Raw genomic sequence first — 41954 nt, forward strand, 5'->3', positions numbered from 1 at the left:
GTCGACGCGATCCTCGGCACGGACGACCTGGTCAAGGGCGACAACTGCTTCTTCGCCGCCACCGGCATCACCAACGGCGACATGGTCCGCGGTGTGAGCGTGGGCACGGGGGACGACGACCTCGCCGTCGTCCCCACCGGTCACCTCCGCGAGTCCCGCGCCGGCCAGCTCGGTCGCGGCGGCACGCACCGGCTCCGACGCCCCGGCTCCGAGAGCCCCGACGGGGGTGCGCCCGCGGGCGATCGCCTCGAGCACCCCGACCGCCGGAGCCGACAGACCGCCCCAGGCGACGTCGAGGTCGGCGCCCGCGGGCTCGCCGGGGTGCGGCGCCACCACCGGGGCCGACCGGACGGCCACCGCCGTGACCGGCACCATCCGGACATGACCCTCCCCGCCCCAGAGCAGGGTGAGGTCGCGGAGACGGGCGACGGCGGCGTGGAAGACGGGCTCGTCGTCGTCGACACCCAACCGCCCCGACACCGCACCCAGCGGCACCGTCCCGGAATCGGCACCCACCGCGGCGGCGGTGGACAGGACCACGAGCTCCGGCCACGTCAGGGTCCCCAGCGCGCGGGCGGTGGACGCCGGCAACCGCAGCCTCGACGCGAGCACGTCGACCGAGGCCGGGGGAGGGGTGGCCACATCTGGACGCAACTCGCACACGCGGACGAGCGCGTCATCGGACAGTCCGGCCAGCCACGCGGGGAAGTCCGGCTCGTCGCCGGCGGCACCGGGGGAACCAGCACTGCGGGGGGCGACACGGCGGGAGGAGGCTCGGGAACTCGGCATGATCCGTCCCAGCCTAGTGAGATCGCGGCGGCGGTGAGGACCGTCCGGGTCCGATACGACCCGGATGCTGACGGGACGCCCGCGAGGTGAGACACTGGACACGTGGCTGCCAAGAAGAATCTGACCCATGACAACCCGGGATGGCCCGACGCCTCGTTCGGCGAGCACCCGGTGACCGAACTCGCCGCGCTGGTCGCGGGAGGCCTGTCCCCCTTCGGGCAGGAGACCTTCCCGCTGCCGCAGCATCGGCTGGGCTACCTCCACCCCGAGACGGTGGTCAACAGGACCGCCCGCACCCGCTGAGCGCGGCGCACTTACACACGAGAAAGGGCCGCCACTCCCCGCAGGGAGTGGCGGCCCTTTCTCGTGGTCCGTGGACCGGGGCTGCGCGGGTGACGCGTCAGTTGGCCAGGTAGGTGGCGAAGAAGCCGTCCACCAGGTCCTGGTTGCCGGCGTACGCGGCGTCGACGGCGTCGCGGTTGGCCTCGTAGGTGTCGGCGATCGGCAGGGCGATGCCGCGGCCCTCGGCGAAGGAGGACAGGGTCGCCACGTGCTCGGCTGCGGTGACCGCCTCCGGGGCGGCGGGCGCGGCCGGGGCGTGGGCCCGCGGGGCCGGCGCGGGCGCCGGGTTGGACAGGTCCCGCGGGGTCGGCGCGGAGTTCAGACCCAGCTTGGCCGAGCAGGCGGGCCAGGCGCCCCAGCCCTGACCGGCGAGGGTCTTCTCGGCGATCGCGATCTGCTGCTCGCGCGTGGCCTGGTTGGCCGTCGGGGCGTACTGCGTGCCGCCGTAGGCGGCCCAGGTGCTCGGCGAGAACTGCAGGCCGCCCTGGTACCCGTTCCCGGTGTTGATGCCCCAGTTGCCGCCCGCCTCACACTGGGCCAGGCGGTCCCAGTCGGAGTCGGGGGCGGCGTTGGCGGCCGGCGCGAGGGCCAGGCCGGCGGCGGAGAATGCGGTGCCCGCGAGCACGACCTTCACAGCGTTCCTGGGCGCTGAGGAGGGGGCGGCGGCACGGTGGCGTCCGGTGTAAGAGGTCATGTCGTCAGTCCTTTTCACTCTGTGCCTACGGGGTGAGCTGTCGGGTTCGGACGAGTGCGTCCGGCCGCCGGTGGCGGCTTCACCCCAAGGCGACCTGCGGCCGCCGGGCCCGTGGTGGGCCCTGTCGGGTCCCCCGTCCCCGCCCGGGTAATGGTCACTGTGGCATCGGCCGCTGGGCGGGGTTCGGTAGGTGCGTCCGATGCCGACTCGCTGACGAGTCTGCTACGAAACTGTAGCGGTCCGATGCCGGATCGTCACCATTCTGAAATAAACCGAGGCAGTGCAGGTCTGGCGAGGGTGCCGTTATCGGCTCGTTACCAGCGGTGTTCGCGGGAGGGTGTGGTTGATCACACCGACGGCGGTCGCGAGCCGAGGATGGCGTAGAGGAGCCCCAGCAGGAACCCGACCGGCGTGAACAGCATCGCGCCGAGATACAGGATGGTCGGCGCGTCGCGGCCGAGCACGAACGGGGTCAGCGCCGCCGCGACGGTGAACAACACTCCGATCGAGAAGATGACGAGCGCCGTCACGAACAGGCCCCGGCGTCGTGGCCGCACGGGGTCGGCTGCCCGCGCGGACGCGGCGGCGTCAGGTGTCCAGGGGTCGTCGGCAGGGCGTCGATCGTCGGCGGTCACACGGGGAGGTTACCGCTCGCCTCGCGGTGGGCACCAACGCGCACGAGGGTAGTCTCGGGGCATCAGTCATGGTTGTCGGTCGCGTATCCCGCGTCCGGTCGGAAGGTGGTTCGCGGTGCCCAGCGGCAAGGTCAAGTGGTACGACGCGGAGAAGGGCTTCGGTTTCCTGTCCCAGGAGGGCGGAGAGGACGTCTACGTGCGCTCCGAGGCGCTCCCCGCAGGGCTCGAGACGCTGCGTCCGCGCCAGCGCGTGGAGTTCGACATGGTCTCCGGGCGCCGCGGCCCCCAGGCGTTGCGCGTGGTGGTCCACGACGAGCCGACGGTCGCGGAGGAGCGGGCCCCGAGGAGCGGGCCCCGACGTTCGGCGGACGAGCTGCACGGGATGGTCGAGGACATGATCAAGGTGCTCGAGTCGACCGTCCAGCCCGAGTTGCGCCGTGGTCACCGGCCGGAGGCCAAGGTCTCGGGCCGGGTGGCGTCGGTGCTCCGCGCGGTCGCGCGCGAGCTGGATGCCTGACCCACGGATCAGTCGTCGTAGGTGAAGCGCACCGACCACTCGCCGTTGAGGATCGACTCCGACCCGTCGGCGGCATAGACGATCGCGACCGCACGGATGGCGAGGCCCTCGATCCGGCCCTCCTCCGGGGTGGTCACGGGCACCAGCAACTGGCCCGGCCCGCCGGCCTCGACGGTGTAGTCGCGAGAGCCGTCGGCGCGGATCTCGTAGACGTCCATCGTCGACGCACGCAGCTCTCCGGGCAGCCGGACGGTGAGGACGTCCTCATCCTGCACCCGGAACTCGCCGACCGGATTGGTGAAGGTGTTCCCGTCCAGGTCGGTCGCGGTGAACGGCAGCACGGTCACCTGGCCGCGATCGCTCGCGACGGTCACCTCGGGTAGTGCACCGTACCGGGCCTCCGAACCCTGCCAGGCGCCGACGATCGCGGCGACCATGATGATCATCCACGCCGCGATCGCCCAGGTGATGGGACGGATACGGGAGCCGGTCGACGGGGTCTCGTTTCGGGAGCTCACTCCCTCATTCTGCCGAGGGGCCGGGTGTCGGCCACACCCGGGTCCCGCGGCGGGCCCGGGAAGCGCGGCCTGTTGCCGCCGAGGCCGGGGACGAGGGTCGACCCGCGGCCGGTCAGGTGCGACTGCGCGAACATCAGGGCGCCGACCACGGCGATCACCGAGAACCCCACGGTGAAGTCGGTCGGCAGGAGGACGCCCAGTGCTCCGCCGAGGACCCACGCCACCTGCAGGGCGGTCTCGGAGCGACCGAAGGCCGAGGAGCGTGCGGCGTCCGGGATGTCCGTCTGGACCGACGCGTCGAGGGCGACCTTGCCCAGGGCGCTGCACACCGCCGCGACGAGCGCGAGGACGGCCGCGGCCCAGATGGTCCCGAGGAACGCGGCGACGACGGCCGTCGCCAGGGCCGCCCCCGCGGCCGTGCCGGCGATCCGTTCGGGCCGGCCCAGCGGGAGCCGCGCACCGACGGCGTTGCCGGTGAAGGTACCCAGCCCGCCGGCGGCGCCCGCCATCGCCAGGAGGCCGGCCTGCTCGATCGCGGTGGCGTCCTCCTGGGCCTTGGCCATGAACGCCAGGAACAGGGTGAGGAAGCCGGTCATGAAACGCAGGAGCGACACCGCCCACAGGTTCGCCAGGACGTTCCTGCCCAGCGGCCGCGTGAGGACCGCCCGGAGGTCACCGGTCAGACTCGGGCCCCGCTCCATCCGCAGGGTGGCGGACTCCTCGTCCCGGGACGCCTCGGCGTGCGCGGGGATGGTCACGGCGACGTAGGCCGCGACGAGGGCGACCGCTGCGAGCAACCACAGGGCGGCGTCGGAGTCCCACAGCCATGCCACGGCGCCGGCTGTCGCCCCTGCGATGAGGCTGCCGCAGACGTGCCCCAGCACGGTCAGGCGGGAGTTGGTGCGGACCAGGTCCAGGGTCGGGGGCAGCACGTGGGGGGTGATGGACGCCTTGACGACGCCGAACGTCTTGGACAACACGAGCATGCCCAGCGCGAGGGGGTACAGGAGCCAGGAGTCGAAGTTCAGCGCGAGGACCACCGCCAGCACCGCACGCAGGGTGAACGTCAGTGAGACGGTGAGACGTCGGCCCCGGTGCAGGCGGTCCAGCGCAGGGCCGATGACCGGCGCGATCAGTGCGAACGGCGCGACCGTGACCAGGAGATACAGCGCCACGCTGGCGCGGGACTCCGCGGTCGCGGCGGAGAAGAACAGGGTGTTGGCCAGGGCCACGGCGAGAATCGCGTCGCACGCGAAGTTGGCGACCGTGACGTAGCTGAGCGGAGCGAGCCCCGAGCGGTCCGCGCCGTCGGCGTGGAAGACCCGGCGCACGCCCCGTCCGGCGGAGGAGACGGCGCGGCGCGCGGGTCCGGTGTGACGCTCACCCAACGAGGCGCACCTCGTACATGGTCGGCCACAGCTTGCCGGTGAGCAGGACGTTCCCGGAGTCCGGCAGCGCCGCGATGCCGTTGAGCACCGCATCCGGGTCCGCGGGCCGCGGTTGCTGGAGCTGCCCGGCGTCGTAGATCGCGGTGACCTGCCCCGTCGCGGGATCGATCCGCACGATCTCGTCGGTCATCCACACGTTCGCGAGGACCGAGCCGTCCGCACACTCCAGCTCGTTGAGCCGGGTGACCGGCGTGCCCCCGGAGGTCACCGACACGCGTCCGGTCGGCTCGAAGGTCGTCGGGTCGCGGAAGGTCAGGGTGTCGGAGCCGTCGCTCATCACCAGCGCCGTGCCGTCGGAGCACAGGCCCCAGCCCTCGCCCTCGTACGGGACCTCGGAGCGCACCTCGAGGGTCTGCGGGTCGCGGTTGTGGGCGATGCCCTTCTGCCAGGTGAGGGTCCACAGGGTGTCGGGGGTGACGGCCAGGCCCTCGCCGAACTCGTCCCCCGCCATGGCGACGGTCACCGCGGGCTCGCCACCCCCCAGCGGTCGACGCTGGACCACGGAACTGCCGACCCGCCCCGTCGACTCGTAGATCTCGTCGCCCACCACCTGTAGCCCCTGGGTGAACAAGGACGGGTCGTGCTCGAGCGTGCGCACGACCTCCACCGAGCCGCGCGCGGGTTGCGGGTCCGACGGCCCGACCGGCACCCGGGGGGCCGCCGAACTCCCGGCGGCCGAGCCGGCGGGGACGCTCGACGAGGCCAGGGAAGCGCCGGCGGAGGTGGTGGCGGGCGGTGCTCCTCCGTCGTCCGAGGAACACGCCGTGAGTGCGGCGACGAGGCTCAGGGACACGACGAGGGGGCCGACCGGGCCGAGGGCGCTGCGCATGCCCCCCAGGATGCCGCACGACGGGCCGGGCCGTGACCTCCACGCGGAGATGCGCATAATGGGAGGGGTGAACACCGAGGTAGGCACGGATCAGGGGTCGGATTTCAACGGCGCGCTGCGTGAGCGGCTGGCCTCCGGCGTCGACGTGGCCCGGTCGGCGGTCGAGGAGTTCGCCGCGGAGGGTGTGGGGGAGCACCTCGGCAGCACCGTCGAGGCGGAGTTCACCACCACGCACCGGTTCGCCTCCGAGCTGCCCGGGTACCGAGGTTGGTACTGGGCCTGCGTCCTCGCGCTCGTGCCCGGTGGTGACCTGACCGTCGACGAGATCGCGCTCCTCCCGGGAGCGGACGCGCTGGTCGCCCCCGAGTGGGTGCCGTGGGATCGGCGCATCCGGCCCGGGGACCTCGGCGCCGGGGATCTGCTCCCGCCGCCCGAGGACGACGACCGGCTCGTCCCCGGCTACACGCTGAACGGCGACGACGAGCTGGACGACGCCGCGGGGCCGATCGGTCTCGGCCGACCGCATCACCTGAGCTGGGAGGGGCGGGCCGCCGCCGCCGACCGGTGGACGGTCGAGCGCGGACCGGACACCGAGATCGCCCGGGCCGCCAAGCACCACTGTGGGACCTGTGGGTTCCTGGTGCCCGTGGCCGGGTCCCTGGGCGCCCTGTTCGGCGTCTGCGCCAACGAGTTCTCCGCCGACGGGCAGGTCGTCCACCTCGAGTACGGCTGCGGCGCCCACAGCGAGGTCGAGATCCCCTCCGACACCGGGCCGGCTGTTGCCGACGCGTACGACGACGCCGCCGTCGACGTGGTGGTCCTGCCCCAGCAGCTCGCCGCGACCGCACGTGCCCGCTCCGCCGCCGATGACCGCACGGACGATCAGGCCGCGTCCGGCCACGCCGCGTCCGGTGCGGCCGCCCCCCACGAGGGTGGGGACGCCGAGACGTCTGTCGACGAGCCCACGTCCGCGGACTGACCCGCTCAGTCCAGGTCGTAGTCCAGGCCCTGTTGGGCACCCGCGCTGCCGCGTAGTACGGCCCGGCGCTGCAGTGCGTAGACGACCGTGCCGACCGCCCCGACGCCGACGCCGACCGCGCCCAGGATGACCGAACGCATGTCGACCTCCTCCATGAGCATGTGGGCCAGGAGGGCCAACGTCCACGCCAGGGTGCCGATGATGACGACGGGTCGGGGGTCCAGCAGGTAGGCGGGAATCCGGGGGACCCCCGGGTCTGTCGACTCGTCCGTCATGACCGCGACGCTACCGCAGGCGGCGGGGCGGTTACTCTATGACGGTTCCTCACCCACAGCTCAGGAAGGTCACCAGATGTCGCAGAGCACCGGGGCCCCGTCGCAGCCCCCCACCAAGGTCGGGGCGCTCGATCGCTACTTCAAGATCAGCGAGCGCGGCTCGACGGTGTCCCGCGAGGTCCGCGGCGGGCTCGTCAGCTTCTTCGCGATGGCCTACATCATCATCCTCAACCCGCTGATCCTCGGCTCGGGCACCGACGTCGAGGGCAACCAGCTGTCGATCGTCGAGATCGCCGCGGTCACCGCCTTCACGGCGGGCGTGATGACCATCGCGTTCGGTGCGATCGCGCGGTACCCCTTCGCATTCGCCACGGGCCTGGGGATCAACTCGCTCGTCGCCGTCACCATCGCGCAGCAGGTGACCTGGGCCGAGGCCATGGGCCTGGTGGTCATCGAGGGCATCATCATCGTGATCCTCGCCGTCACCGGGTTCCGCACCGCCGTGTTCAACGCGGTGCCCGGCGAGCTCAAGGCGGCCATCGCCGTCGGGATCGGCCTGTTCATCGCGATGGTCGGTGTCGTCGACTCCGGTTTCGTCCGCCGCCTCCCGGACGCGGCCGGCACCACCGTCCCGGTGGGGCTGGGCATCAACGGGTCGATCGCCTCGTGGCCCACCTTCGTCTTCGTCGTCGGTCTCCTGCTCTGCGGAATCCTCGTCGCACGCCAGATCCGCGGCGGCCTGTTCATCGGCATCGTCGTCACCGCGGTCTTCGCGGTGATCGTCGAGGCCCTCGCGGACGCGGGCCCGTCCTTCGTCGACGGTGAGCCCAATCCGACCGGCTGGGGCCTCGCGGTCCCCGGCATCCCCGATTCTCTCGGGGGCATCCCGAACCTGTCGCTGATCGGCCAGGTGGACCTCATCGGCGCGTTCGTCCGCATCGGGCCGCTGGCCGCGGGACTGTTCGTCTTCACCCTGCTGCTCGCCAACTTCTTCGATGCCATGGGCACCTTCACCGGCCTCGGCAAGGAAGCCGAGCTCATGGACGACAAGGGCAACCTGCCCAACATGAAGGCCGCGCTGGTCGTCGAGGGATTCGGTGCCGTCGCCGGCGGTCTGACCTCGTCGTCGTCGAACACGGTGTTCCTCGAGTCCGCCTCCGGCATCGCCGAGGGAGCCCGGACGGGCCTGGCGAACGTCGTCACGGGCGGGTTGTTCCTGCTGGCGATGTTCTTCACCCCGCTGTACGAGGTCGTCCCGGTCGAGGCCGCCGCGCCCGCGCTGGTGATCGTGGGTGCGCTGATGATCTCGCAGATCAAGGCGATCGACCTGACCAACTTCGCGGTCGCGCTACCGGCGTTCCTCACGATCGTGGCGATGCCGTTCACGTACTCCATAGCCAACGGCATCGGGATCGGTTTCATCGCCTGGGTCGTCATGGCCACGGCCACCGGCAAGGGCCGCACCGTGCACCCGATCCTCTGGATCGTCGCGGCCGCGTTCGTCGTGTACTTCGCCATCGGTCCCATCACCGACGCGCTGGCCTGACCGGCCGGCGGAGGAGCGAGCGAACCGTGCACGTCGTCGACGTCTCCGACCCCGCCGACCCCAGGCTGGACGACCTGCGTGACCTCAACAACTCCGACCGGCGGCCCGACCTGCCCGGCGGCCGGGGATTGGTGATCGCCGAGGGCACGTATGTCGTGGGCCGCATGCTCCTCTCGCGCTTCCGGCCGCACGTCCTCCTTGGTACCGACGCGCGGTTGACCCAGTTGCGCAGGGAGGCCGCCGCCGAGGGGTGGGACGCCGACGAGCGGGCGGGCGGCGCGGTGTACCTGCGCACCACCAAGGACGTCCTCAGTGAGGTGATCGGCTTCCGGTCCAGCCGCGACATCCTCGCCGCCGCGGACCGGCCCGCACCACTGCCGGTCGAGGAGGTGCTGGACGGCGCGCGGACGCTCGTCGTGCTCGAGGGCGTCAACGACCCCGAGAACCTCGGCGCGATCTTCCGCAACTGCGCTGCCCTCGGGGTCGACGGCGTGCTGTTCGGGGCGGCCGCCGGGGACCCGCTCTACCGGCGGGTCGTGCGGGTGTCGATGGGACACGTGCTCCGCCTGCCGTTCGCCCACCTGCCCGGCACGCCCACCACCTGGCAGCGTTCGCTCGAGGGCCTGCGGGAGCGGGGCTTCCGGACCGTCGCCCTGACGCCGTCCGCCGACACCCCGCTGTCCCGGGCCGTCGACGCCGACAGGGTGGCGTTCGTGCTCGGCGCGGAGGGCCCGGGGCTCACCGAGCACGCGATGCGTGCCTGCGATGTGCGGGCCGCGATCCCCATGACCGACGGCACGGATTCGCTCAACGTCGCCACCGCCGCGGCGGTCGCGTTCTACGAGCGGTCCCGCCGGGACTGACCCGCTCGCGACGGGCCGCGTCGACCCGCTAGCGGGATCCGCCGTCGCGACGGCGGCGGGACACCGAGTCCGCGCCCCGGCGCACGGCGTCACCGACGAGGCCGGCGATGCTCCGTATCCGGCCGCCGCGCGCACCCCCGCCCGGCCCGCGGGATCCGGAGGGGAGCCGCTCGTAGTCGTCGTCGGCGTAGGGGGAGGGCCCGCCGGCGGCGCTGTCGCCATCGGCGTCCGTGTCGGACCCGACGCCGGCGGCACGCCTCGCGGCCGCGTGGAGCTCGGCGCGGCCCGGCATCCCCACGACGTGCAGTGCCGGCCCGGAGAGCGGGGTGTGCTGGCGTACCTCGCGGCGACCGTCGGTGGCGAACCCGTGGACCGGCACGTCGAGCCCCCCCGGCTCCAGGTCGAAGCCGAGCCAGTCGCGGTGGGCGGCGTGGAGGAGCGACGATGGCGAGAACGGCAACGCCAAGGGGGTGTCGGTCGCCGTGTCGAGCGGGAACTCGCCGGCCCAGTAGGGCCTCTCGAACGGCAGGGGCATGCCCTCGTCCTCGACGATCCGGTCGTCGGCCCCGGCGAACGCCCGCACGAGCCGCCCCGACTCCCACCGGGCGAATCCGCTCACCCCGTCCTCCGCATCCTGGGCGAACAGCAGGATGGTGGGCGCCTCGACCAGTTTCAGCCACGACTCCGGGGTGGCGGACGGCGTGATGGGCCCCTCCATCGGGGTCTGGACGACGGTGAGTCCCGGGAACGAGCCCACGTAGATCTCCCCCGGCCCGGCCGAGGCCGAGCGGTTGAGCGGGAACGCGCCCAGGGACGCCACCGTGACCGTGGGGAACAGCCGCGACAGCAGACGTCGCGCGAAACCGGGGTCGGACGGCTGTCCCGCCCGGATCGGTGCGGCGGGATCGTCCGTGGCCAGATACCAGAAGGTTGCGACGTGGTGTCCCATGACCGGACTCAGTCGTCCTTACCGCGGACCCCGAGCAGGACGTCCTCCCACGAGGGCATCGTGGGATGACGGCGCGAGTGGCGTCGTTCGGGTTCGGTGGGCGTGGGCTGGAGGAAGTCCTCGTTGTCGGTGTTGTCGTCGTCGTCGTTGTCGTTGTCCTTCCCGCCTCGCACCCCCGCGGGGCGCGAGGCGCCGGACGTCGGCTCCGACCGCCCGGACGCCACCGGTCCCGTCCCCGCGGGAGGGGCGGATGCGGCGGGGGTGGACGGTCCGGCTGGTGTCGACGATCCGGCTGGGGTGGCCGGCGCGGCGGACGGCGCGGGGACCGCGCGGATCGGCGGCGGGCCCGGCGGCAGCGGGGGAGGAGACGAGACCGAGCGCAGCGCCGTCGCGCGCGAGGGGTCGAGGATGTTCTCGGCCTCGTCGTCGAGGGCCCGGGCCGAACCGCCGTGCGAGTCGGGGACGAACGACCACGTCGCACTGGCGTCGTCGGACAGGCCCGCCGGCCAGGAGGTACGGACGACCCACCCACCGGACCGGTCACGCCAGGCGTCCCAGACGACCAGGTCCGGGTCCACGCCACGGCGGTCGAGGGCGGCACCCACCCGGTCGGCGAGCGTGTTGAGGGCCGGGCCGTCCGGCAGCACCGGATGGGCGCCCTTGGCCATGTCGGCGGCGTTGGCGCGTTCCAACAACACCGGCACGGCGAACCCCTGGATCCGCGACAGTGACACGCCGGCGTCGGCGGCGACCTCCTCCGGGGAGGCGCCGTGCCGGATGCGGTCCTGGATCTCGCGGGGGCGCAGCGTACCGGTCACGGGAGCCCGACCGGACCCACCGCCGGGCACGAACTCACCACGGGCGGCCGCCCGCAGACGATCATCGAGTGGCAGGGAGAACTTCTCGCCGAAGTCCGGGACCTCGCATTCGACGACCGACGACTCGGTGTCCACACCGACGATCCTCAGCTTCCGCATGCCGCCTCCTCGACTCCTCGCGGTCCCGTGGGCGGCTCGAGGGGTCGAGTGGCGCGCACCCGGGTCCTGGGCGTTGATCCACATGGTAGGTCAGCACAGCCCACCCGGCGCGCGGACGGGCCGGGTGGGCTGCGGAAAACTGCAGACGATGCTGCGCGGGTGGCCCCCGAAGGACGCCGATCAGGCGAGCTGGCCGACCACGTGGTCGATGCAGCGGGTCAGCTGCGTGACGTCCTCCGGCTCGATCGCCGGGAACATGCCGATGCGCAGCTGGTTGCGGCCCAGCTTGCGGTACGGCTCGGTGTCGAGGATGCCGTTGGCGCGCAGCGTCTTGGCGACCTTCGCGGCGTCGATCTTCTCGTCGAGGTCGATGGTGCCCACGACCTGCGAGCGGTGGGCCGCCTCGGTGACGAACGGGGTGGCGTAGTCGCTGGCCACGGCCCAGTCGTAGAGGCGCGAGGACGAGTCCTTGGTGCGCGCGACGCACCAGTCCAGACCGCCCTGGGAGTTCATCCACTCGATCTGCTCGGCGAACATGATCAGCGTGGCCACGGCCGGGGTGTTGTACGTCTGGTTCTTGCGCGAGTTGTCCACCGCGGTCGGCAGGGACAGGAAGTCCGGGCACCAGCGGTCGGTGGCGGCGATCTCGTCGACCCGCGCGAGCGCGGCCGGGCTCATGATCGACACCCACAGGCCACCGTCCGAGGCGAACGACTTCTGCGGGGCGAAGTAGTAGACGTCGGTGTCGGCGATGTCGACGGGCAGTCCGCCGGCGCCGGAGGTGGCGTCGATCGCCACCAGCGCGTTGTCCGAGCCGGCCGGGCGGCTCACGGGGAGCATGACGCCGGTCGAGGTCTCGTTGTGGGCCCAGCCGATGAGGTCGACCGACGGGTCCGAGGTCGGCTCGGGGGCCGAACCGGGCTCGGCGGAGATGACGATCGGGTCGGCCAGGAACGGCGCACCGCCGGTGACCTTCGCGAACTTCGACGAGAACTCACCGTAGGTCAGGTGCAGCGACTTCTCGCGGACCAGGCCGAAGGCGGCGGCGTCCCAGAACGCGGTGGTGCCGCCGTTGCCCAACACCACCTCGTAGCCGTCGGGCAGGGAGAACAACGAGGACAGGCCGTCGCGCACGCGGCCCACGACATCCTTGACCGGGGCCTGCCGGTGACTGGTGCCCATCACGGTGGTGGCGGCGTCGGACACGGCCGCGATCTGCTCGGGACGGACCTTGGACGGGCCGCAGCCGAAGCGGCCGTCGGCGGGCTTGAGGTCGGCGGGGATGGTGGGCAGCTGATCGCTCATGCTCTTGGGGTGCCGTTCGGTCGGGGTGTGGGACGTGGTCCATCGTAGTCCGGCCCGTCCGTGGCCCGGAGTACCGTCTGGGTCATGGAGGAACCCGCCCTGGAACCGGCCGATTTCGACGTGATGCGGGTCGGGTACGGCCTGCATCCGCGCTTGGACGTCGCCGACCTGGACGACGGGTGGCTGCCGCTGTTCACCGCGTGGTTGGAGGAGGCGGGGCGCCGAGGTGTCCGTGAGCCCAACGCGATGGTGCTCGGCACCGTCGGTGCCGACGGCCGGCCCTCGACCAGGACGGTGCTGTGCAAGGGCGCCGACGAGCGGGGGGTGACGTTCTTCACGACGACGACGTCCCGCAAGGGCACGCAGTTGGCGGAGACCGGGTACGCGTCGGTGACCTTCCCGTGGTTGGTCGCCGAGCGTCAGGTCCACATCGAGGGTCCGTGCCATCCGGTCGACCGGGCGGACAGCCTCGACTACTGGCGCACGCGGCCCCGGGGGTCGCAGGTCTCGGCGTGGGCTTCGGAGCAGTCCCGACCGGCCGAATCCGTCGAGGAGCTGGAGTCGCTGTACGCGACCGCGGAGCGGCGACTGGCGGGCGTCGACGAGATCCCCGTGCCGGACAGATGGGGCGGGTTCCGGCTGGTGCCCGAACGGGTCGAGTTCTGGCAGGGCGGTCCGGACCGCTTCCACGACCGCGTCGAGTGCCTCCTGGCGGGGGAGACGTGGACGGCCCGCAGGCTCCAGCCCTGACCACCCGCGTCCAGACAGGCTGTGGGGCCGTGGGGGGAGCGTCTGAGAACTCCCTTCGAACCGTGGTCCGCCCTCACGGTAGGGTGTGGCACAGCACATTCGTGGCGGGATTCAGGCCGCCGGGACCAGTCGTCGGAGAGGGAATCGCGTGACCGCAGGCTCGAACGGTTCGGACCGCAATGCAACACTGTCCTACCCCGGCGGTGAGCTCGAACTCGATGTGGTGGAAGCGACCTGCGGAAGCGACGCGGTGCAGCTGGGTTCCCTGCTGGCGAAGACGGGGATGACGACCCTGGACGTCGGGTTCGTCAACACCTCCGCCTGCACCTCCTCGATCACCTACATCGACGGCAACGAGGGCATCCTCCGTCACCGCGGGTACCCGATCGACCAGCTCGCCGACAACGCGTCCTTCCTGGAGGTCTCGTACCTGCTCATTTACGGTGAGGACCCCACGGAGGCCCAGCTCGCCGAGTTCACCGAGAAGGTGCTCGCCGAGACGACGCTGCCCGGCCAGATGATGCCGCTGCTGCAGGCCTTCCCCCGGGACACCCACCCGATGCCCGTCCTGTCGGCCGGCGTGAGCCTCTTCGGGACCCACGGTGACGACCTGGACATCGACGACCCCAAGGCCGTCGACCTGGCCACCGCCCGACTCCTCGGACGCGGCCCGACCCTGGCCGCCGCGATCGAGCGCATCCGGGGCGGCAAGGACGCCATCGACCCGGACCCGTCGCTCGGGTACGTCCGCAACTTCCTGCGGATGACGTTCGGCCCGGACTACGAGGTCACCGACGAGGTCGCCGACGCCCTCGACATGCTCCTCGTGCTGCACGCCGATCACGAGCAGAACTGCTCCACCTCCACCGTCCGCATGGTCGGTTCCTCCGAGGCCCCGCTCTACGCCTCGATCACCGGGGGCATCAACGCGCTGTACGGTCCGCTGCACGGTGGCGCCAACCAGGCCGTGCTGGAGATGCTCGAGCGGATCGACTCGGAGGGCGGCGACGCCACCGACTACATGGACCGGGTCAAGAACAAGGTCGACGGCGTCAAGCTGATGGGCTTCGGCCACCGCGTCTACAAGAGCTACGATCCGCGCGCGCAGATCGCCAAGAAGCACGCGCACGCGCTGCTGTCGCAGAGCAACGACCCGCTGCTCGAGATCGCGCTCAAGCTCGAGGAGACGGCGCTCGCCGACGACTACTTCGTCGAGCGCAAGCTCTACCCGAACGTGGACTTCTACACCGGCCTGATCTACCGCGCGATGGGCTTCCCGACGGAGATGTTCACCGTGCTGTTCGCGCTCGGCCGTATGCCCGGGTGGATCGCGCACTGGCGCGAGATGCGCGAGGATCCGTCCACCAAGATCAACCGCCCGCGTCAGGTCTATACCGGCCCGGCCGAGCGGAGTTTCACCCCGATCAGCCAGCGCTGAACCCGGGAACCTGACTCCAGGAGGAGACACCATGGACAAGCCCGAGATCGACATGCCGACGGGCCCCGCGCCCACCGACCTCGTCGCCGAGGACATCACGGTGGGGGACGGTGCCGAGGCGGTCGCCGGCGGCAACGTCACCGTCCACTACGTGGGGGTCGACTACGAGACCGGTGAGCAGTTCGACTCCTCCTGGGACCGCGGCGAGTCCATCACCTTCCCGCTCAACGGCCTGATCCAGGGTTGGCAGGAGGGGATCCCGGGGATGAAGGTCGGCGGTCGCCGCCAGCTGGTGATCCCGCCGGACAAGGCCTACGGCACCTCCGCGGCGCTGCACCCGCTCGGCGGCAAGACCCTGGTGTTCGTCATCGACCTGCTCAACGCCTGAGCCCTCCTCCCGTAGCCGGGAGACCCGATCGCCCCGTCCTCCCCACGGAGGGCGGGGCGATCGGCGTCGAGGGGACGGTTCGCCCCGACGTGCGCGCACGACAGCGGGATTGAGTAAAGTCTTTTCTTATCGACGGTGATCAGCGCCGTCCCAGCAGGAAAGAGTCTCCATGGCCCAGCCCATCCGTCGCACCCTCGCGGCCGTCTCCGCCACCGCCTTCGCCGCCGCCGGCCTGGGCCTCGCGGTCCCGGCCACCGCTACCGCCGCGCCCCGCGTCGAAACCGTGTCCGGGGCCACGTATGTGAGCTTCGACGACCTCGCGCCGGGGCAGCTCGACACCGTCGAAGACCTCGCCGAGCAGGTGAACCTGATCTTCCCGGGTGACCAGGAGGTCGTCTTCGTCATCGACAGGAAGGGCCCCCGCTCCGCGATCGGGGTCTACGGGCCCTCGCGCGGCGGGATCTCCCTGGCGGTCGAGTGTGACCCGGCTGTCGACACGTGGGAGTCCCATCTCGCCGGGTCCTGTCAGGGCAACGAGGAATCGCTCCTGGACTGACGGCTGCGGAACGGGAGTCCGAGCCCGCCGGCCTCCCGCGGCGGCGGGCGGGCTCGGACCCTATCCCTGCGGCCGCAGGAAAGGCGCCAGCGCGTCCAACACGGCCGGGTCCTCGATCGTCGAGGGCACCACCACGTCCTGCTGTCCGTCGGCGATCTGGCGCATCGTCTTGCGCAGGATCTTGCCCGAGCGGGTCTTGGGCAGACCCTGCACGACCGTGCAGTCCCGGAACGTGGCCACCGCACCGATCTCCTCACGCACCATCGCCACCAGCTCGGCCCGCAGCTCCTCGGGGTCCCGGACCTGGCCGGACTTGAGGACCACGTACCCGACGGGCCGCTGGCCCTTCAGCTCGTCCCTGACCCCGATCACGGCGGCCTCCGCCACGGCGGGGTGGGTCGCGATGACGGCCTCCATCGACCCGGTCGACAGGCGGTGGCCGGCCACGTTGATCACGTCGTCGGTCCGGCCCATCACGTAGACGTAGCCGTCGGAATCGATGTACCCGCCGTCCCCGGTCGAGTAGTACCCGTCGAAGACCGACATGTACGAGGAGACGAACCGCTCGTCGTCCTCCCACAGCCCCGCCAGCGTCCCCGGTGCCATGGGCAGCTTGATCGCGAGATTGCCCTCCTCGCCCGCGGGCAGCGGGTTGCCCTCGCCGTCGAGAACGTGCAGGTCGTACCCGGGCACGGCGACGGTGGGCGAGCCCGCCTTGATCGGCATCGGCTCCAGACCGCGCAGGTTGGACGCGATCGGCCACCCTGTCTCTGTCTGCCACCAGTTGTCCACCACCGGCGTGCCGAGCTTGTCGGTGGCCCACTGGTAGGTGTCGGGGTCCAGGCGCTCACCCGCGCAGAACAGCGTGCGCAGGGAGGATAGGTCGTACTTGTCGACCTCGGCGCCCTCCGGATCCTCCTTGCGCACCGCGCGGACGGCGGTCGGGGCGGTGAACAGTGCGGTGGCACGGTGCTCGGAGACGACCCGCCAGAAGGCCCCGGCATCCGGCGTGCCGACCGGTTTGCCCTCGTAGATGATGGACGTCGCGCCGATCAACAGTGGTGCGTAGACGATGTACGAGTGGCCGACCACCCAGCCCACGTCCGAGGCGGTCCACCACACCTCACCCGGCCGGACCCCGTAGACGTTCCACATCGACCACGCGAGCGCGACCGCGTGGCCACCGTTGTCCCTCACGACGCCCTTGGGCAGGCCCGTGGTGCCGGAGGTGTAGAGGATGTACAGGGGATCGGTGGCCTTGACGGGTACCGGGGCCGCCCGCTCGGAGGCGGCGACGGCGTCATCCCAGTAGCTCCAGGTGGTGCCCGGCGTCTCCGGGAAGGCCTCGTCGGGGAACTGCTCGTGACGCGGGGCCACGATCACGGCACCGGGGGTGTGCCGGGTGAGTTCGAGAGCCTTGGTCACCATGGGGAAGTACGGCACCTTGCGGGTCGGCTCGATCCCGCCGTGTGAGGTGACGATGACCTTCGGGCGCGCGTCGTCGATACGGATCGCCAACTCCGGGGCGGCGAAGCCCCCGAAGACGACGGAGTGCACCGCACCGAGCCGGGCACACGCGAGCATCGCGACGGCCGCGCGGGGAACCATGGGCATGTAGATGACGACCCTGTCGCCCCGCCCGACGCCCTCGGCGGCCAGCGCTCCGGCGAACTCCTCGACCCGGTCCAGCAGCTGGGCGTAGGTGATGGTCTCCTTCACCCCGGTCACGGCGGAGTCGTAGATGAACGCGGCCTGGTCCCCCCGGCCCGCCTCGACGTGGCGGTCCACGCAGTTGTAGGAGGTGTTCAGCTCCCCGTCCGGGAACCAGCGGTAGAACGGCGGGCGAGAGCGGTCGACCGCCGTGGTCGGAGGCGTGGTCCAGTCGATATCCGCCGCGACGTCGAGCCAGAACGCGTCGGGATCGCTGATCGAGAGCCGGTGGGCGGCGGCATAGGACGAGGCGGTGGAGTCCGACATCGGGAGTTCCCCTCACAGGTGGGAGCGTGCCCGCCGGCCGGGCCGACGGGCTGTGACAGGACTCACTCTAGTGGCAGGCCGAGCTCCCGATACCTCATCATCCGCTCGGCATACCTCCGCTCAGGGGGGCGCCTGCGGACCTCGAGGAGGGCCGCGGCGACGGCATCGGCCATCCGGTCGCAGAAGGAATCCGGTTCGTCGGCGGCGTCGGGCCTCTCCGGGACCACCACGTCCACGATCCCGGCTCCCATCAGGTCGGCGGAGGTGATCCCCTGCGATCGGGCGACCTCCGGCGCCCGGGAGGTCTCGTGGTGGAGGATGGCGCTGGCGCCCTCGGGCGGGAGCGGTGCGAGCCACCCGTGCCGTGCACACAGGACCCGGTCGGCCGGGAGCAGCGCGAGGGCGGCCCCGCCGGTGCCCTGGCCGAGTATCACCGAGACGGTCGGGCTGGACAGCGTGACCAGGTCCGCGAGGCTCCGGGCGATCTCGCCCGCGAGGCCGCCCTCTTCCGCCTCCCGGGACAGCGCGGCCCCCCGGGTATCGATGAGCAACACCAGCGGAACGCCCATCTCCGCCGCGATCCGCATCCCACGGCGGGCCGACCGCAACGCGGACGGACCGAGCGGGCTCGTCTCGTTCTCCGCATCGCGGTCCTGGGCCAGGACGACCGCGGACTGGCCCCGGAAGCGCGCCAGGGAGAGCAGGAGGGACCCACTGTCCTCTCCCTGCCCCGTCCCCGACAGCGGGACGCGGGTGGGTGCGACCCGGTCGAGGAAGGCGCGGGCGCCCGGGCGGTCGTGCCGGCGGGACCGGGTGATGGCGTCCCAGGCGTCGGGTGGGGTGCCGTCGTCGGGCTCCGGCTCGGGTACGGGGCCGGGCGGTGGGGCCGGCTCGTCGTCGGAGGGCGGGTCCTGGCACAGCACCCGCAACGCCCGCGCGGTGAGGTCCCGCAGGCCCTCGGGAGGGAGGACACCGTCGATCATCCCGCGGCGTGCGAGGTTCTCTGAGACCTGGACGCCGTCGGGGAAGGGGGCGTCGTAGAGGGCCTCGTACACGCGGGGTCCGAGGAACCCGATGAGTGCTCCGGGTTCCGCGACGGACACGTGCCCCAGTGAGCCCCAGGACGCGAACACGCCGCCGGTGGTGGGGTGCCGCAGATAGACGAGGTAGGGCAGGCCAGCGGTCTTGTGTCCCGCCACCGCGGCCGAGATCTTGACCATCTGCAGGAATGCGATCGTGCCCTCCTGCATCCGGGTCCCACCGGAGGTGGGGGAGGCGAGGATGGGCAGGCCCTCGGCGGTCGCCCGTTCGATCGCCGAGACGATCCTCTCGGCGGCGGCGATCCCGATGGAGCCGGCGAGGAAATCGAACTCGCACGCGATGAGCACCACGCGTCGCCCCAGCAGGGTTCCTTCGCCGGTGATGACGGACTCGTCCACTCCAGATTTCTCCGCCGCCCGCCGCAGGGAGTCCTCGTACCCGGGCACCGAGTCCACGTGGGGCGGGCGTACCGGAGCGCCGTCCCACGGTCGGAACGAACCGTCATCGAGGACCAGGTCGAGGATCTGCAGTGCTCCCGTTCGCGCCATGACCGCATCGTACGGTGGGGGCGACTACCAGCCGGTATCCTCGGCGCAGGGGTGCGCCGCCGCACCCCCCGTCCCGCAGAGGAGGCCCCGTCGCCATGATCGTCACCCGCAGGGACGGCGCAGTCGTCGTCGTCACCATCGATCGTCACGAGACCCGCAACGCCCTGGACGCCGAGGTGTGTACCGCGCTGCGGGAGGCCGTCGAGGCCGCCGGGGCGGAGGCCGAGTCCGAGGATCCGGTCCGGGCGATCGTCATCACGGGCGCGGGAACCGCGTTCTGCGCCGGGGCCGACCTGTCCGGCGGGGTGTACAACTCGGACTTCTACGACTGCCACGCCGGGATGCTCCGGGCCGTCGAATCGGCTCCCGTGCCGGTCATCGCAGCCGTCAACGGACCGGCCGTGGGCGCCGGTGTGCAGCTCGCCCTGGCCACGGATCTCCGGGTGGTGGCACCGGGCGCGGTCTTCGCCGTCCCGGTCGTCAAGGTGGGGTTGGCGCTCGACAACTGGACGATCAAGCGTCTCGCCAACGTCGTCGGCGGCGGGCACGCCCGCTCGGTCCTCATGACCGCGCGCCCCGTCGGCGCGGAGGAGGCGGCCCGGATCGGCCTGGCGAACGAGATCGGTGACATGGATTCGGCGATGGAGCTCGCGGCGGAGCTCGCCCGCTCGGCGCCGCTGAGCCTGCGGCACATCAAGACCGTCATCAACGACGACGACGCCCGGCTGCTCCCGCGGGACGAGCACACCGAGCTCCAGCTCCGGGCCTGGGGCAGTGAGGACATGGCCGAGGCCCGGGCCGCGCGCGCCGAGAAGAGGCCCCCCGTCTTCCGCGGACGCTGACGCGCCACACCAGCGGTGGGGCGCGCCGCGGCGGCTCCCACGTGTCGGCCCCACGTGGACCCCGGCCCGGGTACGATTCCAGCGCCCGACCCGGATCCGCCTGACGTGGGCGTCTGGCACGGCCCCGGGTAAATGACATCCAGGGGGAACGCCAGCGATGGCCAGGCACAGTGCGTCGCCGCAGAGTGGGAATCCGACGGCCCGCAGGGTCGTCCTCGTGGGAGCCGCGCTCCTCGCGGTCGTGCTCGTCGCGGTACTGGTGCTCGCCGGGCTCTCCCGGGCCGGTGTCGGTGGATTCTGTGGAGACGACCTCCGGATCAGTGTCGCCGCCGAGCCCGAGATCGCCGACCACGTGGATGCCCTGGCCGAGGATGCCGACGGGTGCTATTCCTTTGAGGTCGCCCCTGTCTCGTCGGCTGACCTCGCCGGGCGTGTCGCCTCCCGTGAGGCGCTCCCCGACATCTGGGTCCCGGACTCGGCGGTGCGGCTCGCGCAACTGTCGCGGGACGTGCAGATCCCCTTCGATACGGTGGTGAACTCGCTCGCGTCCACCCCGGTGGTCATCGCGTCCCGCGACACCCCGGTCGACATGTCGACGTGGACCTCCGCCCTGGCGACCCCGGGACTGATGATGGGCGATCCCGTCCGGTCCGGGATCGCGGACGCGCCGATCCTCGCCGCCGCGTCCGAGGTGGAGATCATGCGGTCGACCGCGGACGCACTGGGCGCGTCCATGGCGATCCTGGCGCAGGGGCAGATGAGCCGCATGGAGGTTCCCCCGACATCGCGCGAGATGCTGGACAGGGTGGTCTCCGGGGGCGGCGCGACGATCGTGACGGAGCGTGAGGCGGTGCTCGCCCGGCGTGAGGCCCCGCACGCGGGACTCCAGATCGCCGCTCCCGCCACCGGGGCGGTGTTCCTCGGGTACCCGCTGGCGGTGACCACCCAGGACCCGACCCGGCGAGCCGAGGTCGCCGGTGCCGCCGAAGCACTCCGCGACGCCACGGCCTCGCCCGCCCACCGCGACGGCCTCTCGGCGGACGGTTTCCGGAAAGCGGACCGCGCGCCCCTCGCGGACGGGTCAGGGGTGGGCGAGATCGAGATGCTCGTCGTCCGCGACCCCGACCGCCTCCACGGCGTCCTCCGACGGTGGCGGGTGTTGGCGATGCCCGGGCGGTCCCTCGTCCTGGTGGACACCTCGGGATCGATGGGATTCGGGATACCGGGTACGGACCGGACCCGGATCGAGGCACTGGTCGCCACGGCGGGCGCCGGCCTCGGGCAGTTCCCCGACGACGCGGCTCTCGGGCTGTGGGCGTTCGGCGGGGCCGCCGGCCGGGATGGCAGGCCCTACGCGGAGGTCGCGCCACTCCGACGACTCGACGAGGCCGGCGCCGACGGTTCGCACCGGGAGGCCCTCGGCGGCGCGCTGGCGGCCCTGCCCGGTCTGGTGGGCGGCGGAACCGACCTCTACCGGTCCGTACTCGACGCCTACGCCCAGGTGCGCTCCGGCTACGACCCCAACATGGTCAATTCGATCATCGTGATCTCCGACGGGGCCGACGACGCCACCTCGGACCTCGACGAAGGGGAGTTCCTCGCCCGACTACGCGACATGGTCACCCCGTCGCGCCCGGTGATCGTCGTGACGATCAGTCTGCTCGACGACGCCGCGTCGGGCACCCTGGCGGAGATCTCCCGGGTGACCGGCGGCAGCAGCCACGTCGCGCGGACGCCCGACGAGATCGTGCGGGTGTTCGCCGACGCGGTGGGCCGTCGCGGAGCGGCGCCCGGCGCCTGACTCCCTTAACCCCGGATAGAGGTAGCTGCCCCCTCGGATGGGGGTGCGGCATCCTCCGGTTTCCAGGGAATCGACCGCGTTGCCTGAGAGTCTTCGCCGAGAACTTGTGTTACGTGTCACACTTCCTCCGTCACTATCTGTGAGGCGCATCACTACAGGGGTGCGCTGATGAGAACCCGAAACGGAGGACCTCCGTGTCCCAACCAACTGATCCGCCGACGGGGGGCGCATCGCGGCGAACCCCGGGAACGGCGGAGTTCACGGCGATGCAGTCCAGCCCCGCCTTCCAGGAGTTGCGCAGCAAGTTCCGGGCGTTCGTCTTCCCCATGACCGTCGCCTTCCTCATCTGGTATTTCCTCTATGTCATCCTCGCCGTCTACGCCACGGACTTCATGGCCACGAAGGTCTTCGGAAACATCACCTGGGGGCTGATCATCGGGCTGGGGCAGTTCGTGACCACCTTCCTCATCACGTTCCTCTACATCCGGTTCGCCAACCGCGTGATCGATCCCCGTGCGGAATCCATCCGCCTCGAGCTGGAAGGTGAGGCTGTCTGATGGATTGGCTACTCAACATCAATGAACTCACGCCGGGTGAGCAGGTCGGCAGCACGCTGCTCAACATGGTCGTGTTCGGCATCTTCATCGTCATCACGATGACGCTCGTCCTGAGGGCGTCCAAGTCCACGAAGTCGACGAAGGACTTCTACACCGGTGGGTCGAGCTTCACCGGTCCGCAGAACGGGTTCGCGATCGCCGGTGACTATCTGTCGGCGGCATCCTTCCTCGGTATCGCCGGGGCCATCGCGATCAACGGCTACGACGGTTTCCTCTACTCGATCGGATTCCTCGTCGCCTGGCTCGTCGCCCTGATGCTCGTCGCCGAGCTGATGCGCAACACCGGCCGGTTCACCATGGCCGATGTGCTCAGCTTCCGCCTCAACCAGCGGCCCGTCCGGATGGCGGCGGCCCTGGCCACCCTCGCGGTGTGCCTGTTCTATCTCATCGCCCAGATGGCAGGCGCGGGTGGCCTCGTCGCCCTCCTGCTGAACATCAACGACTCCACGGGGCAGGCGATCGTCGTCGCGGCCGTGGGGCTGCTCATGATCGTCTACGTGCTGGTCGGCGGCATGAAGGGCACCACGTACGTGCAGATGGTCAAGGCCGTCCTGCTGGTCAGTGGCGTCCTCATCATGTGCCTCATGGTTCTCGTGGCCGCGCGCGGCAACTTCTCCGCGCTCCTGGGGGAGGCCGTCGCCAATTCGGGTAAGGACCTGTTGCAGCCCGGTCTACAGTACGGCGCCACCGAGACCAGCAAGCTCGACTTCGTCTCCCTGTCGATCGCACTCGTCTTCGGTACCGCCGGCCTCCCCCACGTGCTCATGCGCTTCTACACGGTCCCCACCGCCAAGGAGGCCCGTCGGTCCGTCACCTGGGCGATCGCCCTCATCGGCGGCTTCTATCTGTTCACCCTCGTGCTCGGCTTCGGTGCCGCGGCGATGGTCGGTCCGGAGGTGATCGAGGCGGCGCCCGGTGGCGTGAACTCGGCGGCACCGCTACTCGCGTTCGCCCTCGGCGGTGAGATCTTCCTCGGCATCATCTCCGCGGTCGCCTTCGCGACGATCCTCGCGGTGGTGGCGGGGCTGGCGATCACGGCGTCCGCATCGTTCGCCCACGACATCTACAACGGCGTCATCAAGCACGGAAAGGCCACCGAGAAGTCGCAGCTCCGGGTCTCGCGGATCACGGTCGTCGTGATCGGGCTCCTGTCGATCGTCATGGGTATCGGCGCCATGGGGCAGAACATCGCCTTCCTCGTCGCCCTGGCCTTCGCGATCGCCGCGTCGGCGAACCTGCCGACGATCCTGTACTCGCTGTTCTGGAAGCGGTTCAACACCACCGGCGCCCTGTTCTCGATGTACGGCGGGCTCATCAGCACCCTGGTGCTGATCGCGCTCTCGCCGGCGGTCTCCGGTGGCGAGAAGTCGATGATCACGGGCGTCGACTTCTCCCTGTTCCCGCTCTCGAACCCGGGCATCGTGTCGATCCCGCTGGCGTTCCTGCTGGGCATCGTCGGCACGTTCATCGGGAAGAAGGACGAGTTCCCGGAGAAGCGGGTGGAGATGGAGGTCCGTTCCCTCACCGGTGTCGGTGTGGAGAAGACCATCGCTCACTGACGTCTCTTCGGCGGGCCCACCACCACGGGCCCCCGCCGCGCCGGCCCCCGCCGCGCCCGCCCGGCCGTCCTCGGACGACCGGGCGGGCCTCGTCGTGGACCGGGAGGGACTACTCTCGGTGGGCACCACACCGATTCGGAGGCGGTAGAGATGTATCCCGGACACGACGACCAGACCCGACGCATGGGGCAGCAGCCCGACTCGCGTGCCTACTCGCGGATGGGCGACGACCAGGCCTACGACCCCGCCTATGACGACGGCTACGGAGGCGACGGGGGATACGCCGCCGCGCCCGCGGCGAAGCGCCGTGGCCCCGCCCTCGACGTGGGCAAGTTCGCGGGCAGCGTGGTCGCGACCGCCCTCGTGGCGGCCATCGCCGGATGGCTGATCGCCTGGATCGTGGAAGCGGTGTTCTCGCGTTTCGGCCACCAGTGGGCCAACGGCGGGAACACGCCCACGATGTACGCGGTCTACGGGGCCGTCGCCGCGCTCCTCGCCGGGCTGCTCTGGTACCTGCTGCTCGTCGGCACGGCCAACCCCCACCAGTTCTATTCCTGGACCGTCGGGCTGCTCATCGTCGCCGCCGTGGCGTTGCCGCTGCTGGTGACGGTGCCGTTCCTCGACGGCCTGGCGGCCGCGATCGTGCACTTGTTCATCGGATTGCCGATCCTGGCACTGACCAGCGCGTTCTCCGCCACTCTCCGGCGATGACGCGCTCGCGGCGGCCGTGACGGCCGGCCACTGTGGGTGGTGCCCCCGAGAGGAATCGAACCTCCGACACCGGCTTTAGGAGAGCCGTGCTCTATCCACTGAGCTACGAGGGCGGGAACCGGGGAGAGTCTAACCGATGGGCGGGGGATCGTGATCGCCGACTTGGAGTGAGTGGTCCCGGCCGGTAGTCTTGACCGTCGGCGTCCATGTCGTCCCCTGGTGGGGCGGTGGACCACCTCGCGCGGGTCACCACCGGCCGCCGTTCGAGGGGGAGGGCGCCCGACCGGCCGGCAGCCCACTAGACAGACAGAGGTATCGCCTGTGTCCACGTACACCCCCAAGCCCGGGGACGTGACGCGCGCCTGGTACGTCATCGACGCCACTGATGTGGTTCTCGGTCGACTCGCCGTCCAGGTCGCCAACATCCTCCGTGGCAAGCACAAGCCGCAGTTCGCCCCGAACGCCGACACCGGCGACTTCGTCATCATCATCAACGCCGACAAGGTCGCGATCTCGTCCAACAAGCGTGACCGCGTGGTGCAGCACCGCCACTCCGGTTTCCCGGGCGGCCTGAAGTCGCAGACCCTGGGCAAGGCCATGGACACCCGTCCCGACCGCGTCGTCGAGAAGGCCGTCAAGGGCATGCTGCCGAGCAACAAGCTCGGCCGTGCCGTCGCCTCCAAGCTCAAGGTGTACGCGGGTCCCGATCACCCGCACGCCGCCCAGCAGCCCGTGCCCTTCGAGATCAAGCAGGTGGCCCAGTGACCGACGAGAACATCACCCCCGAGGCCGAGGTTGCCGACGACGTGGTGGCGGACCTCGCCGCCGAGGTCGCCGAGGACTACAGCGAGGCCGACTACGCCGGTGGCACCGACTTCGTCGCCGACGCCGACGCCCAGCTGGGGTCGACCGTCACCTCCGGTCCGGCCCAGGCCGTCGGACGTCGCAAGGAAGCCGTCGCCCGCGTGCGCCTGCTCCCCGGTTCCGGCCAGTTCACCCTGAACGGCCGCACCCTCGAGGAGTACTTCCCGAACAAGGTGCACCAGCAGCTCGTCAAGTCGCCGCTGGTCCTCGTCGAGCGCGACGAGCAGTTCGACATCGTGGCACTGCTCCACGGTGGCGGCCCCTCGGGTCAGGCCGGCGCGCTGCGTCTGGCCATCGCCCGCGCGCTCATCCAGTACTCGCCGGACGACCGCCCGGCGCTCAAGAAGGCGGGCTTCCTCACGCGCGACGCCCGTGCCGTCGAGCGCAAGAAGGCCGGCCTCAAGAAGGCCCGTAAGGCCCCGCAGTACTCGAAGCGCTGATCCACCCGGGTCGCGTCACCGGAGCAGGCCCCTGCGTATGCGGGGGCCTGCTCCGGTCCATTTGCCCACTGCACTGTGGGTCGGGGTTATCCTGACCCGGCCATTCACGCCCACCGTCCGCGGCGGGGCGAACCACCACCCCCGGAGGACCACACGATATGACGCGACTGTTCGGCACCGACGGGGTCCGCGGACTCGCCAACCGGACCCTCACCGTCGACCTGGCCGTGCGCCTGGGGGCGGCCGCCGCGGCGGTCCTGGCGACCGAGGTCGAGCCGTCGCCCCGGCGGTCCGGATCCCGGCCCGTCGCCGTCGTCGGCCGTGACCCCCGTGTCTCCGGGGAGATGCTCGAGGCCGCCCTGGCCGCCGGCCTGGCGAGTCAGGGCGTCGATGTCCTGCTCGTGGGCGAGTTGCCGACCCCGGCCGTCGCCCACCTCACGGCCCAGCACGAGGCCGAGCTGGGTGCCGTGATCTCCGCCTCGCACAACGCGATGCCGGACAACGGCATCAAGTTCTTCGCCGCCGGGGGCCACAAGCTGGCCGACGAGGTGGAGGACCGTGTCGAGGCCGCCCTCACCGACGGTGCCATCACCGGACCGACCGGCTCAGCGATCGGCCGTATCTCGCGGGCGCCGCAGGAGGACGCCCTGGACGGCTATGTCCGGCACCTGCTCGATGCCACGCCGGGCCGGTTGGACGGGCTCGTCGTCGTCGTCGACTGCGCCAACGGCGCCGCCAGCGCGGCGGCCCCGCGTGCCTACCGCGAGGCCGGCGCCACGGTGATCGAGATCCACGCCAGCCCCGACGGCTACAACATCAACGACAACTGCGGTTCCACCCACCTCGACGACGTCCGCGCCGCGGTGCGCGCGCACGGCGCCGACCTGGGCCTGGCGCACGACGGCGACGCGGACCGGTGTCTGGCCATCGACGCCTCCGGCGAGGTTGTCGACGGCGACCAGATCATGGCGATCCTGGCCCTGGCGATGCGCGACTCCGGGGAACTCGTCGGCAACACACTGGTGGCCACCATCATGAGCAACCTGGGGCTCAAGGTCGCCATGCGGGAGGCCGGGATCGAGATCACCGAGACCAAGGTGGGCGACCGCTACGTCCTCGAGCGTCTGCGCGAGGGTGGGTACAGCCTCGGCGGCGAACAGTCCGGGCACCTCGTGCTGCCCGCCCACGCCACCACCGGTGACGGCGTGCTCACCGGGTTGCGCCTCATGGCCCGCATGGCGGAGACCGGCAAGTCGCTGGCCGAGCTCGCCGGGGTCATGACCGTGCTGCCGCAGGTCCTCGTCAACGTGCCGGTCGAGGACAAGGCCGCAGTCGTGGCATCCGGGGCGGTCTGTGACGCCGTGGTGGGGGAGGAGCGCAGGCTCGGCTCCACAGGCCGCGTGCTTCTGCGTCCCTCCGGCACCGAGCAGCTCGTCCGCGTGATGGTCGAGGCGGAGGACGCGAACCTGGCCGGCGAGGTCGCCGAGCGCCTGGCGGGCGTGGTCGCCGCCGTGTGACCGGCCGGGCCCGTGCGCTCTCCGGCGCCGGGCCCCGGCGACCGGGCCCCACGGGCCGGGCACCGGAGGGCGATCAGCCGCCCGTGAAGGACTTGACCAGCTTGAGCATCGGCGGGGCGCTGGCGAGCAGGTCGTCGGCCTCCTCGTCGAGCATCTCGTGGGTGACCGTGACGGTGCCCTTGAACTCCGCCTCCGGATCGGCGAACGCGGCATAGGTGTCGTCGTCGGTCAGGGTGGCCAGCAGGTACCCCGCCAGCAGCGGGCGCACGGCCCGATGGGTGCGGAGGTCGGGGTCCGCCAACCCGACCCGCTCGAGAAGCGGGTTGCGCTCGACCAGACCCGTCTCGATCGCCTTCTCCAGGCGTCGGTGTACCAGGTCGCCGCGCCACAGGCGCTGCAGATCGCGGGCGTCCTCGGAGTGGACCCCGCCCGCACCCGAGAGCAGCAGGGCGGGGGCGTCGACGGTCATCGCCCGATCGGCGGCCGAGGGCACGGTCTCGGTGGGGAAGACCATGACCACCCCGTCGATGTCGGTGCGCTGGGAGGCCAGCAGCGCGGCGACCCCGCCGCCGAGACCGTGCCCGGCCACGGCGATCCGGTGTGGATCTGCCCGGACGGCCCCACGGCCCAGGGTGGCCTGGAGGACGTCCTCCAGCGCGGCGGACAGGTGATCCGCGTAGTGCTGGTGGTTCGGCCTCAGGCCGCGGTCCGAGGCGGGCGCCACCACCACGAACCCCCACGACGCGAGATGCTTGAGGGTGTCGACGTAGTGCTCGGGCCCCCTGGTCCAGTCGTGGGCCCAACCCACGAGCGGGGCCGGCGACGGAGCGCCGCGGGGGACGAACACGACCCCCGGCGTCCCGGTGAAACCGAGGTCGCCCCTGTCGACACCGTAGGGGCCGCGTCGGGACACCTGGGCGAGCAGTTCCTTCGTCTTCTTGGCCACGATGGCCACAGTATCGCCTCGGGGGCGACGAAGGGGCGAGGGTCCCCGGACTGCGTGGCTACACTTAGCGGCCATGTGCGGAATCGTCGGATATGTCGGGCACAGGCCCGCCCTCCCTGTCGTCGTCGAGGCCCTGCGGCGGATGGAGTACCGCGGCTACGACTCGGCTGGTGTCGCCGTCCTCGACGGCGCGGGCACCTCCCGGGTCGAGAAGAAGGAGGGCAAGCTCGCCAACCTCGAGGCGGAGCTCACGGCGGCGGGCGGGGGCGGGTTCCCGGGTACCACCGGCATCGGCCACACCCGCTGGGCCACCCACGGTCGCCCGAGCGACCGGAACGCCCACCCGCACGTCTCGGGCGACGTCGCGATCGTGCACAACGGCATCATCGAGAACTTCGCCCCGCTGCGCGCGGAGCTCGAGGCCGCCGGGGTCGATCTGGAGTCCGACACCGACTCGGAGGTGGCCGCCCACCTGGTGCGGTGCGAGATGGAGTCGGGCCGCAGCGGCGGTGACTTCGTCGCCGCGTGCCGCACCGTGCTCCGCCGCCTCGAGGGCGCGTTCACCCTTGTCTTCAGTCACGCGGCCCACCCGGACGTCCTGGTGGCCGCGCGCCGCTCGACCCCGCTGGTGCTGGGCGTCGGCGAAGGCGAGATGTTCCTCGGTTCCGACGTCGCGGCGTTCATCGAGCACACCCGCGAGGCGGTCGAGCTCGGCCAGGACAACGTCGTGGTGTTGCGGGCCGACTCCTACGAGATCACCGACTTCGCCGGTGAGCCCAGCGAGGGGCGCCCCTTCCACATCGACTGGGATCTCGCCGCCGCCGAGAAGGGCGGTTACGACTACTTCATGCTCAAGGAGATCGCCGAGCAGCCGCAGGCGGTCGCCGACACGCTGCTGGGCCATTTCCAGAACGGCCGCATCGTGTTGGACGAGCAGCGGATGACCGACCAGGACCTGAGGGACATCGACAAGGTGTTCATCGTCGCCTGCGGCAGCGCCTATCACTCCGGCATGGTCGCCAAGTACGCGATCGAGCACTGGACGCGCCTGCCATGCGAGGTCGAGATCGCCTCGGAGTTCCGTTATCGCGACCCGGTCCTGGACCGTTCCACGCTGGTGGTGGCCATCTCCCAGTCCGGCGAGACCGCGGACACCCTCGAGGCGGTCCGCCACGCCAAGTCCCAGAAGGCGCGCGTCCTGGCCGTGTGCAACACCAACGGCTCGCAGATCCCGCGCGAGGCTGACGCCGTCCTGTACACGCACGCCGGTCCCGAGATCGGTGTGGCGTCGACGAAGGCGTACCTGGCGCAGATCACCGCCAACTACCTCGTGGGCCTCGCGCTCGCGCAGGCCCGCGGCACCAAGTACCCGGACGAGGTCGCCGCCGAGTTCCGTCAACTCGAGCAGATGCCGCACGAGATCCAGAAGGTCGTGGACTCCCTCGACCCGGTCCGCGGGATCGCCCGGGAGCTCGCCGGCGCCAAGTCGGTGCTGTTCCTGGGGCGCCACGTCGGCTACCCGACGGCCCTCGAGGGCGCGCTCAAGCTCAAGGAGCTCGCGTACATGCACGCCGAGGGCTTCCCGGCGGGCGAACTCAAGCACGGGCCCATCGCGCTCATCGAGGAGGGCCTGCCGGTCTTCATCGTGATGCCGCCGGTCGAGGGCCGCGGGGTGCTGCACTCGAAGCTGGTGAGCAACATCCAGGAGATCCGGGCCCGCGGCGCGCGGACCATCGTGATCGCCGAGGAGGGTGACGACGTCGTCCGGCCGCTGTCGGACTACTTCATCCCGATCCCGGCGTCGACCACTCTCCTGCAGCCGCTGCTGGCCACCATCCCGTACCAGGCGTTCGCGGCCGAGGTCGCGGCCGCGCGGGGGTACGACGTGGACAAGCCGCGGAACCTCGCCAAGTCCGTCACGGTCGAGTAGGACGGCGGGGGCCACGGCAATGAGGCGCGCTCACCCGGTCGGGCAGATCAGGGATGCCGAGCGCCCGCTCATCGCCGCCGCCGCAGCCTCCGGGGACCCGGATGCGGTGATGCGCCGTGCCGCGGCCGGGGTGGCCCACCACACCGCCGTCCTCCTGAGGGAGCGCACCGGGGGCCTCTATGGCCGGACGGTGCAGTTGCTGGTCGGTGCCGGCGACAACGGGGGCGACGCGCTCTACGCCGGCGCGATGCTCCGGGCCCGTGGCTGTCGCGTCGACGCCGTGATGCTCGACCCGGACCGCGCACACGCTCGCGGACTGGTCGCCCTGCGCCGTGTCGGCGGGCGGATCCACGACACGGAGTCGGTGGGCTCTCGTCTTCCGGTCCCGGATGTCGCCGTCGACGGCGTGGTGGGCCTGGGCGGACGCGGACCGCTGCGCCAGCCGGCCGACCGGATCGTCAACGGCCTGGCCGCGGCCGGGGTTCCGTGGGTGGCAGTGGATCTGCCCAGCGGGGTCGACGCCGACACCGGCACCGTCCACGACGCCCACGTTCCCGCCACCCTCACCGTGACGTTCGGGCTGCTGCGGCGGGCCCACTTGCTGGCTTCGCCGGTGTGCGGCCGCGTCGAGGTGGTGGATATCGGCCTCATCGATCCCACGGATCCCGTGCAGGCGCGTCGTCTGCAGATGCAGGAGCGCGTGCCGGACTATCTGAGCGCCGGTCCGAACACTGTCGTCGCCCACTCCCGCGCCGAGGTGGGGCGCACGTGGCCGGTGCCCGGCCCGGCCGACGACAAGTACACCCAGGGCGTCGTGGCCGTGCGCGCCGGATCCGACCGGTACCCGGGGGCGGCGGTGCTGTGTGCGTCCGCCGCGGTGGCGGCGACGTCGGGGATGGTGAGGTACGTCGGATCCGCCGCGGGGGCGGTGCTCGCGGCCCGACCGGAGGTGGTGTGCCACCCGACGGTGGCCGAGGCCGGCACCGCCCAGGCGTGGGTGGTGGGGCCGGGCGGCGGGACGGGGACCGACGCGGTGGCCGACATCGACGCGGTCCTGTCGACGGGACGGCCCACCGTCCTCGACGCCGACGCCCTCACCTGCATCGCCACCCACCCCGTGCTGCTGCGCAGCGCCACCGCGCCCGTACTGCTCACCCCGCATGCCGGCGAGTTCGACCGCCTCACCGGTGGATGGGACCGCGGGGACCGCCCCGGCGCGCTGCGCCGCTTCGTCGCGGGTCTGCGCGAGCGCGGGATCGGGGCGACGGTGCTGCTCAAGGGGCGGGTCACCCTGATAGACGACGGCGAGACGACGTTCGCCGTGGATGTCGGTTCCTCGTGGGCCGCGACAGCGGGCTCGGGCGATGTCCTGGCCGGGATGGCGGGCGCGCTGCTGGCGAGCGGCATGGGTGTCGGTGGCATGGATGTAGGTGGCACGGTGGTCGGTGGCAGGGGCGTGGGCGGTTCCGTTCCCGGGGAGTCGTTGGCGTGGCCGGCGGTCGCGGCCGCGACGGCGCACGGGGAGGCCGCGCGGCGGGCCGCGCACCGCCAGGGAGTGGCGGGTGCGCCGATCGGGGCCTCCGATCTGCTGGCAGCAGTGCCGGGAGCGATCTCCGCCCTGCGGGGGGCGTGAATCGCCCACCGGTGGTGCTTTTTGGCAGTATTGACGAAATGGGTCCAGTTGTCCCCCCGGCGCCGTGCCGCGCCGAGATCGATCTGGACGCGATCGAGCACAACAGTCGCGTCCTGGTCCGAGCTGCGCGCGGGGCGCGGGTCATGGCCGTGGTCAAGGCGGACGCCTATGGTCACGGGGCCGTCCCGGTCTCACTGGCCGCACTGCGCGGTGGCGCGCACGCCCTCGGCGTGACGACCATCGCGGAGGCGACGCAGCTTCGGTCGGCGGGGATCGGGGCCGAGATCCTGGCGTGGCTCTACTCGGCGTCCGATGACGTCCGGTCGGCCCTGGAGGCCGACATCGACCTCGCCGTCCCGAGCCCGGGTCACCTCGACACCGTTCTCGAGGCCGCCCGACGTACCGGACGCCGCGCGCGGATCACCCCCAAGATCGACACGGGTCTCGCCCGGTCGGGCATCGCGTTGGAGGACTGGCCGGTCGTGCTCGAGCGGCTGGTCGCGGCGACCGCCGGCGGTCTCGTCGAGGTGACGGGGTTGATGGCGCACTTCGCCCACGCCGATGATCCGGGCAACCCGGTGATCGACCTGCAGGTGGCCCGGCTGCACGAGTGCGTGTCCCTCGCGCGTGCCCGGGGGCTGGAGTGCCCGGTCAACCACCACGCCAACTCGGCGGCGACCCTGACCCGCCCCGAGGACGGTTTCGAGATGGTCCGGCCGGGGATCGCGCTCTACGGTCTCAACCCGGTCGAGGGCCTGGAGGCCGACCTGGTCCCGGCCATGACGTTCTCGGCGGAGGTCCTCCTGGTGAGGCGCGTGGCCGCCGGTCAGGGCGTGAGCTACGGGCACACGTGGCACGCCCCCCACGACACCACCGTTGCCCTGATCGCTGCCGGTTACGCCGACGGGGTGTGGCGGCTGCTGTCGGGCCGGATGGACGTCACGATCGGCGGACGCCGGTATCCGAACGTCGGCCGCGTCTGCATGGACCAGTTCGTCGTCGACCTCGGCCCGGAGCCCGCGACGCCGGTCCGGGTGGGGGACACCGCGGTGCTGTTCGGGAACGGGGCCGACGGCGGCCCCACGGCCGCCGAGTGGGCCAGGACGGTCGGCACCATCCACTACGAGGTGGTCACCGCGGTGCGGGGGCGAGCCGAGAGGCACCACGTCCTTCGTGCGTCACACGGTGCCGACCGGGGGCGGGAGGCCGCGATATGAGCGAGGACGACGACGACGGCGAGGTGACCGGTCGCAGCGGAAGGCCCCGGATCCGTCTGCCCAGACGCCCGGCCCGGTCCGCGGCCGAGGAGCCGGTGGAGATCCGACCACCCGAGGTCGTGGGGGGCGCGCCCGGGGATCTCGAGGCGATCAGGGAGCATATCCGGACCCCGGGAGGGCTGCGTGCGGGCCTGGGAGCCCTCGGTGCGGCCACGCTCGGTTCGGTGGTCACGCTGCTGCCCGGTCGACGGGCCAACGACCCGTGGGCCGGCGAGGACATGTGGGAACTCGGAGTGGACCGTGGCTCCATGGTCGCCGCCTCCGACGGTGTGCCGCTCGCGGTGCGGGAGGCCGGCCCCACCGATGCGCCGATGACCGTCGTGTTCGCCCACGGCTACACCCTGTCGATGGACAGCTGGCACTTCCAGCGGCGCCATCTCGCGGACCGGTTCGGCTCGGAGATCCGGATGGTGTTCTACGACCAGCGTGGACACGGGCTGAGCGGGATGAGTTCGAGGAAGAACTCCACCATCGACCAGCTGTCCCGGGACCTCGACACCGTCATCTCGGCGACAGCACCCACCGGTCCGGTGGTGGTGATCGGGCATTCCATGGGCGGGATGACCGCGATGGGCTATTGCGCCCGCCACCCGGAGGCCGTGCGGGAGCGCGTCCTGGGGGTCGGGCTGGTCGCCACCGCCATGGCCGAGCTCTCCGAAGCGGGGCTCGGCGCGGTGCTCGACAACAAATCCGTCGCGCGGCTCGCCGGTCTCGCGGGCCGGAGTCCCGGGGTGTTCACCAACGGCCGGCGGGCCCTCGGGGCGCTCATCTCGCCGTTCATCTACGGCGGGTCATTCGGTGACCCCGCCACGATGAGCCCGACCGTCGCCCGGTTCGTGGACAAGCTCATCGGTTCGACCGACGTGCTGACCATCGCCAACTTCTTCGAGACCCTCACCCAGCACGACGAGTCGGCCGCCGTGCCCGTCCTGCGGGACGTCCGCACGACCGTGCTGTGCGGTGACCGCGACCTGCTCACCCCGCTCGACCGGTCGGTCGACATCGTCGAGGAACTGCCGGACGCCGAGTTCGTGGTGGTCCCGGGAGCCGGGCACATGGTGATGCTGGAGGAGCCCGCCCACGTGTCCGAGGTTCTGGGGGACCTGGTGGCCGACGCGATCATCGAATGGCGGGAGAGGGAGCGTCGCGCCGGCGGCGTGGGCCGCGGCGCCACGCCCCCGCCGGACCGGGACGCCGGTGGGGAGACGGCCCCGTCCACCGACCACGACCGGGCCTCGTGACGATCCGCGTCCCCGGGGAGCGCGACCTGCCGACGGTGGAGGACACCCGAGCACTGGGCGCCGAGCTCGCCGGCCTGCTCCGGGCCGGCGACGTCGTGGTCCTCGACGGGCCCCTCGGCGCCGGCAAGACCGCCCTGACCACCGGGATCGCCGCCGGCCTGGGGGTACGCGGACGCGTCACCTCGCCGACCTTCGTCATCGCCCGTCGCCACGCCCCCGCGACGCCCGGCGGTCCGGGGTTGGTCCACGTCGACGCCTACCGGCTGCTCGGCGGCCAGGACCCGGACGGCCCGCAACCGACCAGGGGCGACCTGGCCGACGAGCTGGAGTCACTCGACCTCGACACGGCACTCGACAGCGACGTGGTGGTCGTCGAGTGGGGCGCCGGGTTCGTGGACTCCCTCGTCGAGGCGCCGCTGGTCGTGACCCTGCGCCGGCCCGAGGGAACCGATGTCCGGACGGCGACCTGGCACCGGGGCGCCTCGGACGGTCCCGCGCCCGGCCCGGCGGTACCCTGACCCCGTGCTCGTCCTCGCCGTAGACACCTCCACGCCCTTCGTCACCGCCGGGGTGTGCCGACTCGTGCCCGGCGACCGTGACCCGCAGGTGGAGGCACTGGCCACCCGGGTCACCGAGGACGCCCGCGCCCACGCTGAGCTGCTCACCCCGCACATCCTCGAGTGCCTCACCGCCGCGGGCCTCACGCCGGGCGAGCTCGACGCCGTGGTCGTGGGCATCGGTCCGGGACCGTTCACCGGCCTGCGCGTGGGGATGGCGACCGCCGCCGCGTTCGCCGACGCGATCTCCAGGCCGGTCCACGGGGTGTGTTCGCTGGACGGGCTCGCGGCCTCCGCGCGCGCCGCCGGGGCTGCCGGAGACCTCGTCGTCGTCACCGACGCCCGCCGCCGGGAGGCCTACCACGCCCGCTACTCCGCGGACGGCACACGGACCTCGGGCCCCACGGTGGGCCCCGCAGCCGGGATCGGCGTGGACGGCGTCGACCACCTGGTCGGCGACCCCGTACGCCTGGGGGAGGTCACCGCGGCCGCCGGTCACCTCCCAGCCGGGACCCTCGAGGCGGTCACCGCGCCCGGCCCCGCCGGCCTCGTCACCGTCGCCGCCCCCGACCTCCTCGCGGGCACGGTCCCGGCCCCGCTGGAACCGCTCTACCTGCGTCGGCCCGACGCCGTCCCGCCCCGGCGCGCCGCACCCTCGACCGCGCTGCGGGGGGTCCAGCGGTGACCGGGACGCCGCCGGACGCGATCGTGCACGACCATCTGGTCGCCGACGACGCCATGCGGTGCGCGGACCTCGAGAGGGTGCTGTTCCCTGCCGACGGTCCGTGGTCGGCGGCGGCGTTCCTGTCGGAGATCGGCTCCCGGCACACCCACTGCTTCGCGGCGCGGGCGGACGGGGTCCTCGTCGGTTACGCCGTGCTGGCCGTGCTCGGACCCGAGGGGGACCGTGAGTACGAGGTGCACACCATCGGGGTCGATCCGGCCCACCAGGGGCGGGGGATCGGGCGCACGCTGCTGCGCCGCATGCTCGAGGTGGCGGACGCGGACGCGGCGCCGGTGGTGCTGGACGTGCGGACCGACAACGTCCCGGCCCGCACCCTGTACGAGGCCCACGGGTTCGAGGTGGTGGGGCTGCGTCCCCGGTACTACCGGCCCAGCAGGGCCGACGCGCACCTCATGGTGCGGCCGGCGGGAGCCAGAGGACAGAACGACGCAGGGAAGGTGAGCGACCGGTGAGAACCGTCATGGGGATCGAGAGCTCGTGCGACGAGACGGGGGTCGCCGTCGCGCGCGTGCACGACGACGGCCGCGCCGAGTTGCTGTCCGACGTCGTCGCCTCGTCGATGTCCGAACACGCCCGGTTCGGCGGGGTGGTCCCGGAGATCGCCTCCCGCGCCCACCTCGAGGCGCTCGTGCCGACCGTCCGCGCCGCCCTCGCCGAGGCGGGGGTGGAGCGGCCGGACGCCGTCGCCGCCACCATCGGACCCGGCCTGTCCGGGGCGCTGCTCGTGGGGTCGTCCGCCGCCAAGGCCTATGCGGCCGCGTGGGGGGCCCCGTTCTACGCCGTCAACCACCTCGTCGGTCACGTCGCCGTCGCGGGCTTCGACGGTGACCCGCTTCCCGAGTGCGTGGCCCTGCTGGTCTCCGGTGGGCACACCCAGCTGCTGCACGTCCGCTCGCTCACCGAGCCGGTCGTCCAACTCGGGTCGACCGTCGACGACGCGGCCGGGGAGGCCTACGACAAGGTGGCCCGGCTGCTCGGCCTGGGGTACCCGGGCGGGCCCGTGATCGATCGGCTCGCGGGCACCGGTGACCCCGCGGCGATCGCCTTCCCGCGGGGGATGACCGGCCCGCGCGACGCCCGGCACGACTTCTCGTTCTCCGGGCTCAAGACCTCGGTCGCCCGACGCATCGAGGCCGCCGAACGCGACGGCGACCAGCTCGACGTGGCGGACGTCGCGGCCTCGTTCCAGGAGGCGGTGGCCGACGTGCTCACCATGAAGGCTGTCCGGGCCTGCACCGACCTGGGCGTGGACACCCTGCTCGTGGGTGGCGGGGTCGCCGCCAACTCGAGGTTGCGTGACCTCGCCGCGAGCAGGTGTGCCGACGCGGGCCTGACCCTGCGCGTCCCGCGGCCGCGGTTGTGCACCGACAACGGCGCGATGGTGGTGGGGGTCGCCTCCGCGCTCCTCGCCGCGGACGCGGACCCCAGCCCCCTGACCGTGGCGGCCGACCCCGGGCTGCCGGTCGAGGTCACCCAGGTCGCCTAGTAGCCGAGGAGTGCCATCCCCACGGTGGTGAACGTGAACGCCATCAGCAGGAACGCGGCGACCGCGGCCAGGCAGAGGTAGCCGATCACGAGGGCGGACACGGCCATCTCCCTTCCGGCCTCGCCGCTGCGGGTGATCTGCCTGAGGGACGTGTGTCCGATCGCGACCACGACGACCGCGACGGCGGCCGGGACCAGCGGCACGAACAGGCCGAGGAACGAGCCGAACACCACGTTCGCGACGGCGATCACGAGGGCGACGACGGCCAGTGTGTTGGTCCCGGGAGGGTGGAACGATCCCGGCGTGCCGTCGGACCCGGTTCGGCGGCGCGGCCCGTCGGGCCGATCCCCTGGCTTCTCGGGTGGGTGCATACGAGGAGGTCACTCCTGGGGTGGGTGGGTGTGGCCCGCCGGTGCCCCGGGGGAGCGGTCGACCCGCGTCCGTTGCGCGAAGTACAGTCCCAACCCCGCGAGGGTGATCCCGCCGATGAAGTTACCGACATGCACCGGGATCTGGTTCCACAGCAGCCAGTCGGCGATGCTCACATCGGCCCCGAGCATCATGCCCGCGGGGATCGTGAAGTGGTTGACGACCGCGTGCTCGTAACCGAGCGCGAAGAACGTGAGGATCGGCAGCCAGATGGCGAGGATCTTGCCCGAGGTGCTCGTGGAGGAGAACGACATGATCACGCCGAGCGCGACCAGCCAGTTGCACAGCACGGCGCTCAACGTCACCCAACCGAGTCCGGTGACGACGCCGGCCTCCTTGTAGGCCACCGTCTTCTCCACTGCGAGGTCCACCAGGCCCTGGGCCCCGGTGGCGTCGGGTTCGGTCCCCATCCCGGTGAGCACGGAGGTCAGCATCCACGCCGCCGCGAGCCCGCCGACAGTGTGCCCGAGGATCATCCAGCCGAAGATCCGTAGGCAGTCGCGCGCCCGGATGCGGCCCTCCATCGCGGCCAGCGGGACCAGCCCGTAGGCGCCGGTGACGAGTTCCCAGCCGAGCAGGACGACCATGGTGAGGCCCAGTGGGAAGAGCACGGCGCCGAGGATCGCCACTCCGGTCGCCTCGGTGGCCACGACGGCCAGAAGGGTGGCCGCGCCGAGCAGGTAGACGGCGAGGAAGCCGCGGAGGGCCAGTTGCCACCCCGGGGCGTCGGCTTTCGCCTCCCCGCCCTCGACTGCGGCGGTGACGATGTCCGGGGGCGCGACTGCGGTCATTTCTGGGCCTCGCTGTACTCGATCGGGATCGGGTCGGGCAGAGGGGGTGGTCCGGTTGATGTCCGTGCGGTGCGGGTGAGCCTACCCGCGGCGCAGGCCCGCGCCGAGCGTTCTCCGATCCCCGTCGGACCCCGATGGCGGCGAACCCGCACGCGGTTTCCTTGAGTGCTGGCACTCGCCTGTGTAGAGTGCCAATAGACACGGAGCTCCGAGGGCGCCACCCGCGACGGTGCACGCGGCAGCCCGGGTCGTACATAAACCACGGGCCGCCTTCCGGCGTCCCGATCTGTCCAACCACACTCCGAGTCGCCCGGCATCCGGGCGGCCACACCCCATACGGGAGGATCATCGTGGCGATCAAGCCGCTTGAGGACAAGATTCTCGTCCAGGCCCTCGAGGCCGAGACCACCACGGCGTCGGGGCTCGTCATCCCGGACACCGCCAAGGAGAAGCCCCAGGAGGGCACCGTCGTCGCGGTCGGCAAGGGCCGCTTCGACGAGGACGGCGACCGCATCCCCATGGACATCAAGGAGGGGGACAAGGTCATCTACTCGAAGTACGGCGGCACCGAGATCAAGTACGAGGGCAAGGAGTACCTGATCCTCTCCTCGCGTGACGTCCTCGCCGTCATCGACTGACGTGAGCTGTTGACCCCCGCCCCGGCGGCGCCGGCCAGAGCCAGGCACCACCGGGGCGGAGGTGTCTCACCCCGCGGTACCCGCCCGTCACGACCACCCACTTCCCTCCAGGAGTTCCATCGATGTCCAAATTGATCGCGTTCGACGAGGAGGCCCGCAAGGGCATGCTCGCCGGTGTCGACGAGCTCGCCGACACAGTCAAGGTCACGCTCGGCCCGAAGGGCCGTCACGTCGTGCTCGCCAAGGCCTTCGGCGGGCCCACCGTCACCAATGACGGTGTCTCCATCGCCCGCGAGATCGAGCTCTCCGAGCCGTTCGCGAACCTCGGCGCACAGCTGGTCAAGAGTGTCGCCACCAAGACCAACGACGTCGCGGGCGACGGCACCACCACCGCCACCGTGCTCGCCCAGGCACTCATCCGCCAGGGGCTGCGCAACGTGGCCGCCGGCTCCAACCCGATGGCGATGGGCAAGGGCATCGAGAAGGCCTCCGCCGCCGTCGTGGAGTTCCTCCGCGCGGCAGCGACACCGGTCTCCGGCTCGGACGCCGTCTCGCAGGTGGCGACCGTCTCGTCGCGTGACCCCGAGATCGGTCGCATGGTCGCCGAGGCCATGGACGCCGTCGGAGTCAACGGCGTCGTCTCCGTCGAGGAGTCCCAGGGGCTGCACACCGAGGTGTCGGTCACCGAGGGCATCGCCTTCGACAAGGGCTTCCTCTCGCCGTACTTCGTCACCGACCCCGACGAGCAGAAGGCCATCCACGAGGACGTGCTGATCCTGATCCACCGGGAGAAGATCAGCTCCCTGCCGGATCTGCTGCCGCTGCTGGAGAAGGTCGCCGAGACCGGCAAGCCGCTGCTCATCATCGCGGAGGACGTCGACGGCGAGGCGCTGTCGACCCTCGTGGTCAACTCGATCCGCAAGACCCTCAAGGTCGTCGCGATCAAGGCCCCGTTCTTCGGTGACCGGCGCAAGGCCTTCCAGGAGGACCTGGCGATCGTCACCAAGGGGCAGGTCATCAGTCCCGACCTGGGCATGAAGCTGTCGGAGTGCGGCCTGGACGTGCTCGGTCAGGCCCGGCGGGTGACCGTGTCCAAGGACGACACGATCATCGTGGACGGTGCCGGCGACCAGGCGGACGTCGACGCCCGCGTCGCGCAGCTGCGCCGCGAGGCCGAGGCCACCGACTCCGACTGGGACCGCGAGAAGCTCGAGGAGCGCGTCGCGAAGCTCGCCGGCGGTGTCGCCGTGATCCGCGTGGGTGCGGCCACCGAGACCGAGTTGACCGAACGCAAGCTCCGCGTCGAGGACGCCGTCAACTCGGCCAAGGCGGCCGTGGAAGAGGGCGTCATCGCCGGCGGTGGCTCCGTGTTGGTCCAGGCGGCCGCGGCACTCGAGCGGCTCGCCGCCGACACCGCCGACGCCGACGAGGCGGTCGGGGTGAACGTGGTCCGCAAGGCGCTGTCCGCCCCGCTGTTCTGGATCGCCGCCAATGCCGGCGAGGACGGCTCCGTCGTGGTGAGCAAGGTCTCCGAGATGGGCCCGCGCGACGGCTTCAACGCCGCCGTGGGGGAGTACGGTGACCTGGTCTCCGCCGGGATCATCGACCCGGTGAAGGTCACCTCCTCCGCCGTGGTCAACGCCTGCTCGGTCGCCCGTATGGTCCTCACGACCGAGACGGCGATCGTCGAGAAGCCCGAGGAAAAGGGCGCCGGCGGCCACTCGCACGCCGGTCACTCGCACTGATCGCGTCCGGCCTCCCGGGCCCCGCTCTCCGCGCCGCGGGGGACGGGGCCCGGCCCCGTTCCGGGCCGGTCACGTGGTCCCGCACGCCCCCCAGCGGTTACGCTTGGCGCTCAGCAGTGGTCCCACGACCCAGGGGTCACACGCCTGTTCTGAGCCCGAGCCACATCGGCCGCTGACGGGCCGGGACGTGGGATCCGTCGTGACGTGCGTCGCGACTCGAGAGAAAGGCCGTGCCCCGTAACACATCCGTGTAACACGGGGCCCCCGTAATCCGATGACAGGTATAGCAGACGAGTTGGAACTCGCCGTAGCCGAGGCGGTCAAGGGTGACCGTGTCGCTGCCACGCGGGTGCTGGAGCTCGTGCGGCCCGGTGTGGTGCGGTATTGCCGTTCCCGCGTCGGTGGCTCGGAGAGGGTCAACCTGTCTGCTGACGATGTCGCCCAGGAGGTTCTCATCGCGGTTCTCTCGGCTCTGCCGGGGTACCGGGACCAGGGACGTCCCTTCATGGCCTTCGTGTACGGGATCGCGGCCCACAAGGTCGCGGACGCCCATCGTGGCGCCGCGCGGAACAAGTCCGACCCCGTGGAGTACCTCCCCGAGGTGCTCTCGACCGACACGGGGCCGGAGGACCACGTCCTCGACGGCGAGGTGTCGAGAGCGGTGAGCCGCCTCCTCGGCACGCTGCCCGAGAAGCAGAGGGAGATCATCCGGCTACGTGTGGTGGTCGGACTCTCCGCGGAGGAGACCGCGGAGATCGTCGACAGTACGGCCGGCGCCGTGCGCGTCGCCCAACACCGGGCGATGAAGCAGCTCCGGGCGA

Annotated in this window: 42 protein-coding genes, 1 tRNA gene, 1 pseudogene and 1 riboswitch; of the genes and pseudogenes, 29 read left to right on the forward strand and 15 right to left on the reverse strand. The window is 71.6% G+C overall.

Going from position 1 to position 41954, the window contains the following annotated elements; all coding sequences use genetic code 11:
• Both J1M64_RS13945 and J1M64_RS13950 read left to right on the forward strand, forming a co-directional pair.
• Nucleotides 1-99, forward strand: a pseudogene (locus J1M64_RS13945) (fructose-bisphosphatase class II); the annotation flags it as partial.
• Between the two features lie 792 nt (nucleotides 100-891).
• Complete coding sequence (locus J1M64_RS13950; RefSeq protein ID WP_096905946.1) at nucleotides 892-1092, forward strand: hypothetical protein; 201 nt, start codon at nucleotides 892-894, stop codon at nucleotides 1090-1092.
• A gap of 97 nt (nucleotides 1093-1189) precedes the next feature.
• On the opposite strand, the gene J1M64_RS13955 is transcribed toward J1M64_RS13950, so the two are convergent.
• Both J1M64_RS13955 and J1M64_RS13960 read right to left on the reverse strand, forming a co-directional pair.
• A complete protein-coding gene (locus J1M64_RS13955) occupies nucleotides 1190-1825 on the reverse strand; it encodes a transglycosylase family protein (RefSeq protein ID WP_096905945.1) in 636 nt (211 codons plus the stop codon).
• An 8-nt stretch (nucleotides 1826-1833) separates the two neighbouring features.
• A riboswitch (cyclic di-AMP (ydaO/yuaA leader) is annotated at nucleotides 1834-1991 on the reverse strand.
• Nucleotides 1992-2172: 181 nt separating this feature from the next.
• Entirely contained in the window at nucleotides 2173-2460 is a 288-nt protein-coding gene (locus tag J1M64_RS13960) for a hypothetical protein (RefSeq protein ID WP_181694394.1), read from the reverse strand.
• A gap of 115 nt (nucleotides 2461-2575) precedes the next feature.
• Between J1M64_RS13960 and J1M64_RS20225 the strand changes: the two genes are divergently transcribed.
• The gene (locus tag J1M64_RS20225; protein ID WP_159148729.1) at nucleotides 2576-2977 is read left to right on the forward strand and encodes a cold-shock protein; all 402 of its coding nucleotides are present in this window, start codon (nucleotides 2576-2578) and stop codon (nucleotides 2975-2977) included.
• A gap of 8 nt (nucleotides 2978-2985) precedes the next feature.
• Here the strand turns inward: J1M64_RS20225 and J1M64_RS13970 are convergent, their stop codons facing one another.
• The 3 genes from J1M64_RS13970 to J1M64_RS13980 are packed head-to-tail and all read right to left on the reverse strand — an operon-like array spanning nucleotide 2986 to nucleotide 5772.
• Complete coding sequence (locus J1M64_RS13970; protein ID WP_096905943.1) at nucleotides 2986-3495, reverse strand: DUF2771 family protein; 510 nt, start codon at nucleotides 3493-3495, stop codon at nucleotides 2986-2988.
• Complete coding sequence (locus J1M64_RS13975) at nucleotides 3492-4883, reverse strand: MFS transporter (protein WP_119193209.1); 1392 nt, start codon at nucleotides 4881-4883, stop codon at nucleotides 3492-3494. The genes J1M64_RS13970 and J1M64_RS13975 overlap by 4 nt, the downstream gene beginning before the upstream one ends.
• Complete coding sequence (locus J1M64_RS13980) at nucleotides 4876-5772, reverse strand: glutaminyl-peptide cyclotransferase (protein WP_096907333.1); 897 nt, start codon at nucleotides 5770-5772, stop codon at nucleotides 4876-4878. Before J1M64_RS13980 ends, J1M64_RS13975 begins: the two co-directional genes overlap by 8 nt.
• Before the next feature lie 58 nt (nucleotides 5773-5830).
• Between J1M64_RS13980 and J1M64_RS13985 the strand changes: the two genes are divergently transcribed.
• A complete protein-coding gene (locus J1M64_RS13985; protein ID WP_206474746.1) occupies nucleotides 5831-6751 on the forward strand; it encodes a DUF3027 domain-containing protein in 921 nt (306 codons plus the stop codon).
• A 5-nt stretch (nucleotides 6752-6756) separates the two neighbouring features.
• Here the strand turns inward: J1M64_RS13985 and J1M64_RS13990 are convergent, their stop codons facing one another.
• The gene (locus tag J1M64_RS13990; RefSeq protein ID WP_119193208.1) at nucleotides 6757-7026 is read right to left on the reverse strand and encodes a DUF2530 domain-containing protein; all 270 of its coding nucleotides are present in this window, start codon (nucleotides 7024-7026) and stop codon (nucleotides 6757-6759) included.
• Nucleotides 7027-7102: 76 nt separating this feature from the next.
• Here J1M64_RS13990 and J1M64_RS13995 point away from each other — a divergent pair, with 76 nt between their 5' ends.
• Both J1M64_RS13995 and J1M64_RS14000 read left to right on the forward strand, forming a co-directional pair.
• Complete coding sequence (locus J1M64_RS13995; protein WP_119193207.1) at nucleotides 7103-8572, forward strand: NCS2 family permease; 1470 nt, start codon at nucleotides 7103-7105, stop codon at nucleotides 8570-8572.
• 26 nt (nucleotides 8573-8598) lie between these two features.
• Complete coding sequence (locus tag J1M64_RS14000; protein ID WP_119193206.1) at nucleotides 8599-9435, forward strand: RNA methyltransferase; 837 nt, start codon at nucleotides 8599-8601, stop codon at nucleotides 9433-9435.
• A gap of 28 nt (nucleotides 9436-9463) precedes the next feature.
• Here J1M64_RS14000 and J1M64_RS14005 read toward each other — a convergent pair whose 3' ends face one another.
• The 3 genes from J1M64_RS14005 to serC form a co-directional block, all read right to left on the reverse strand.
• Entirely contained in the window at nucleotides 9464-10384 is a 921-nt protein-coding gene (locus J1M64_RS14005; protein WP_185951314.1) for a hypothetical protein, read from the reverse strand.
• Nucleotides 10385-10392: 8 nt separating this feature from the next.
• Nucleotides 10393-11361 carry a septation protein SepH gene (gene sepH, locus J1M64_RS14010; protein ID WP_206474516.1) on the reverse strand — a complete coding sequence of 323 codons (969 nt, stop codon included), beginning with the start codon at nucleotides 11359-11361 and terminating at the stop codon, nucleotides 10393-10395.
• 180 nt (nucleotides 11362-11541) lie between these two features.
• Nucleotides 11542-12666 carry a phosphoserine transaminase gene (gene serC / locus J1M64_RS14015; protein WP_206474517.1) on the reverse strand — a complete coding sequence of 375 codons (1125 nt, stop codon included), beginning with the start codon at nucleotides 12664-12666 and terminating at the stop codon, nucleotides 11542-11544.
• Nucleotides 12667-12750: 84 nt separating this feature from the next.
• Here serC and pdxH point away from each other — a divergent pair, with 84 nt between their 5' ends.
• The 4 genes from pdxH (at nucleotide 12751) to J1M64_RS14035 (ending at nucleotide 15798) form a co-directional block, all read left to right on the forward strand.
• The gene (gene pdxH / locus J1M64_RS14020) at nucleotides 12751-13416 is read left to right on the forward strand and encodes a pyridoxamine 5'-phosphate oxidase (RefSeq protein ID WP_206474518.1); all 666 of its coding nucleotides are present in this window, start codon (nucleotides 12751-12753) and stop codon (nucleotides 13414-13416) included.
• Nucleotides 13417-13564: 148 nt separating this feature from the next.
• On the forward strand, nucleotides 13565-14854 hold the full coding sequence (locus J1M64_RS14025; RefSeq protein WP_096905937.1) for a citrate synthase: 1290 nt from the start codon (nucleotides 13565-13567) through the stop codon (nucleotides 14852-14854).
• Between the two features lie 31 nt (nucleotides 14855-14885).
• Complete coding sequence (locus J1M64_RS14030; protein WP_067712656.1) at nucleotides 14886-15242, forward strand: FKBP-type peptidyl-prolyl cis-trans isomerase; 357 nt, start codon at nucleotides 14886-14888, stop codon at nucleotides 15240-15242.
• Nucleotides 15243-15411: 169 nt separating this feature from the next.
• Entirely contained in the window at nucleotides 15412-15798 is a 387-nt protein-coding gene (locus tag J1M64_RS14035; RefSeq protein WP_119193204.1) for a hypothetical protein, read from the forward strand.
• 60 nt (nucleotides 15799-15858) lie between these two features.
• Here the strand turns inward: J1M64_RS14035 and J1M64_RS14040 are convergent, their stop codons facing one another.
• Together J1M64_RS14040 and J1M64_RS14045 are read right to left on the reverse strand one after the other, a co-directional pair.
• A complete protein-coding gene (locus J1M64_RS14040) occupies nucleotides 15859-17775 on the reverse strand; it encodes a propionyl-CoA synthetase (RefSeq protein ID WP_119193203.1) in 1917 nt (638 codons plus the stop codon).
• Nucleotides 17776-17837: 62 nt separating this feature from the next.
• Complete coding sequence (locus J1M64_RS14045) at nucleotides 17838-19364, reverse strand: carboxyl transferase domain-containing protein (protein WP_119193202.1); 1527 nt, start codon at nucleotides 19362-19364, stop codon at nucleotides 17838-17840.
• Nucleotides 19365-19459: 95 nt separating this feature from the next.
• Here J1M64_RS14045 and J1M64_RS14050 point away from each other — a divergent pair, with 95 nt between their 5' ends.
• The 5 genes from J1M64_RS14050 to J1M64_RS14070 all read left to right on the forward strand — a co-directional run bounded on the left by J1M64_RS14050 (nucleotide 19460) and on the right by J1M64_RS14070 (nucleotide 24894).
• Nucleotides 19460-20206 carry an enoyl-CoA hydratase gene (locus J1M64_RS14050; protein ID WP_119193201.1) on the forward strand — a complete coding sequence of 249 codons (747 nt, stop codon included), beginning with the start codon at nucleotides 19460-19462 and terminating at the stop codon, nucleotides 20204-20206.
• A 217-nt stretch (nucleotides 20207-20423) separates the two neighbouring features.
• Nucleotides 20424-22007: a substrate-binding domain-containing protein gene (locus J1M64_RS14055; RefSeq protein WP_241504700.1), complete on the forward strand. Its 1584-nt coding sequence runs from the start codon at nucleotides 20424-20426 to the stop codon at nucleotides 22005-22007.
• Between the two features lie 266 nt (nucleotides 22008-22273).
• Nucleotides 22274-22564, forward strand: a complete 291-nt coding sequence (locus tag J1M64_RS14060) for a DUF485 domain-containing protein (protein ID WP_067712641.1) — start codon at nucleotides 22274-22276, stop codon at nucleotides 22562-22564.
• Nucleotides 22564-24183, forward strand: coding sequence for a cation acetate symporter (locus J1M64_RS14065; protein WP_069389713.1), 1620 nt, complete (start codon nucleotides 22564-22566; stop codon nucleotides 24181-24183). The genes J1M64_RS14060 and J1M64_RS14065 overlap by 1 nt, the downstream gene beginning before the upstream one ends.
• Before the next feature lie 150 nt (nucleotides 24184-24333).
• A complete protein-coding gene (locus J1M64_RS14070; RefSeq protein ID WP_119192246.1) occupies nucleotides 24334-24894 on the forward strand; it encodes a hypothetical protein in 561 nt (186 codons plus the stop codon).
• Nucleotides 24895-24931: 37 nt separating this feature from the next.
• Here the strand turns inward: J1M64_RS14070 and J1M64_RS14075 are convergent.
• Nucleotides 24932-25007: transfer RNA gene (locus J1M64_RS14075), tRNA-Arg, on the reverse strand.
• A 208-nt stretch (nucleotides 25008-25215) separates the two neighbouring features.
• Between J1M64_RS14075 and rplM the strand changes: the two genes are divergently transcribed.
• From rplM to glmM, 3 genes are all read left to right on the forward strand, one after another.
• On the forward strand, nucleotides 25216-25659 hold the full coding sequence (gene rplM, locus J1M64_RS14080) for a 50S ribosomal protein L13 (protein WP_007627425.1): 444 nt from the start codon (nucleotides 25216-25218) through the stop codon (nucleotides 25657-25659).
• The gene (rpsI, locus tag J1M64_RS20230) at nucleotides 25656-26198 is read left to right on the forward strand and encodes a 30S ribosomal protein S9 (protein ID WP_069389715.1); all 543 of its coding nucleotides are present in this window, start codon (nucleotides 25656-25658) and stop codon (nucleotides 26196-26198) included. Before rplM ends, rpsI begins: the two co-directional genes overlap by 4 nt.
• Nucleotides 26199-26356: 158 nt before the next feature.
• On the forward strand, nucleotides 26357-27715 hold the full coding sequence (gene glmM, locus J1M64_RS14090; protein WP_119192247.1) for a phosphoglucosamine mutase: 1359 nt from the start codon (nucleotides 26357-26359) through the stop codon (nucleotides 27713-27715).
• A gap of 73 nt (nucleotides 27716-27788) precedes the next feature.
• Here glmM and J1M64_RS14095 read toward each other — a convergent pair whose 3' ends face one another.
• Nucleotides 27789-28661, reverse strand: coding sequence for a dienelactone hydrolase family protein (locus tag J1M64_RS14095; RefSeq protein ID WP_241504458.1), 873 nt, complete (start codon nucleotides 28659-28661; stop codon nucleotides 27789-27791).
• A 73-nt stretch (nucleotides 28662-28734) separates the two neighbouring features.
• Here J1M64_RS14095 and glmS point away from each other — a divergent pair, with 73 nt between their 5' ends.
• Genes glmS through tsaD form a run of 8 tightly spaced genes read left to right on the forward strand, consistent with a single transcriptional unit; the run spans nucleotide 28735 to nucleotide 37530 of the window.
• The gene (glmS, locus tag J1M64_RS14100) at nucleotides 28735-30591 is read left to right on the forward strand and encodes a glutamine--fructose-6-phosphate transaminase (isomerizing) (RefSeq protein ID WP_069389716.1); all 1857 of its coding nucleotides are present in this window, start codon (nucleotides 28735-28737) and stop codon (nucleotides 30589-30591) included.
• Between the two features lie 19 nt (nucleotides 30592-30610).
• Complete coding sequence (locus J1M64_RS14105) at nucleotides 30611-32224, forward strand: bifunctional ADP-dependent NAD(P)H-hydrate dehydratase/NAD(P)H-hydrate epimerase (RefSeq protein WP_206474519.1); 1614 nt, start codon at nucleotides 30611-30613, stop codon at nucleotides 32222-32224.
• A 29-nt stretch (nucleotides 32225-32253) separates the two neighbouring features.
• On the forward strand, nucleotides 32254-33441 hold the full coding sequence (alr, locus tag J1M64_RS14110; protein ID WP_374210682.1) for an alanine racemase: 1188 nt from the start codon (nucleotides 32254-32256) through the stop codon (nucleotides 33439-33441).
• The gene (locus J1M64_RS14115) at nucleotides 33438-34742 is read left to right on the forward strand and encodes an alpha/beta fold hydrolase (RefSeq protein WP_241261566.1); all 1305 of its coding nucleotides are present in this window, start codon (nucleotides 33438-33440) and stop codon (nucleotides 34740-34742) included. Before alr ends, J1M64_RS14115 begins: the two co-directional genes overlap by 4 nt.
• Complete coding sequence (locus J1M64_RS14120; protein ID WP_119192249.1) at nucleotides 34739-35260, forward strand: tRNA (adenosine(37)-N6)-threonylcarbamoyltransferase complex ATPase subunit type 1 TsaE; 522 nt, start codon at nucleotides 34739-34741, stop codon at nucleotides 35258-35260. The genes J1M64_RS14115 and J1M64_RS14120 overlap by 4 nt, the downstream gene beginning before the upstream one ends.
• Nucleotides 35261-35264: 4 nt before the next feature.
• A complete protein-coding gene (gene tsaB / locus J1M64_RS14125) occupies nucleotides 35265-35984 on the forward strand; it encodes a tRNA (adenosine(37)-N6)-threonylcarbamoyltransferase complex dimerization subunit type 1 TsaB (protein WP_206474521.1) in 720 nt (239 codons plus the stop codon).
• Between the two features lie 53 nt (nucleotides 35985-36037).
• A complete protein-coding gene (gene rimI, locus J1M64_RS14130) occupies nucleotides 36038-36496 on the forward strand; it encodes a ribosomal protein S18-alanine N-acetyltransferase (protein ID WP_119192282.1) in 459 nt (152 codons plus the stop codon).
• Nucleotides 36497-36504: 8 nt separating this feature from the next.
• Nucleotides 36505-37530 carry a tRNA (adenosine(37)-N6)-threonylcarbamoyltransferase complex transferase subunit TsaD gene (gene tsaD, locus J1M64_RS14135; protein ID WP_119192251.1) on the forward strand — a complete coding sequence of 342 codons (1026 nt, stop codon included), beginning with the start codon at nucleotides 36505-36507 and terminating at the stop codon, nucleotides 37528-37530.
• Here the strand turns inward: tsaD and J1M64_RS14140 are convergent.
• A complete protein-coding gene (locus J1M64_RS14140; protein ID WP_096905925.1) occupies nucleotides 37527-37901 on the reverse strand; it encodes a DUF4190 domain-containing protein in 375 nt (124 codons plus the stop codon). The genes tsaD and J1M64_RS14140 overlap by 4 nt on opposite strands.
• Before the next feature lie 9 nt (nucleotides 37902-37910).
• Nucleotides 37911-38750 carry a formate/nitrite transporter family protein gene (locus J1M64_RS14145; protein WP_119192253.1) on the reverse strand — a complete coding sequence of 280 codons (840 nt, stop codon included), beginning with the start codon at nucleotides 38748-38750 and terminating at the stop codon, nucleotides 37911-37913.
• Nucleotides 38751-39100: 350 nt separating this feature from the next.
• Between J1M64_RS14145 and groES the strand changes: the two genes are divergently transcribed.
• From groES to J1M64_RS14160, 3 genes are all read left to right on the forward strand, one after another.
• Entirely contained in the window at nucleotides 39101-39388 is a 288-nt protein-coding gene (groES, locus tag J1M64_RS14150; RefSeq protein ID WP_069389996.1) for a co-chaperone GroES, read from the forward strand.
• Nucleotides 39389-39510: 122 nt separating this feature from the next.
• Nucleotides 39511-41133 carry a chaperonin GroEL gene (groL, locus tag J1M64_RS14155; protein ID WP_119192254.1) on the forward strand — a complete coding sequence of 541 codons (1623 nt, stop codon included), beginning with the start codon at nucleotides 39511-39513 and terminating at the stop codon, nucleotides 41131-41133.
• 274 nt (nucleotides 41134-41407) lie between these two features.
• A partial coding sequence (locus tag J1M64_RS14160) for a sigma-70 family RNA polymerase sigma factor (RefSeq protein WP_206474522.1) occupies nucleotides 41408-41954 on the forward strand: 547 nt, incomplete at its 3' end.

Origin of the sequence: Dietzia sp. KRD202, from assembly GCF_017168155.1 — a bacterium.
Taxonomy (GTDB): domain Bacteria; phylum Actinomycetota; class Actinomycetes; order Mycobacteriales; family Mycobacteriaceae; genus Dietzia; species Dietzia kunjamensis.

Coding starts and splice junctions, on each gene's coding strand:
- J1M64_RS13955 (WP_096905945.1), bottom strand. CDS start 1,825: ATGACCTCTTACACCGGACGCCACCGTGCCGCCGCCCCCTCCTCAGCG.
- J1M64_RS13980 (WP_096907333.1), bottom strand. CDS start 5,772: ATGCGCAGCGCCCTCGGCCCGGTCGGCCCCCTCGTCGTGTCCCTGAGC.
- J1M64_RS13985 (WP_206474746.1), top strand. CDS start 5,831: ATGGGAGGGGTGAACACCGAGGTAGGCACGGATCAGGGGTCGGATTTC.
- J1M64_RS13990 (WP_119193208.1), bottom strand. CDS start 7,026: ATGACGGACGAGTCGACAGACCCGGGGGTCCCCCGGATTCCCGCCTAC.
- J1M64_RS13995 (WP_119193207.1), top strand. CDS start 7,103: ATGTCGCAGAGCACCGGGGCCCCGTCGCAGCCCCCCACCAAGGTCGGG.
- J1M64_RS14005 (WP_185951314.1), bottom strand. CDS start 10,384: ATGGGACACCACGTCGCAACCTTCTGGTATCTGGCCACGGACGATCCC.
- sepH (WP_206474516.1), bottom strand. CDS start 11,361: ATGCGGAAGCTGAGGATCGTCGGTGTGGACACCGAGTCGTCGGTCGTC.
- serC (WP_206474517.1), bottom strand. CDS start 12,666: ATGAGCGATCAGCTGCCCACCATCCCCGCCGACCTCAAGCCCGCCGAC.
- pdxH (WP_206474518.1), top strand. CDS start 12,751: ATGGAGGAACCCGCCCTGGAACCGGCCGATTTCGACGTGATGCGGGTC.
- J1M64_RS14030 (WP_067712656.1), top strand. CDS start 14,886: ATGGACAAGCCCGAGATCGACATGCCGACGGGCCCCGCGCCCACCGAC.
- J1M64_RS14035 (WP_119193204.1), top strand. CDS start 15,412: ATGGCCCAGCCCATCCGTCGCACCCTCGCGGCCGTCTCCGCCACCGCC.
- J1M64_RS14040 (WP_119193203.1), bottom strand. CDS start 17,775: ATGTCGGACTCCACCGCCTCGTCCTATGCCGCCGCCCACCGGCTCTCG.
- J1M64_RS14045 (WP_119193202.1), bottom strand. CDS start 19,364: ATGGCGCGAACGGGAGCACTGCAGATCCTCGACCTGGTCCTCGATGAC.
- J1M64_RS14050 (WP_119193201.1), top strand. CDS start 19,460: ATGATCGTCACCCGCAGGGACGGCGCAGTCGTCGTCGTCACCATCGAT.
- J1M64_RS14060 (WP_067712641.1), top strand. CDS start 22,274: ATGCAGTCCAGCCCCGCCTTCCAGGAGTTGCGCAGCAAGTTCCGGGCG.
- J1M64_RS14065 (WP_069389713.1), top strand. CDS start 22,564: ATGGATTGGCTACTCAACATCAATGAACTCACGCCGGGTGAGCAGGTC.
- J1M64_RS14070 (WP_119192246.1), top strand. CDS start 24,334: ATGTATCCCGGACACGACGACCAGACCCGACGCATGGGGCAGCAGCCC.
- glmM (WP_119192247.1), top strand. CDS start 26,357: ATGACGCGACTGTTCGGCACCGACGGGGTCCGCGGACTCGCCAACCGG.
- glmS (WP_069389716.1), top strand. CDS start 28,735: ATGTGCGGAATCGTCGGATATGTCGGGCACAGGCCCGCCCTCCCTGTC.
- J1M64_RS14105 (WP_206474519.1), top strand. CDS start 30,611: ATGAGGCGCGCTCACCCGGTCGGGCAGATCAGGGATGCCGAGCGCCCG.
- J1M64_RS14115 (WP_241261566.1), top strand. CDS start 33,438: ATGAGCGAGGACGACGACGACGGCGAGGTGACCGGTCGCAGCGGAAGG.
- rimI (WP_119192282.1), top strand. CDS start 36,038: ATGCGGTGCGCGGACCTCGAGAGGGTGCTGTTCCCTGCCGACGGTCCG.
- tsaD (WP_119192251.1), top strand. CDS start 36,505: ATGGGGATCGAGAGCTCGTGCGACGAGACGGGGGTCGCCGTCGCGCGC.
- J1M64_RS14140 (WP_096905925.1), bottom strand. CDS start 37,901: ATGCACCCACCCGAGAAGCCAGGGGATCGGCCCGACGGGCCGCGCCGC.
- J1M64_RS14145 (WP_119192253.1), bottom strand. CDS start 38,750: ATGACCGCAGTCGCGCCCCCGGACATCGTCACCGCCGCAGTCGAGGGC.
- groL (WP_119192254.1), top strand. CDS start 39,511: ATGTCCAAATTGATCGCGTTCGACGAGGAGGCCCGCAAGGGCATGCTC.